Below are 57,671 nucleotides of genomic sequence, written 5' to 3' on the forward strand. Positions count from 1 at the left end.
AGAAAATGCATTTCAGTCCAGTAGCTTGGTTCGCGAGACGTCAGACCTGTGTGCACAGATATGAAGCCTCGCCAACAAGTTGTCTCCTACCGGTCCAGTGATGGCCACGACAGCGCGGTGCCAGGAACACCAATGCCGCTTTGTTTCTGACCTCACACCGTCGTGCAGCAAACATCGGACCGGTAGGAGTGAACTTGTTCGCGAGACGTCAGACCTGTGTACACAGATATGAAGCCTCGCCAACAAGTTGACTCCTACCGGTCCAGTGATGGGCCGCGAGACAGCACGGCGCGAGATCATCAAGAAGACAGGTAAGAAGACCGTGTCAGCCCCAATCGCAGCGCGTCCAGGAAGTAGGTGCGTTCACGCGGGGTGATTTTAGCGCTGGCGACTTTGTCCCGGTAATGGGTCATCAGTTCTTCCGGCGACAAGTGCACATAACGCAGCATGTCTTCGATGGTGTCGTGAGTTTCGATACCTGCGGAGTAAACGCTGCCATCCGGGTTCTGATAGATGTTCACCGAATCGGTATCGCCGAACAGGTTGTGCATGTCGCCCAGGATTTCCTGATACGCGCCGACCAGGAACACGCCCAGCAGGTAATCTTCGCCTTCATTCAGGCCATGCACCGGCAGGCTGGTTTCGATGCTCTGCTCGTCCACATACTGATTGATCTTGCCATCAGAGTCGCAGGTCAGATCCTGCAACACGGCACGACGCAGCGGCTCTTCGTTCAGGCGGTGCAGCGGGATAATCGGCAGCACCTGATCAATGGCCCAGGTATCTGGCAGGCTCTGGAATACCGAGAAGTTACAGATGTACTTATCGGCCAGCTTGTCGTTGAGTTCATCCAGCACCTGACGGTGGGAACGTTGGCGCGCTTTCAACGAGTTGTGCAAGCGACGGCAAACAGCGAAGTAGCACTGCTCACCCAGGGCTTTTTGCGAGAGGGAGATTTTGCCATCGGCGTACTGGGTCGCGATGTCGCTCATGTAGTGAGTAGCGCGCCAGTAGGTTTCAGTGACCATTTCAATATCGGTCGGCCCGAGTAGATCAACCAGCCATTGCAGCGTTTCCGGCAGGCTTTCCTTGTCCTCGATCACCGGCACTTCGTCGTTGTGCTTTTCGACGTCGGTGACTTGCACGACCAGCATCGCGTGGTGCGCGGTCAGCGAGCGGCCACTTTCCGAGAAAATGTGCGGATGCGGCAGGCCCTGCGCGTCGCAGAACTCTTTAAGCATGCCCACGACGACACCGGCGTAATCGTCCATGTCGTAGTTGATGGAGCTGGCGTTGCGCGAGTGAGTGCCGTCGTAATCGACACCCAGGCCGCCACCCACGTCGATGTGATCCACTGGCAGACCGAGGTTGCGCAGTTCGCCGTAGTAACGAATCGCTTCCTTGAAGCCGTGCTGATAATCCGCCAGGTTGGCGATCTGCGAACCCATGTGAAAGTGCAGCAGGCGAATGCCCTGATCCAGACCTGCCTTGCGGAAGCGCTCGACCACCGACAGCAATTGCGCCGCAGACAGACCAAACTTGGATTTCTCGCCGCCGGTGTCCGCCCATTTGCTGGACGCCAAAGAAGACAGGCGCACGCGCAAACCTACTTGTGGCTCGACCTTGAGTTCGGCGGCTTCTTCGATGACCAGCTCAACTTCGGATTCTTTCTCGATCACGATGAACACGTTGTGACCCAGCTTCTGGCCCATCAAGGCCAGACGAATGAACTCGCGATCTTTATAACCGTTGCAAACGATGGTCCCGCCTTTAGGGGCCAGAGCCAGCACGGCCATCAGCTCAGGCTTGGAGCCAGCCTCAAGACCGATCGATACGTTCTGGGTGGCGATGATGTTTTCCACCACCGCTTCCTGCTGGTTCACCTTGATCGGGTACAACGCAGTGTATTGGCTCTGATATTCCAGACGCGCAATGTTAGCGTCGAAGGCGCCGGTCAGCTGACGTACGCGGTCTTGCAGAATATCGGGGAAACGCACCAGCAACGGCAGGCTCAGCCCGCTCTTGCGCAAATCATCGACTTGCTCGTAAAGATCGATAGGCGAACTGCCCGGCCCATTGGGACGAACTTCAACACGACCCGCTTCATTGATCGCGAAATAACCAGCGCCCCAATGGCGAATACCATAGACGCTGCGGCTGTCCGCAACGGTCCATTGGCTGCCATCGTCTTTACGTGTGCGTCGTACGGACATCGAAGTCCCCTATAGAAAAGTCAGGTAGCGCCAGCCATAGACAGGCTGCGCGCAGTGTAAAGAGTGCAAGTGACGGTTTGGTGCCAGGCACTGATGGAGAATAGACCCACGATGCAAGCCAGAGTTTGCATGCGGCCTGTCTTGCCATCAGCCGCCGGATTTCTTCGCCTTGAAGCCCTGCTTGATCAGCTCGGCCAGCAGCAGTTCGACATGATCGCCCTGAATCTCGATCACCCCGTCCTTGAGCGCTCCGCCGGTTCCGCAACGTTGTTTGAGGGTCTTGGCCAGATCCTTGAGCCCGTCTTCAGGCAATGGCACGCCGCTAATAGTCGTCACCGTTTTACCGCCGCGGCCTTTGCTTTCGCGGCGCACACGGGCGATGCCATCCCCTTCCGGGATAAGCGTCTGTTTGCAGATGCAGGCATCAATGGGCTGACGACAGTCGGGGCAATGCCGTCCTGCGTCGGTGGAAAATACCAGGCCACCCAAGGCGGCGAAGGATGAGGCTTTTTTAGCCACCACAAATCCTCTTGTTGAGGACTGAAGATTGGTCGACATCAATAATAGTCGGCCGCGAAGCCCCACTCAGGCAGGGGCAGCGCAGCTGGACGGGAAACCCCGGCCAGCTTGAAAAGGTCGCGCAGTGTAACGGCAAACAGCCCCGTTGCTAAGGGCCAATGTGCGCCAATTTACTCAACATTTGCGACGTAGCCGTCAACTCGTCGCCTTGGAAATGACTGTGTTTTGTCTGAGATTCTATGTGACATGAGCCGACGCTATCGCGAGCAAGCTCACTCCTACAGGGGTTTGTGGTCGTCTGTAGGAGTGAGCTTGCTCGCGATAGCGTCGGTTCAAGCACAGAAAATATCCAGCCAGAAATAGAGTCTTGCCCAGGAACTACAGACCACTCTCGAGATACCGCTTCAACGCCGCCACCGAGTCCGGGCAATAAGGCATATGTTCAGCTTCGCGCAGGGCGTCATCCACAGGTATGAAACGCGCCTCCAGCACCTCTTCCGGCTGCAGCGTCAAAGGCCCGTCCCAGACCGCCGAGAACACCGCGCACCAGAGCCGGTTACCCGGTTGGTCGAAGAAGAAATGCTCGTGCTCCGTCAGCGGCACGCCACTCACCCCCAACTCCTCGGCCAGTTCCCGTGCAGCCGACTCGGCGTAGCTCTCGTCTGCCTGCACCATGCCGCCCGCCGCCACATCCCAGTAGCCGGGGTAGATGGCTTTGCTGAGCGTACGGCGATGCACGCATAACTCGCCTGCGGAATTAAACACCAGGATGTAAGTGCCACGACCGATCAGCCCGGCTTCACGTAATTGCGAGCGGACCATGCCCCCGAGTGGCTGATCCAGTTCGTCAACCCAGGCGATCAGTTCAGCGTCCGAGGCGGCGCGGTGCGCAGCCTCGGTGGTTGAGAACGACATCAATCAGCCCTGCGACAGCAATTGACGAAGGTCGATCACAGCGGCGTTGGCGCGGGAAATATAGTTGGCCATGACCAACGAGTGGTTAGCCAAAACACCGAACGCGCTGCCGTTGAGCACCATTGGGCTCCACAGCGGTTCTTGCGAAGCTTCCAGCTCGCGAATGATCTGACGCACGCTGACGGTGGCGTTTTTCTTGGCCAGTACGTCGGCAAAATCGACTTCGATGGCGCGCAGCAAGTGCGACAGCGCCCAAGCCTGACCGCGTGCTTCATAGAACACGTTGTCGATTTCCAGCCATGGTGTCTCAACGATCTCCTCATCAACCTGAAGCACTTCGCCCGGCTTTACCGCCACCACCGCTTCGGTTTTCAGGGTGCTGTTGAGTTTCACACGGCCAACGCTGGCCGAAAGACGCTGCGACAGCGAACCCAGACGGGTATTAACGTCGCCCAGCCAGTTGCTGAGGTTGTCAGCACGCGCATAGAACAGCGCAGTCTTTGAATTCGGGTCAGACAGACGCGCTTCATAGCGATTCAGCGCCGCAATGCCTTCGCGATACTGAGACTCGCTCGAAGGGAGAACCCAGCTGTTGTTGCTGAAGTTGAACAACGGCTCCGCGCGGGCCAAGTCACCGTCTTCCGCCGATTGTGATTGCGAGCGAGAGAAATCCTTACGCAAGGCACGGCTCAAATCCCGCACCTGGAACATCACGCCGTATTCCCAGCTAGGAATATTGTCCAGCCACAAACCTGGCGGCATGCGGTCGTTGGACAGATAACCACCGCGCTTGTCGAGCAGCGTGCCTACGACGGTTTTCAGGGTTTCAACAGTGGTGTAACCAATCACCATCTGCTTGCCTTCACGCTCGGCCGCAGCCTGAGCATTTTGCTGGACGGGGAACAACGCCGGTTCACTGCTCCAGTACCAGCCGATCAGCAATGTGACCACCAGGTAAATCGCGACCACGGCACCCAACGCACGGCTGTAAAACAGCCCGCCCAGGTAACCGCGGCGCTTGACCGAAGCCGGTTCATCGACGCGCTCTTTCGCGCTGCCTGCGCGGTTCTTCCAATCCAGCATGGCTATGTCCTTTCAATCACGGGGTTCAGTGCTCTGACCGCAACCTTACAGCAAGGTGCCTTTTGCAGGTATGTCGAGGTGGGAGGTTTTGTTGAGGATGGCTCACGAATATAGACATCAGCGGTGGGTTTACCCTCTTGCTCCTCGCGGTCGCGAAGTAGACGAAGAACCTGTAGGAGTGAGCTTGCTCGCGATGGCGCTCTCTCTGCGAGCGAGTCTTTGAATGACAGAACGCATCGCGAGCAAGCTCACTCCTACAGGTCCTTCATCTGCTGCAACACAGCGCGGTGTCATAGAAAACGAAACGCCCACAACAAAACCAGAAACGCCCTACAGCATTGGCCATTGACCCAAAACCGCTACGCTCTAACCATTTCTTCATTAACTAACACCGAGACATAATCCGGGATTGAGGCACGTCGTGGCACTGACTGAAAAAGAACTGATCAAGCGCGATGCGAAGCGCAATATTGACGGAGAGCTGTTGGCGTCGATACAGGACACAAAAGCCGGCCGCCATGGCACGGCTAATCACGTGAAAAATAAACCACAAAGAAAGCGCGTCAGTGACGCCACGAAACCATAACGAGAGTCAGCGAAACGAAGGAGAGCAGCGGACGTATGAACTCGAAACCAAGTTTCTCCCGAAAATAGTCGGAGCTTTTCCCGCACTGGACCGCTGACGCATATCCTCCCGAGGCTCGCCAATTATCAGGGCAATTTCCTCCTCACGGGTTTGATCACAAAAGCCGATCAGCACAATGACAAGTAATGCAATCCCTACCAGTACGAACTTAACGGGTCGTCTCCGAAACCGGCTAAGCGTGCTCAATATTTGATCCATGGCTTGGAGAGCGCCAACGTGATGAGATAACGCTCGTCAGTCGGGCGCTTATCGTCCACGAAGTGACGCACCACCAACATCACTTGATACTTTTCACCGGCCTGCCAATAGGTAACAGAACCATTACGCGCATTCCGCAATCGGGAACGTGACTGTGAAGTGTCGGCAAACGGTGGACCGGTCTGAGTCAGGATTGATTGCCAACCACTGCTACGCCATTGCTCCTGCAAATCAAGCACTACTTTAAGCGTATCCTCCAGCAATAGCGGCTCAACTTGCGGGGACATTCTTACAGTAGTCACGACATCTCGAACATAACCAATCGTAAAAAAGCGAGCAGGTGGCGTTAAAAACCCATATTGAGAATCCGCAAAACGCAGACGCGCATCTGGCTCAGGAATGCCATGCCATATTTCATTTGGTATCGCAGGGCTAATCCTCGCACTGGACCGCTGACGCATATCCTCCCAAGGCTCGCCAATTATCAGGGCGATTTCCTTCTCGCGTATTTGATCCCACAGACATGCCAACACCAATATTAGTAAACCAGTACCCGCCACCCCAACCGAACCTCGTCCTCCGCAAACCTGAGCCAAAAACCGCCAGTAAAGTTTCAAGGCTTGCCCCATGGCGTCGAGAGCGAGAGCGTAATCAGATAACGTTCTTCAGTGGGGCGGCTATCATCCCGGAAACGATTAACAATCAGCATTACTTGAAATCTTTCACCCGCCCGCCAGTAGGTGACTCCGCCCTTATTGATATCCCGCAACTGGGAGCGCCATTGTGGTGTATCAGCGAACGGCGGATTGCTCTCAAGGCGGACCAGTTCCCATCCCTTCTCTCGCCACTGCGCCTGCAAACCCATTACGACTTCAAGTGTTTCTTCAAGCAATAACGGCTTGATTTGCGGAGACATGCGGGCACTTCTAATCGACTCATTCGCATCGAAACTTACTGTAAAGAAGCGGCCAACTGGCGTCACGAATCCGTAATGAGGGTCAATGAAACGAAGGCGGGTATCAGATTTTGGAACTCGGAACCACGTTTCTCCGGGAATAGCCGGATCAATCCTCGCACTGGACCGCTGACGCATATCTTCCCAAGGCTCGCCAATCATCAGGGCGATTTCCTTCTCGCGGGTGTAATCACAAATACCGAGCAGTATCGGGATAAGCAGAAAAGTTCCTGCCACTACGAATTTGATGGACCTTCTCCGGAGCAGGGTAAATAGCATCATCGCCCTCCCTTACTCAAGGCAATATCGCGGATTGCCCGCTCAATAAAATCACGTTTGTCGCTCCGCAATAGCTCATCAAACCGCTTCGCAGCCTTTAGAACAAAAGGCATCCGCTGGTCGAGGTCGGATAGGTCGGCGAAAGCTTTTCTGCTGAAGCCAATGGTGCGACTATCATCGACCGCGTGACACTGACTGGCCAATGTCAGCTCCACAGGCTGAGATATATGGCGAAAAATATAGGTGCCATAAGCAAGCTGATTACGCCTAAGCAGGTCGACCAATTTCGAATTGCTATACATCGCAGGTTGCAGGATGTTCATCTGCTCGTGTTCGGCAAGAAGCCTGACGCTCAGGTCTACATGACCCTCTTCAATCGCCGCAAACGCTTGTAGGACTTCTTGATGGTCAATACCAAACTTTAGTTTGTCCTGTCCTATCGGCCAAAGCACGGGCGCCCTCTCACGCTCATAAATGCTTTTGCGCAAATGTAAGCGTTTTTCAAATTCTTTGAATCCACGCTTTGCGTAAAAAGCATGCAGCGGGAAAACATCGAGAAACAGCGTGGTGTTCCCCATGGCTAACATGTCGTAAACATGCTGGAACTGCTTTTCCATATATGACGCTTGTTCGCCCCCACCCCTAAAATCAATACCTGTCACAGGGTTGTCGCTACGGGCCTGTTCGTAGTCACGATACTGCTGCGGGTCCGCTTTACTGACCGCAAAAACGCCTGGGGTACCCCATTCAAATTCTGCACCCTGGATCATGCGTTGCCTTGCCTCATGCTCGACCTGGATTTTCTCGATCGATGCAGCAGCATGCAGCAATCCACACCCAACTTGTTTGGAGGCGAATGCCGCGAGGCCTGCCCACTGAAAGCGGTTGTCGTGCAGCCATAACCGAGCGTAGGCGGCATTGATCGCTCGATTTCGCTCTCTGGGGTCAGCAATCAGCACTCCGCCCGGTGCCACGATTTCTTCGGCCTCTTTCTGGTAGGCATACCACAGCCCCTCACCACTCAACACCGGAAAAGTGATGGTCTTGACGACTAGGCTCCCCTTACGCTGGGTATAGATGACCATGTCATGGATTCCATCTATAACAAATTCACGGTTCTCGTACTCCGATATAGGAAGCGCATGAGTGCCCAACTTTTCGGTGTCGCATTCGTGGTCCTTGAAACATTTAGTCATTGGCCGGGCTCTTCGTATTTAGCGGGCTATCAGACAAGCCGAAATAGAGTCGCAATGGCTTGCTGCGAAATGCGCCGATACGTGACATCGGGCAAGAGGCCAAAGACTCAACACAAAGGTGGATATGGGAAATGGGACATTTCCGAGAGGCGTGTAGGAATTGGATATTAATAAACAAGGAGAAAGTCGACGCAGAGTCGTTAAACAGCAACTACAAGAAAAAGAGAAACGCCCTACAGCATTGGCCATTGACCCAAAACGGCTGCTCTTTGATCATTCCCGCCCTGAGCCTAAGAACTCAAAAACCACCGTTCACCCGCCACGACAGACAGCGGTTTTTTTGCGCCTGCGCTAAGGTCTCCTTAGCGCAGCCGTTTATGTATCTGCGCGTCTGTCATGTCGGGAGTCGACTAATACAAGACCCTTCGGGGGAATATGTCGGCATCAGTGGTTGATGTTCTTAGCTCCCGACGCCTTCAGTTAAAAACAAGGACAGACAGCATGGACACGCCTTTCGAACCCCTACGCTTCACCCATCAGAAACGCCACCTGCATGCCCTGATCATGGAGCAACAAGCGTGGTTCTGCGCCCGTGACCTTGGCCGCCTGATGGGCCTGTTCCTTGAGAACCGTCTGGTCCGCAAACTCGACCCCGACCAACGCTGCACCCTGAAACTGCACTATTACGGCGAAACCCAGGAAATGCTCATGGTCAGCGAGTCTGCGGCGTATGCCTTGCTGGTCCACCACCATCATCCAGCCAACAACCAGTTGCGCCAGTGGATCACCCACGAAGTCATGCCCGCCCTGTTCGTCGCTCGCCTTCATTCACAGCACAACAGCCCGACGCCCGCCCGACTGGAATGGCAAGGCGGCGAGTTGAGCGTTATTCACTGGCAAAATGAACCGTGGATCAGGCTGCGGGATATGCCGAGCTTGCTGCCGGGACGAGAGGCATTACCCGCAAGAACTGGCAAATGGGCTGCCACCGCCGGGCGTTGAACTTGAACAATGTGCTCCGGTGTGACTCGATCCTTGAGGCAGAACCATCCAGTCATCGAATTGTTGCCAATTATTTGACTTAGGGCACGTTTGCGTTGGAGAGTAGGTGGTAGCATAGCGCCAGCAGTGATCTACCAGAGAACACACACGTAGCCCGATATGACCGAGCCAGCAGATCCAAGTCGCGATCGTCTCAAACATCATTTCGCTCAGCGCGTCATTCATCAGGCACGTCAGATTCTTGAGGCCTGGCAGCGACTGCAGCAGGGCGAATGGTCTGCGGCGGATATGGCGGAATTTCAGGACGCCAACCAGCGTTTGCTGCGCTTCGCCGAGCGTTTTGAACAGACCGAGCATATCGAGCTGGCACAAGCCATCAATGCGTCGCTGGAAGGGGTCGAGGCTAATCGCGGACGTTTAAGCAGCGCCCTGATTACCGAACTCAACAGTTTGATGCAGCGTTTGTCGCGTACCGGCCTGCGTCACGGTGACCGCTTTGAACAAACTGCCCTGCCTCCTCTGCGCAAGCCTATTTATATTGCCCTGCAGGATTTTGACCGCGCCGAGCGCCTGACCAAGCAGCTAGAGTTTTTTGGCCTGTTCGCTCAGGCCGTCGATGGGTTGGATAATTTCCACGCAGCAATGGCTCATCGTCACCCGGCAGCTATCGTGATTGATGTGGACTTCTGCGGCCAAGGCGAAGGCCTGAAACTGGCGGCAGGGGTTCAGCAAGGCCTTGAGCAAAAATTGCCGCTGCTGTTCTTCAGCCATCACGAGACCGATACCCCGACCCGACTCGCTGCAGTGCGCGCCGGAGGCGAAGAGTTTTTGACCGGCACGCTGGAAGCGTCGAGCCTGCTGGAAAAAATAGAAATCCTCACCTGTGTGGCGCAATACGAGCCCTACAAGGTGCTGATTATCGATGACTCCCGCGCACAGGCCTTACACACCGAACGCCTGCTGAACAGCGCCGGGATTGTGACTCGTACGCTGCTCGATCCGATCCAGGCCATGGCCGAGCTCGCTGACTTCCAGCCGGACCTGATCATCCTTGATATGTACATGCCAGGCTGTACCGGTACCGAACTGGCCAAAGTCATCCGCCACAACGACCGTTATGTCAGTGTGCCGATCATTTATCTGTCTGCTGAAGATGATCTGGACAAGCAGCTGGATGCGATGAGCGAAGGCGGCGATGACTTCCTGACCAAGCCGATCAAACCGCGCCATCTGATTACCACTGTACGTAACCGTGCTGCACGGGCCCGCAACCTCAAAGCCCGAATGGTACGCGACAGCCTGACCGGCCTTTATAACCACACCCATATCCTGCAATTGCTGGAAGACTGCAGCTTCCGGGCGCGCCGGGAAAATCAACGGCTGTGCTTCGCGATGCTCGACATTGATCACTTCAAGAAGGTCAATGACAGCCACGGCCACCCCATGGGCGACCGTGTGATCAAGAGCCTGGCGTTGTTTCTCAAACAGCGGCTGCGCAAGACGGATTACATTGGCCGTTATGGCGGAGAAGAGTTCGCCATCGTGATGCCTGACACAGACATTCAGAGCGCCCATCTGGTGCTTGATGAAATTCGTCGACGCTTTGCTGAAATCCACTACCCTGCGCAACCGGCTGATCTGTTCTGCACCTTTAGCGCCGGGGTCGTCGAGATGAGTGATAAAGACGACAGTCTGCTACTGGCCTCCCGCGCCGACGAAGCGCTGTATCGCGCCAAACATGCCGGGCGTAATCATGTGTTTCTGGAATATGACGCGAAGCAGAGCTCGCTGCTGTTGAGTGTGGCCGACAAGGCCTGAGCTCAATGGCGGGCGAACGCTTGTATCAAAAAAACACAACTACTTGGTTTGGAATAATTTCTGTAGGAGCTCACGAGCACCGCGAGGCAGCGATGGCGGTCTGTCTGACACTCCGCTATCGCGGCCTCGCGGTGCTCGTGCGCTCCTACAGGACTATATTTGCTGCGCGACAGCGCAGTGTCTGATGGCCCGCCCCCTCGGAAACCCCCACTTACAAACCCCATTCCTGCACGCTGTGAAACACTCCGCTATCATGCGCAAACTTTTGCGACTCGAGACTGCCATGCGCCGCTTGTTATGCCTGCTGCTATTGATCCTCGCCCTGCCTGCAACCGGCGCGGGTCTGCTGGACAGCCGCCCCAACGCCACGCTCGGTGGCGCGGCGCTGGATAACAGCAAGGATTTCCTGCCCGTTCGTCAGGCTTTTCAACTGAATCTGATCGACACCACTCCCGAGTCGATCAAGCTGCGTTTCGTCGCAACCGAGGGCTATTACCTTTATCGCCACCGTTTCCAGTTCCGTACTGAACCGGCCGACATCGGTCTGGGCGCAGCGCAATTGCCAGATGGCGAGAAAAAGCACGACGAGTATTTCGGCGACGTTGAGGTGTATCACGGGATCCTCGACATCGACTTACCGCGTAAACCGGGCGACAACCGACCGTTCACACTGGTCGTGACCTATCAGGGCTGCGCAGACAAAGGTTTGTGTTACCCACCCGAAACCGAGCGGCTGACGATTGGTGATCCCGCGGCGGTTGCCACGGCTGCACTTTCCTCCCCCACCACTGCGACCAGTCCCGGCTGGAGCTGGAAAGAACTGGCGCTGTTCTTCCTCGCCGGTATCGGCCTGACCTTCACACCGTGCGTACTGCCCATGCTGCCGATTCTTTCCGGCGTGGTGCTGCGCGGCCAGGTCGGCGGGCTACGCGGCTTGAGCCTTTCACTCGCCTACGTGCTACCGATGGCGATCAGTTTTGCTGCGCTGGGTGCGCTGATGGGCATGTTCGGTGCGGGCCTGAATTTGCAGGCTCGCCTGCAATCGGCCTGGGTACTGGTGCCGTTCTCGCTGTTCTTCGTCGTTTTTGCCATCGCAATGTTCGGCGCTTTCGAGCTGCGACTGCCCCAGGCACTCAGTAACCGACTGGACCGGATCGCAGGCAAAACCGAGGGTGGCTCGTTGTGGGGTGCCGCCGTGCTGGGCGTGGTTTCCAGCCTGCTGGTATCACCCTGTGTTTCTGCGCCACTGGCCGGTGCTCTGCTTTATATAAGTGCCAGCGGCGACGCGCTGGGCGGGGCGTTGAAGCTTTTCGCGCTGGGCCTGGGTATGGGCGCACCACTGCTGTTGGTCGCTACCGGCGGCGCGACCTGGTTGCCAAAAAGCGGCCCTTGGCTGGTCACGGTTAAAAATGCCATTGGCGTGCTGCTGCTGGGTTTGGCCATCGCGTTACTCAGCCGTGTTCTACCTGGCCAGATCACCCTGCTGCTGACCGGTCTGCTGGCTGCGGGCGTGGCATTGTTCCTCGGTGCGCTGGAGTTTGGTGCAAAAAATACCCGCCAACGGCTGTCGCAACTGCTGGGTCTTTTTTTACTCGTCTATGCTCTGACCTGCTGGTTCGGCGCCTGGAGTGGCCAGACCGATCCGACTCGCCCCCTGGGTCGACCACAAGCAGCACTCGGCAACAATGGAGCCGCACCGGCAAATAAAACCGAGTGGCAGACCATCACCAGCGGTGCCGAGCTGGACCGGGTGCTTGGCGAAGCAAAAAATGCAGGCCAGCCGTTGATGCTGGATTGGTACGCGGACTGGTGCATCAGTTGCAAGGTGATCGAACATGAAGTTTTGCCTGATCCCGGCGTGATCAGCCAGCTTGAAGGCTACCGCCTGATCCGCTTTGACATGACCGAAAGCAACGCCGAACAACGTGCCCTGCTGGATCGCTATAAGTTGTTTGGTCCACCCGCACTGCTGATTTTCGGCAAAAATGGCGACGAGCGCAGCGATGTTCGTGTCGTCGGCGAAATCGACGCGAAAAGCCTGATAGAGCAGTTGATTAGAGCAAATGACCAAATCTAGCCAGTGAGTCACAAACTTTTCGCGAACTTCGGTAATCGTGCCAGCTATTGCAGTTAACTGGACAGTACAAGGATGTTTGCGGCATAGTCGCCGGGCTTTGATGCTCGCAACCATAACAAGGAACATCCGATGGCGACTCTTCTGGTACTGCATGGCCCTAACCTGAACCTGCTGGGCACCCGCGAACCGGGTATCTACGGCGCAGTCACCCTGGCTCAGATCAATCAGGATCTGGAAACAAGGGCCCGCGAAGCCGGCCACCATCTGATGTATCTGCAAAGTAATGCCGAGTACGAATTGATTGACCGGATCCACGCTGCACGCGATGAAGGCGTGGATTTTATCGTCATCAATCCGGCTGCTTTTACACACACCAGTGTTGCAATACGTGACGCGTTGCTGGGAGTGAGCATCCCATTCATCGAAGTGCACCTCTCGAACGTGCACAAACGTGAAGCTTTCCGCCATCACTCCTACTTTTCAGATGTTGCTGTAGGTGTGATCTGCGGCCTTGGCGCCAGCGGATACCGAATGGCCCTGGAGGCCGCCCTGGAACAATTGGCCGTCAGTTCGAAGTCATGACCGCACAGCCACAGGCTGCGCTGCATGACCCGAACCACTAACAACTTTTTACCCCTGACCGACCCTTGGGAGTTGATGATTAATGGATATCCGTAAAGTCAAGAAACTGATCGAACTGCTGGAAGAATCTGGCATCGACGAACTGGAGATTCGTGAAGGCGAAGAATCCGTACGGATCAGCCGTCACAGCAAGACTCCAGCACAACCGTACTACGCGCCTGCTCCGGTAGCCGCACCCGTTGCAGCACCTGTAGCTGCTGCTCCGGTTGCAGCTGAAGCCCCTTCGGCACCTAAGCTGAACGGCACCGTTGTTAAATCGCCAATGGTAGGTACGTTCTACCGCACTCCAGCGCCTGGTTCGCCAGCGTTCGTTGAAGTCGGCAAGACCGTCAAAAAAGGCGACACCATCTGCATCGTTGAAGCGATGAAAATGATGAACCACATCGAAGCTGAAGTCAGCGGTGTGATCGAATCGATCCTGGTAGAAAACGGTCAGCCGGTTGAGTATGACCAGCCGCTGTTCACCATCGTTTGAACCGGGGAGAGCCTGCGATGTTGGAAAAAGTCCTGATCGCCAACCGCGGCGAAATCGCCTTGCGTATCTTGCGTGCCTGTAAAGAACTGGGCATCAAGACCGTCGCGGTACATTCCACGGCAGACCGTGAGCTGATGCACCTGGGCCTGGCGGACGAAACTGTCTGCATCGGTCCGGCACCGGCCAACCTGTCGTACCTGAACATTCCAGCCATCATTTCTGCTGCAGAACTGACTGGCGCTACAGCGATTCACCCGGGCTACGGCTTCCTCGCGGAAAACGCCGACTTTGCCGAACAGGTAGAGAAATCCGGCTTCGCGTTCATCGGCCCGAAAGCTGAAACCATCCGCCTGATGGGCGACAAGGTTTCCGCCAAGGACGCCATGAAGCGCGCCAACGTACCGACCGTTCCTGGTTCCGACGGCCCACTGCCGGAAGACGAAGAAACGGCGCTGCGTATTGGCCGTGAAGTTGGCTACCCGGTGATCATCAAAGCCGCTGGCGGCGGTGGTGGTCGCGGCATGCGCGTTGTGCACAAGGAAGAAGACCTGATCGAAGCAGCCAAGCAGACCCGCGCTGAAGCGGCTGCCTGGTTCAGCAACCCGATGGTCTATCTGGAAAAGTACCTGACTAACCCACGTCACGTGGAAGTACAGGTCATTTCCGACGGCCAGGGCAACGCCATTCACTTGGGCGACCGTGACTGCTCTCTGCAGCGCCGTCACCAGAAGGTTCTGGAAGAAGCTCCGGCACCGTTCATCGACGAACAAGCCCGTAAAGATGTGTTCGCAGCCTGCGTGAAGGCGTGCGTAGACATCGGCTATCGTGGCGCCGGTACTTTCGAGTTCCTGTACGAGAACGGCCGTTTCTACTTCATCGAGATGAACACTCGCGTTCAGGTAGAGCACCCGGTTTCGGAAATGGTCACCGGTATCGACATCCTCAAGGAGATGCTCAGCATCGCCGCCGGCAACAAACTGTCGTTTACCCAGGATGACGTTGTCATTCACGGGCACTCGCTGGAATGCCGGATCAACGCTGAAGATCCGAAAACCTTTATCCCGAGCCCGGGTCTGGTCAAACACTTCCACGCGCCAGGCGGCAACGGCGTGCGTGTCGACTCGCACCTGTACAGCGGTTACAAGGTTCCTTCGAACTACGATTCGTTGATCGGCAAGCTGATCACCTGGGGCGCGACACGCGATGAAGCCATGGCTCGCATGCGCAACGCTCTGGACGAAATCGTGGTCGACGGCATCAAGACCAACATCCCGCTGCACCGTGATCTGACCCGTGATGAAGGCTTCTGCGAAGGCGGCGTCAACATTCACTACCTGGAACACAAGCTGGCCAATCAATAAGCCTCCTTGCTCCGGATCAACAAAGCCGCTTTCAAAGCGGCTTTGTTGTTTGTGGCGCAGCACAGTAAACTTGCGCGTTTCCCGCTGCACGCAATTGCAGAATCATTTTTCACTCGAAGGTAACCCGCCATGCCCTGGCTGCAAGTCCGTCTCGCCATCAGTCCTGAACAAGCCGAAACCTACGAAGACGCCCTTCTCGAAGTTGGCGCCGTATCGGTCACGTTCATGGACGCTGAAGATCAGCCGATCTTCGAGCCGGAACTCAACACAACGCCGCTGTGGTCGAACACGCACCTGCTGGCATTGTTTGAAGCCGACACCGACGCCGAGCACGTTCTGGCGCACCTGCGCCTGCTGACCGATGCCGAGCTGCCGGAGCACATGAGCGAAGTTATCGAAGATCAGGACTGGGAACGCAGCTGGATGGATAACTTCCAGCCAATGCGCTTCGGTCAGCGCCTATGGATCGTGCCAAGCTGGCACGCCGCGCCGGAACCTGAAGCCGTCAACCTGCTGCTCGATCCAGGCCTGGCCTTCGGTACTGGCACGCACCCGACCACTGCGCTGTGCCTGGAATGGCTCGACGGTCAGGACCTGAACGGTTGCGACCTGCTGGACTTCGGTTGCGGCTCGGGCATCCTGGCCATCGCCGCCCTGCTGCTGGGCGCGAAACAGGCGGTGGGCACCGATATCGACGTGCAGGCACTGGAAGCATCGCGCGACAACGCCGGTCGCAACAACATTGCGCCGGAGCGCTTCGAGCTGTATCTGCCTGAAGACATGCCGCCACAGCAGGCCGACGTACTGGTTGCCAACATTCTTGCCGGTCCGCTGGTCGCCCTGGCGCCGCAACTGGCCACACTGGTTAAAACCGGTGGTCGCCTTGCGCTTTCCGGCATTCTTGCCGAACAGGGCGAAGAAGTTGCTGCTGCTTATGCCGAAACCTTCGAGCTCGATCCGATTGCCAACCGTGATGGTTGGGTTCGTATCACTGGCCGTCGCCGTTAATCACCGCTTTAACCGGATAGCCGCATGACCGACAGTTTTGTCACTCAGTGCCCGCACTGCCAGACCAGTTTCCGAGTCAGCCACGCACAATTGAGCGTGGCACGCGGCGTGGTGCGGTGTGGTGCGTGCCTGCAGGTTTTCAATGCTGCCAAGCAACTGCTGGAACAACGCAGCAACCAGCAGGCCGCCGCCGAGCCGGTACAAACAGCGGTTACGGACGCACTGCCGGTCCCGGTAGCTGCTGAAACGCTGCCGGTAGTGCAAAGCGAGCCAGTCACCGCGCAAACACCGGTCGTGGAAAGCTTCGAAGCTCCCGAGTCCTGGAAAGCCAACGCTCTGGATCTGGACAGCCTGGACCTGGATGAAGAACTGGCCCGTCTCGAACAGCGCGAAATCCAGCTACCCGAAACGTTTGGCCAGGAATCACCCCGCCACGATGATTCGGCACTGTCTGCCCGTCGCGACGGCACTCATGCAGACCCGGAAGATTGGGTCGACAGCCTGCCCAATGACGATGTCAGCCAATTACCCGAGCTGCATGCCGAGGTCATCCCCGAACCCGAAATTGTGCCCGAGCAGGAGTCCGACTCGCGCGATGGCAGAACCGAGCCGTCGTTTTCGCTGAGTGACCATCACCTGGATGACGACGAGCCCACAGTGGCCGCCCCGATTCCGCGCAAAACGTCGAGCAATGAAAAACCATCACGTTTTTCGGCGCTGGATGACGACAGCGATGAAATGGACGAGCCGCAGCACGATTCGCGTTCACGCCGTGAGCGCACCGAGCCCGGCGTTCGTGATCAGGCGCTGCTGGACCTGACCGACGATCCATTGCAACTGGACTGGCAACCGCCCAAATCCCGCTGGGGCCGCAAGCTGATCTGGACCCTGCTGACCTTGATAGCCCTGGCCGGACTGGCCGGACAGTACGTGTGGTATCACTTCGACGAGCTGGCACGCCAGGATCAGTACCGTCCGTGGTTCCAGATGATTTGCCCACAGATCGACTGCAAGGTCCCGTCCAAGGTCGATATCAACCAGCTCAAAAGCAGCAACCTGGTCGTGCGCAGCCATCCTGAGTTCAAAGGCGCGCTGGTGGTCGATGCAATCATCTACAACCGCGCGCCCTTCTCTCAGCCGTTCCCGCTGCTGGAGCTGCGTTTTGCCGACACCAGCGGTCAGTTGATTGCCAGCCGTCGATTCAAGCCTGCCGAATACTTGAGCGGCGAAATCGCCGGAAAAGAAGAGATGCCACCGCAGACGCCGATCCATATTGCGCTGGACATTCTCGACCCGGGTGCAAAAGCCGTGAATTACAGCCTCAGCTTTCGATCGCCGGAATAACCCCGGCAGCGCAGAACGACGAAATGAATTGCCGTTGATCGGACGCAAATCAGCGCCCGATCCTTCAGCAGCACATCACGGCAGCGCAATAGACCGTAAAACCGCCACTGGTCCGGCAACAACTGTTCAGATTTTATCCAATTCAGCCTTTATCCAGTCATCGAGAGCGGGTATCATGCCAACCCTTTTTCTTACTCTGGATTCGGTCTGAGAGGCGCATAAGCACTTGTCAGGCCGGGCTCGAACGGACCGTGTAGATAACGTATTACACACGGTTTGCCATGATTCGGCCCCCACAACAGGCACACCTATGTCGGCGGTACGCATCGGTCCGTATACATTGCAGAACGGCTTGATTCTCGCTCCTATGGCGGGCGTCACAGACCAGCCCTTTCGTCAGCTCTGTCGCCAACTCGGTGCGGGCCTGGTGGTTTCGGAAATGGTCACCAGTGACATGAGCCTGTGGAACAGCCGCAAATCGCGTCTGCGCATGATCCACGAAGGTGATCCCGAGCCCCGCTCGGTACAGATCGCCGGTGGTGATCCGCAAATGCTCGCCGATGCGGCGCGCGCCAATGTGGAACTGGGCGCGCAGATCATCGACATCAACATGGGATGTCCGGCCAAGAAAGTCTGTAACAAGGCAGCCGGTTCAGCATTGTTGAAAGACGAACAACTGGTGAGTGAAATCCTGCAGGCCGTAGTGGCCGCAGTCGATGTACCGGTCACCCTGAAGATCCGCACAGGCTGGGACCGGGATAACAAAAATGGCCTGACAGTGGCGAAAATCGCCGAGCAGGCCGGAATTCAGGCGCTGGCCGTTCATGGACGGACCCGGGCCGATCTGTACACCGGTGAAGCCGAATACGACACCATTGCCGCGATCAAACAGGCGATTTCGATCCCTGTGTTCGCCAATGGCGATATTGATTCACCCCAAAAAGCCCGGCATGTGCTGCAAGCGACAGGGGCTGACGGGTTGTTGATTGGACGGGCTGCCCAAGGGCGTCCGTGGATTTTTCGCGAAATAGAACACTACCTTCGTACTGGCGAAATATTGCCGGCAATGCAGTTGGGTGAAGTGGAACGCATTCTGCTAGAGCATCTGGCAGCGCTTCACGTTTTCTACGGCGATGTGCTGGGCGTGCGAATAGCACGCAAGCATGTTGGCTGGTATCTCGCAACCTTGCCGGGCGCCAGGGAGTTTCGCGCCCACTTCAATCGTTTGCAAGATACGGAAGCACAGTGCGCCAACGTTCGCGAGTTCTTCAGCGAACGCTACAAAAGCCCGGAAACAGGGCAAGAAGAAGAGGTGGCCGCATGACGATGATGACTGAGACTTTAGTGAGTGGAACGACACCCGTGAGCGACAACGTCAATTTGAAACAGCACCTCAACACGCCGAGCGAAGAGGGTCAGACCCTGCGCGGCAATGTTGAGAAGGCGCTGCACAATTATTTCGCCCACCTTGAAGGTGCTGCCGTCACTGACGTGTACAACCTGGTGTTGTCGGAAGTCGAGGCGCCGCTGCTCGAGTGCGTGATGAACTACGTCAAGGGTAACCAGACGAAAGCATCCGAGCTGCTGGGCCTGAATCGCGGCACCCTGCGCAAGAAACTCAAGCAGTACGACCTGCTTTAAGCATTCCATACAAAAAAGGCGACCCTTATCGAGGTCGCCTTTTTTGCTGAATCCATTTGCTTTTGCCTTGATGGAAATTGAAATGACCGACCAGACTACCCGCCTGCCGATTCGCCGCGCCTTGATCAGTGTTTCCGACAAGACCGGCATCCTTGAATTTGCCCGTGAACTGGAAGCCCTTGGCGTTGAAATCCTGTCCACCGGCGGTACCTTCAAGCTGTTGCAGGACAATGGCGTCGCAGCGGTAGAAGTCGCTGATTACACCGGCTTCGCGGAAATGATGGACGGCCGGGTTAAAACCCTGCATCCGAAAATTCACGGCGGCATCCTGGGCCGTCGCGGCATCGACGACGCCATCATGAGCGAGCACGGTATCAACCCGATCGATCTGGTTGCGGTCAACCTTTACCCGTTCCAGGCCACTGTCGCCAAGCCGGGTTGCGACCTGCCGACGGCTATTGAAAACATCGATATCGGCGGCCCGACCATGGTCCGTTCGGCAGCAAAAAACCATAAAGATGTCGCTATCGTGGTCAACGCCAGCGATTACGATCAGGTACTGGAAAGCCTCAAGGCTGGCGGCCTGACTTACGCTCAGCGTTTCGACCTGATGCTCAAGGCTTTCGAGCACACTGCAGCTTACGACGGCATGATCGCCAACTATCTGGGCAGCATCGACCAGAGCGCCGAAACCCTGAGCACCGAAGGCCGCAGCGAATTCCCGCGCACCTTCAACAGCCAGTTCGTCAAGGCTCAGGAAATGCGCTACGGCGAGAACCCGCACCAGAGTGCGGCGTTTTACGTTGAAGCCAACCCGGCCGAAATCGGCATCGCCACAGCGACCCAGCTTCAGGGTAAAGAACTGTCGTTCAACAATGTGGCCGACACTGATGCTGCACTGGAATGCGTGAAAAGCTTCGTAAAACCAGCCTGCGTTATCGTCAAGCACGCCAACCCGTGCGGCGTTGCCGTGGCACTGGATAACGAAGGCGGCATCCGTCAGGCCTACGAACTGGCCTACGCAACCGACACCGAATCTGCATTTGGCGGCATCATCGCCTTCAACCGCGAGCTGGACGCTGAAACAGCCAAGGCCATCGTCGAGCGTCAGTTCGTTGAGGTGATCATTGCCCCAAGCGTCAGCGCCGAAGCACAGGCGATTGTTGCCAGCAAAGCCAACGTGCGCCTGCTGAGCACTGGCCAATGGGCCGCTCAACGTGACGCTGCTTGGGACTACAAGCGCGTCAATGGCGGTCTGCTTGTACAGAGCCGCGATATCGGCATGATCACCGCTGATGACCTCAAAGTGGTCACCAAGCGCGCACCAAGCGAAAAAGAAATCCACGATTTGATCTTCGCCTGGAAAGTCGCCAAGTACGTTAAATCCAACGCTATCGTCTACGCCAAAAATCGTCAGACCATCGGTGTCGGCGCAGGCCAGATGAGCCGCGTAAACTCGGCTCGTATCGCCGCGATCAAGGCTGAACACGCTGGTTTGCAGGTACAGGGCGCAGTCATGGCGTCTGACGCATTCTTCCCGTTCCGCGACGGCATCGACAACGCAGCCAAGGTGGGCATCACTGCGGTAATCCAGCCTGGCGGCTCGATGCGTGACAACGAAGTGATTGCGGCGGCTGATGAAGCCGGTATCGCCATGGTGTTCACCGGGATGCGGCATTTCCGTCACTAACTAATAGCTCACTCATCCTGTAGGAGTGAGCTTGCTCGCGATCCAGCGCGAAGCGCTGGCAAAGGATTCGAATTCAGATCCAGTTGAAGGCCGTTCCGGCCTTATCGCGAGCAAGCTCACTCCTACAGGGGTTGGCGTCATCGAGGTTTTTTTGAAATGAACGTATTGATCATTGGCAGTGGTGGCCGCGAACACGCTCTGGCGTGGAAAGTCGCTCAGGACCCACGCGTCGTGAAGGTTTTTGTTGCACCGGGCAATGCCGGGACCGCTATCGAAGCGAAGTGCGAGAACGTCGCTATCGACGTGCTGGCTCTTGAACAACTGGCGGATTTCGCTGAAAAGAACGTCTCCCTGACCATCGTCGGCCCGGAAGTGCCACTGGTTGCCGGTGTGGTTGATCTGTTCCGCAGCCGCAATCTGGACTGCTTCGGCCCTACTGCTGGCGCTGCCCAGCTGGAAGGCTCGAAAGCGTTTACCAAGGACTTCCTGGCGCGCCACAAGATCCCGACCGCCGACTATCAGAACTTCACTGAAATCGAGCCAGCGCTGGCCTACCTGCGCGAAAAAGGTGCTCCGATTGTCATCAAGGCCGACGGTCTGGCGGCAGGCAAAGGCGTAATCGTCGCCATGACCCTGGCCGAAGCCGAAGACGCCGTGCGCGACATGCTGGCTGGCAATGCTTTCGGCGAAGCCGGTTCGCGGGTCGTGATCGAAGAGTTTCTCGATGGCGAAGAAGCCAGCTTCATCGTCATGGTTGACGGCAAGAACGTGCTGCCGATGGCGACCAGCCAGGACCACAAGCGTGTCGGCGACGCCGACAGCGGTCCGAACACTGGCGGTATGGGTGCCTACTCCCCTGCCCCGGTTGTCACCGCCGAAGTTCACCAGCGCGTAATGGATCTGGTCATCTGGCCGACCGTACGTGGCATGGCCGATGAAGGCAACGTCTACACTGGCTTCCTCTATGCAGGCCTGATGATCGACAAAGCCGGCAACCCAAAGGTTATCGAGTTCAACTGCCGCTTCGGCGATCCGGAAACCCAACCGGTGATGCTGCGCCTGCAATCGAGTCTGGTCCTGTTGGTTGAAGCTGCTCTGGCTCAGGCGCTGGACAAGGTTGAAGCGCAATGGGATCCGCGTCCGAGTCTGGGCATTGTCCTCGCATCGGGTGGCTACCCTGGCGACTACGCCAAAGGCGCAGCGATCAAAGGTCTGGATGACGCCGCGCAACTGCCAGGCAAAGTGTTCCATGCGGGCACGGCACTGCAGGACGGTCAGGTAGTGACCAGTGGCGGTCGCGTGCTATGCGCCACTGCATTGGGCGAAACAGTAGGCGATGCTCAGAAACACGCCTATGCTCTGGCCGCAAAGGTTGATTGGGAAGGTTGCTTCTATCGCAGTGACATTGGCTACCGCGCCATTGCCCGCGAGCGTGGTGAAGACCTGTAACAAGCCTTTAGCCGGATCCGGCAGGATTGGGAACGAGCGCACACGCGTCTCGCTCCGCCTGCCGGGTTTGACCGGCCATTCAGCGCTTCGCACAGAGATTGAAATAGAGTTTAGAGTTATCGGGCATTCATCTTACGAAGGGATCTCACCGTGCGCTGGCTCAGGATTGCCAAAGGTTTAACCGTAGGGATGTTGACCCTGCTCTTCGTGCTGTCGGCGCATGCCCAGCCAAGTGCGGGCTGGTCAACACTGCTCGACCCCCAGGCAAACCTGCAATTGAGCGACGTACGCTCTGCCCGCTATCAAAACCAGTTCAGCCCTACCGAACTTGATCAGGTCACGGCCGCCGATCGTAACAGCGCCCTGTGGCTGCACTATCGCCTGCAACCCAGCGATCACGAACAACTGTTACGCATCTTCGCTCCCGACCTCGCCAGTCTTGACCTCTATGTCCTGAATCTGGACGAACTGATTAACCATACGCGCACCGGTAACAGCGTCGCGCCCCAGAACAATGTCTTGCGGGCCAGCGATTTCATGCTGCCTATCCCGCAAAGCTCAGCGCCTGTGGATATCTATCTGCGGCTGGTCTCAACCCAGCAATTGCGCCCCAACATCAGCCTGCAACCCGCGATAAACAGTGCGGCCGACGAACGCGAACCGTTTTTGTTCGGTCTGTTGTTCGGCTCGCTGGGCATGCTGATCCTGCAGAACATGACCCGCTACGCGCACACCCGATCGCGCACGAACCTCTGGCTCGCAGGCTGCGAGGGATTGCTGGCGCTCAGCGCTGCGCTGCTACTCAACCTGTTGACCCCGTGGCTCAAGACCTGGCACATCGCGCAAACACCTGCGGCGCATCTGACCCTGCTGTTCGCGGCGCTCGCGGGCCTGATGTATGCCCACTCCTTCTTCGCGCATCGCAATGTCATCGCGCTCAATCGTCTGTTGATGGGCAGCCTGGTCGTTATTGCCCTCGGCTGCCTGTTGATAATGTTCGTCGACACCTTGCCACTGAACCTGCTGACGTTCGGACTGGTAACGCTTGCGACCGTGAGCATCCTGTTCGTCTCGGCCTACCACTGGCAGAAAGGTTACTGGCCTGCGCGCCTGTTCGTGATGTCGATGGTCACCTTCAACATTGGCTGCCTGGTGATTTTGCCTGCCCTGCTGTGGCTGACATGGATATCCCCACAATGGTTGATCCTCACGCTGCTGGCGGTGTTCTGCTTCAGCGGCTTGTTAATGAGTGTGGCAATCAGCGAACGCCATCGCAGCTTTACCGAAGACAAATTCAGTATTAGCCGGGACAAGGCCGCGAGCACAGCGGAAATCAACGCCAAGGCCGAATTCCTGGCAAAAATCAGCCACGAAATCCGTACCCCGATGAACGGTGTACTGGGCATGACCGAATTGCTGCTGGGCACACCGTTATCGGTCAAGCAGCGCGACTACGTGCAGACCATTCACAGCGCGGGCAACGAACTGCTCAGCCTGATCAACGAAATTCTCGACATCACCAAACTCGAGTCCGGGCAGATCGAGCTGGATGATGTGCAGTTCGATCTCAGTGCCCTGATCGAGGACTGCCTTAACATCTTCCGCGCCAAAGCCGAGCAGCAGGATGTAGAACTGATCAGCCTGATCCAGCCGCAAGTGCCACGCGTCATCAGCGGTGACCCGACTCGCCTGCGTCAGACTGTACTGAGCCTGCTGGAAAACGCCCTGAAGAAAACCGACGAGGGTGAGATTCTGGTGGTGGTCGCTCTCGACTCCCGCGCTGGCAAACCTCGCCTGCGCATCGCGGTACAGGACAGCGGCGAAGCCCTGTCTGCCGACGATCGCGAGGCATTGCTGCATGCCGAACTGCACAGCAAGAATTTCATGGCCTCAAGCAAACTGGGCGGGCATCTGGGTCTGGTTATTGCCCGCCAGTTGATCGGCCTGATGGGCGGTGAATTCGGCATCCAGTCCGGCGGTAGCCACGGCAGCACATTGTGGCTGAGCCTGCCGCTTGATCCGAATCGTCTGGAGCAACCGCCACTGGACCTCGACAGCCCGCTCAAGGGTGCAAGAGTGCTGGTCGTCGACGATAACGAAACATGCCGCAAAGTGCTGGTTCAACAATGCAGTTCCTGGGGCCTCAACGTCAGTGCCGTGCCGTCCGGTAAAGAAGCCCTGGCCCTGTTGCGAACCAAGGCGCACTTGCGTGATTACTTTGATGTAGTGCTGCTGGATCAGAACATGCCCGGCATGACGGGCATGCAGCTGGCCGCCAAGATCAAGGAAGATCCAAGCCTGAACCACGACATCCTGCTGATCATGCTGACCGGTATCAGCAATGCGCCGAGCAAGATCATCGCGCGCAATGCAGGAATCAAGAGAATTCTGGCCAAGCCGGTGGCGGGTTACACGCTCAAAACCACGTTGGCGGACGAGCTCACTCAACTGAACAAGGGGGCGACGCCGCACCAGGTGACGCCCATACACAACATACCGGTCAAGGTGCCGAGCGACTTCCGTATTCTGGTCGCCGAAGATAACAACATCTCTACCAAAGTGATTCGCGGCATGCTGGGCAAGCTGAACCTGAACCCTGACACTGCCAGTAACGGCGAAGAAGCCTTGCGAGCAATGAAAGCCCAGCGCTATGACCTGGTGCTGATGGATTGTGAAATGCCGATTCTGGACGGCTTCTCCGCCACCGAACAGCTGCGTGCATGGGAAGTTGGCAACCAGCGGGTACGTACACCCGTGGTGGCGCTGACCGCGCACATCCTGACTGAACACAAGGATCGCGCCCGCCAGGCCGGTATGGACGGGCATATGGCCAAACCCGTGGAGCTGTCTCAATTGCGCGAGCTGGTGGAGCACTGGGTAGCCCAACGTGAGAAGGTTCGCGCACTGACATCATCCGGTGATCTTTACCAACAAAATTGATCTGCTGCTTCACAGCGACGTCTGTTGCGCCCTGATAGACTCGCCACGTCTTACCTGCTGCCGAGCCCAAGCCATGCTCCATGTGTTGTTCAGCGTTTATCTGAAGATGCTGGTGCTTTATAGCCCGTTCTTCGTCCTCTCCTGTTTCATCAGCCTGACCCGTGGTCACTCGCGCAAAGAGCAACGGCGTCTGGCGTGGAAAGTGGCACTGGCGACCCTGATTTCCAGCGTGCTGCTCTACCTGTTCGGTCGTGTGATCTTCAGCGTATTTGGCATTACGGTTGATGCATTCCGAATCGGCGCGGGCAGCGTGCTGTTCATTTCTGCACTGGGAATGGCGCAGGGCAAGTCGGCGGTACAGACCGACAATGTTCAGCAAGACGTGACCATCGTCCCGCTGACCATTCCGCTCACTGTCGGCCCCGGTACCATTGGTGCGCTGTTAGTGATGGGCGTCAGCCAGCCTCACTGGGATGACAAGCTGACTGCTATTTTCAGTATTGCTTTAGCCAGCCTGACTGTTGGCGTGGTGCTGTACCTGGCCAACAACATTGAACGCATCCTGGGTGAACAAGGTTTGCAGATCGTCAGTCGGTTGATGGGGTTGTTTGTCTGCGCGTTGGCAGCGCAGATCATCTTTACCGGGGTTCGAGGCTATCTGGTGCCTTGAAAAACCTGATTCAGATGTCTTGAATTGTGAGACGGCTGACGTACCTCAGTTTCGAAGTGATGCTTTCCCGCTGCATCGCATATTGCTCACGGTTCAGCTCATACACGCCACCGCTGATACGCAGCACAATGTCGCGCTGGATCCGCTCGGACAGGCCCAGAATATCCACCTCGGTGTACGCATTGGCGTGTAGGGCGCACAGCACGATCAATATCTGACCAGCAGGCGTCTTCTCACAACCGACCACCTGGAACGTCCGCAGGCGACCGCTGCCTCGGCCATGCTGAAAAAACAATCGAGCGTCCTTGTCGATCCTGACCTTCCTCAGGCTGTGTTGCATCAGCCTGGCGAGGCTGGACGAGCCAGTTGTCCCTACGACGCTGGCGGTGATCTGCTCCAGCTCTTCAGCGTCGGTTATCACCATGGGCTCTTTTACAATGCGCGCCTTTACCGTACTGAATTTCTCCAGTCGGTTACGGTAGTACTCCATCCAACTGGTCCATAACTCACTTCGGTCAAAGGTCTGGCTGGCAAAGTAATCGGCGTACCTCAGCAAATCAGAGACATCTTTCTTTTCTTCACGCGTGAGCCCTGTCATGAAGGAAATAAGGTTACTGCCAGCGACTACGACACTCGATGTCATCTCACTCATCGCTCACCCCCGATTCGAACAGTCAGCGTCTTCTTTCTCTCGGCCAAGGCAGAGTCGAAAGCGTCCCGGTACATGTCGTAGTGGAGTTCCAGCAGCTCGGCCGAAAAAAACATAACGTCAATGGCACCGACGATAAGCGCCGGATCAAGCGGCTCCAACAGTGGATGGACGCTCAGGGGCTCCTGCGTGTTGAACGAAACCAGTACCGAGTTCAGAACATGCTCTGCAGACACAAAGCTGACCTGGAACTGCACGCTGGCTAACGCTACCGCCCCATCATGGATTTGGGGCGCAAAAGGTTCTCCCTGCTTGCGGCTTGCGAGCAATGGACTGGCGAGGGCGACAAAATCACCTGCACGGGCAGGTAACTTGTTGAAGCCTTTCTGTACAAAAACATCCGTTATCAGTGTCCAGACGTTAAGCGCAACGGCGCCGTCTGGTGCATGGCTATAACAATCGCTGTCGCGTAGCCGCCAACCAAAGGTGGTCATCGCGTCCAGATAGGTTTTCCGCCACATCGGGCAATCAGTCATCGTTGATACTTTGTTGTCGGCCGCCAACTGGGTATACAGGGTCGACATAAGAACATCTGATTTAACGGCAGGATCAACCCTCGTATCAAACATTATAAAATCGCGGGCATTAACATACGCGTCCAGCGCAACATCACACATGGCATTCGTCCTGGCAATCAAATAAAACGGGGAGCTCACGCTCCCCGAAACTTCAGATCGGATAGCTGGCAATATCGCGCGCTGCCTTATCACGCAACTTTTTAACAATATCTGCGCGATGGAAACTGTACTCTTCCTGATCGAGCAGCCAGGCAGCCTCTCCACGGGAGATATTGATCGTCGAGTTATGCCACTCGGTGAACAATACGTCGACAGTGTTAATTCGCACGTCGCACCTTACTGCGCCCAATGCAAAATAAACTTCCCCTTGAGACTCAATACACGAACCAATACAGAAATTTCCTTTGTCGTAATCCCGAGTGTGCCTTTTAAACAGCTCCACGGGCTCATTACTGACCTGGAGCGCTTCGATCGCATCCTTCGCGATTTTTGCCAACACCAGTGCAGCGGGGCCAGCGCCTGCAATGGTCGCAATGGCAGAGCCCAGGATTTTCAAGCCGACCTGTTCCATCGAGAAACGCTGATCACTGGTCCGGTATTGCGCGTAATCCCAATGCTCCGGGACCCAGCCCAAAGCATTCATCACACTGTAAAATTTGTTGAACCAGTTTTCTCCGCCCCGTGCATTGCCAAAATGTTTGTCGGCAACAAGCACTGCAAGCAACACCGTCTTTTTAACGGCGTCCTTGTTTTCTCGCGACATTCCGGCGACAAAACCCAAAATGGTATTGGCAACTACCGCACCCTCATCGTTCTTCGGGTCCAGCTCTTGCCCCAGCGCCATGCGGGCACGGCTAAGAGGATTGCGTCGCTCGAACAACGAAGGGGTATCCAGATCCAGGTCCCTGACAAAACTCATCCGCCCAGGAGACGTTTCATAAAAATCTAATGCATCGTTCATTGGAAATTCCCTTTAATTAACAACTCGTCCACGAGCGTGTGCTCAGTGCTTGATCAGCACATTAAAATCAGACCGACTAAATAGTGCCTTGCCTTTATTAAGCGACGACAGCCTTTCTTATTATTTTTATTCTTGAGCAAGATTAGATCGGCGTCACACATTCACTCTAGGCAAGAATATGAGCGATGACAAGTCATGACCCATGACAAATTATTTATTGGCTACCCGCCTCAGACACTTGACGCGCTCTAACCAGAGGGATTACTTCAAACAAAGAACTTTCGGACAGAGCAGTTTCTAAAAGGCCTTTATAAAAGTCTTATTTCCCACAAGTATTTAATAACTGAAGGACTTGGGACAGTCGCCATACTGAACGGTAAAATCGCCAGCCTCGCTGTGTGCTTGAAGCACCACAGGAGGCTGCCCGATCTCCAGCGTCTTAGCCTGCGGGTTTATCCCCATACCATCGCGGCGTGTAGACCCACTGGCCACCCTCGGCGCGTGCAAACGTGCAGGTCGTCGATGAACCGATCAACACCATCGTGCGCATGTCTACCTGCTCGGGTGTCAGTTCGCCCAGCGTAATGATGCGCAAGGTCTGCCCCGGTCGACCGATGTCACGCCCCAGCGTCACAGGCGTTTCAGGAGTGCGGTGCTGGCGAACGATTTCAAGCGCTCGCCCCAGTTGCCATGGGCGAGAACGGGAGATCGGGTTGTAGAAAGCCAGCGCCAGATCGGCCTGAGAGGCGAGGTCCAGACGCTTTTCGATAATGTCCCAGGGCTTGAGGTTGTCCGACAGCGACATCACGCAGAAGTCGTGACCCAATGGCGCGCCAGCCTGTGCGGCGGTCGCCAGCGACGCGGAGACCCCTGGAAGGATTTCCAGCTCGACGTTATGCCAATCCAGGTTGGTTGATTCATGCAGGGCTTCCAGCACCGCTGCGGCCATCGCGAACACACCTGGGTCGCCAGATGAAACGACCACCACTGAGCGCCCGGAGGCCGCCAGTTCGAAAGCGTGTCGTGCGCGCTGCATTTCTTCGCGGTTATCAGTGCAGTGCATGACCTGATCGGCGCGAAACGGCCCGGCCATGCGCACGTAGGTTTCATAACCCAGTACATCGTTGGCCCGAGCCAGCTCAGCCTTCACCGCTGGCACCATCAGTTCAGCGGCTCCGGGGCCCAGCCCGATGACCGCAAGCCTGCCGCGCCCTTTACCGATCTGCTGAACGTCCAGCGGATGAGGTGCAACAGCAACCGCCAATCCGTCGTGCCTATCGATAGGCGGCAGCAGTTGCGGCACAGCCCGGGCAGCCATATCGAGCGCCGATGCCGCGGGAACAAAACGCAGCACGACATCCAGCTCCCGGGCAGCTTGATGCAAGAGTGGATCAGCCATTTGCAAATCAGCCGCCAACAGACAGGCCAGCGATTGAACGGCGATGCCCGCATCGTGCAGCGCCGCTCGAATATTGACGGCCAGATCGGCAGATATCGCCGTAACAGCCACCGCGACACAACGCGGGTAGATCAGCAACTCATTGGCCGACGGCTCGCGCTCGGCACAGCTCACATGGATCGCCAACTGCGCGTGTTCGTCCTCCGGTAACTGCGCTTTGCTCAACCAGGGCGCAGCACCTTCGATGCGCACGCTTTCACCTGACAGCAAATCGGACACGAAGCGCTTGCCCAGCTCAAGGTCGCCCAGTGCATAGCCACTGGGCGGATTGAGCAGGCAGGTCCCGAAACGCAGCTCACCGCTGGTGGTGATCGCAGGCGCGATACCCAGACCTGCGGCGATCTCCCGAGCCATGACATTGACTCCGCCAAGCCCCCCCAGCAACGGCACAACCGCGCTGCCGTCTTCAGCAATCGCCAGCACAGCAGGCTCCGCGCCCTTTTCCAGCAGCAGCGGTGCGAGGGTACGAATCACGATACCTGCGGCACACAGGGCAATAATTGGCGTGTTCTGTTGATAGAACTGACGCAAGGTCGTGCCAAATTCGCTGTAGCTTTTGTCGGCGCCCTGTACACGATCAATCAGGCCGTAAACCAGTGATTCCGGATACAACTGCTGAATGCGTCGGGCGGTCGCCAGGCTGCCATTGCCCAGAATCACAATGGCTGGAATGTTCTGTGTCATCAGCCCTGCCACCTTTCGCCCGGAACAATAATGAGCGAGAAATACGGCGAAGACATCGGCACCACTTCATCCAGCGGGACGATTTTCTGATTAGCCATGGTGGCGCGCTCAACGTACAGCGCCCGCCCGGCCAGCCCCAACTCTTCCAGAACCTGACGGACTTTCGGGAAGTTACGGCCCAGCTTCATGATCACCGCAGCATCAGCGTCGGCCAGTTTGCGCTTGAGTTCTTCATGGGGCAGCACGCCGGACAGTACCGACAGGCTCTGATTGCGGTACACCAATGGCGCGCCTAACACCGAAGCGCCACCCAACATCGAACACACTCCCGGAACAACCTGGGCTTCGTATTGATCAGCAAGACGATCGTGCAAATACATGTAGGAACCGTAGAAGAACGGATCGCCTTCACAGATCACCGCCACGTCACGACCAGCGTCCAGATGGGCGGCCACGTCGACGCTGGCCTCATCGTAGAAATCACTGATGACTTTTTCGTAGGACATCGGTGCAGGCAACGCTTCGGTCGTCACCGGGTAAACCAGCGGCATTAACGTCTGGGCATCCTGCAAATGACCTTCGATGATGCCGAACGCGTTGCCCTTCTTGCCCTTGGCGACGAAGTAAGCAACCACTGGCGACTCACGCAGCAGGCGCAACGCCTTGACGGTAATCAGTTCCGGGTCGCCGGGGCCGACGCCCAGGCCAATCAATCGACCGCGTGCCTGCATCATTCGATCTCCGTGGCCAGGGCGTTGACCGCTGCCACCGCCATGGCGCTGCCGCCGCGACGACCCTGCATGATCACAAACGGCACGCCACGACTATCCGCGGCGAGCATGGCCTTGGATTCGGCGGCACCGACGAAGCCCACCGGGAAACCGAGGATCAGTGCCGGTTTCGGCGCGCCGGCGTCGAGCATTTCCAGCAGATAGAACAGTGCAGTCGGCGCATTGCCGATCACCACCACACTGCCTTCAAGATGCGGACGCCACAGCTCCAAAGCCACGGCTGAACGGGTATTGCCCAAATCCAGAGCCATTTCCCGCACGCCTTCATCGTGCAGGGTGCAGATGATCTGATTGTTGGCGGGCAGACGCGTGCGCGTAATACCTTCGGACACCATGCGCGCATCACAGAGGATCGGCGCACCCGCGGCCAACGCATCGCGACCGGCCTTGCCAGCACCCTCCGAGAAGCGCAGGTCCTCGATCACCTCGACCATGCCGCAGGCGTGGATCACCCGCACGGCGAGTTTTTCCAGGTCGGCAGGGATGGTGTCCAGGCGCGCCTCAGCGCGAATGATCGAGAAGGAATTGCGATAAATCTCCTGACCATCGCGGATGTAATCAATCATGGGTGTTGCTCCGTGAGTCGGCGATCAATAACGCGCCGGCTGCTTCAATAGTGAGGTCACGCGCTTGCAGGGCACCGAAACCGGGCTGCACTGCATCGCGAAAATAAAGGTCGTAATGGCCCGGGGATACCGCCAGTAACGTCACCGATGCCACATGCGCCGCTGCGCAGGAGCGCTTGCAGGCCGACAGATGCACTGCGCGGCTGACGCCACTGCGTTGCAATTGCCCGGCCAGCAAACGTGCATCGGCTTTGGTATCGGCCAGGCCCTTGGCGCAGTCACTCGAACCTGTGCAGGCAATGATTTGCGCCAAAGGTTGTTCCGCGGAACACAGCAGACCGGCCGTTTGCAGGGCAAGCAACACATGCGCGGCCTGCCCGGTTGCAATGTTCGGCAATAGCAGGCTTTGCCAAGGCGTAAAACGCAGAGTCGCGTCGCCAAACTCAGTCGCCAGTTGCGCAACAGCGCTCAGCATCGCCGGGTCAAGTCGCCCCAATGGAACAGCAGCGCCAACGGCTACTTTGCCGGTTTGCTGCTGTGGATAAATGCCCAGATGCTGGTGACGGCTGACGGCTGGACGACGCCACAGGGTTATTTTTTGATCAGTTCTAAGCTCAACACTCAAACGCTGCTGCAACCGTTGAAGCAGTTGCCGCGCAGGCACCTCGGCCAACAGATGACGCATGCGCACCTGCTCCGGACGAGCCGTGTCCAGAAACAGTTCCAGAACCGCCAGCACCAGCTCCAGTGCGTTTTCCGCTGGAACCGCTGCCAATGGCGAATCATCAGCAGGACAGCCAGCCAGCCCGAAGCCCAGCATGAGCCTGCCATCCACGTTAAGCGCCGAGAGCCACAGATCATGGGGATGTTCGAGCATCACCATAGCTTCACCGCCATCCAGCGACAGCGCGAACTTGGGCGACAGGTCATGAAAGCGCGGATTGGCTTCCAGCGCATGCAGGATTTGCGCGGTCAAAGGTCGCACGTCCAGCAACATGTGCGGGTCCAGACCCGCCACCGGGCTGAGCATCAGGTTGCGCACATCATCGCTGTCGGGGTTGTTGGGCCCAAGCCCGGCCGCCAGCAGCGTGTCGATCAATGCCGCCTGCCCGTCGCCAATACCGCGAATCTGCAGGTTGGCGCGGTTGGTGGCTTCGATCACGCCATGCGCGTAACGTTGTGCCGCGTGAGCCACGGCATGTGCCTGAGCAGCACTGATCGAACCGCCCGCCAGTTTGATCCGGCAGATTCCGCCATCCAGTGCCGGGACGATACGCAGCAACCCCGGACAGGCCGAGGGGCGTAAGGACGTTACAGGCGTGCGAGCGGACTTCGGCTCGGTCAATGGATCACCATGAATTGGTTTGAATAGGCACTTGTGCCTGGCAGGCGCGGTATTATGCCTGCTTTGTCCGCAGGCATGAAAAGCCGCTCTGTCGGAAGATCGGATTGAGGTAAGCAAATGTCGCCCTGGCTGACAGTCGTGGGAATCGGTGAAGACGGCTACAAAGGCCTGGGCAAGAATGCCCGGCACGCTCTGTTGCGCGCTGATCAGGTGTTTGGCGGCCCGCGTCAGCTGGAGTTGCTCCCGCCCTGTATCAAAGCTGAACGCCGCGCCTGGCCCAGCCCCTTCTCGCTTAACCCGGTGCTTGAACAGCGCGGCGCAGAGGTGTGTGTGCTGGCCAGCGGTGATCCGATGCTGTTTGGCGTTGGCGCAAGTCTGGCACGCGTCGTCGCTGTCGAAGAAATGCTGATCCTGCCTGCGCCCTCCTCCTATTCGTTGGCCGCTGCCCGGCTGGGCTGGCCTTTGCAGGACGTAGTGACCCTGTCCGTGGTCGCGAGGCCGCTGGCCGCGCTGAATGCCCGATTCCATCACGGTGTACGCCTGCTGGTCTTGAGCAATGACGGCAGCAGCCCGGCAGCGATTGCCGGTTTACTGCGTGAACGTGGTTTCGGACCCAGCCACATGACCGTACTGGAACATCTGGGCGGCTCGGCAGAACGTCGTGTTGAAGGTCTGGCAAGTGAATGGGCCAACCCGGAGATTGCCGCGCTGAACGTCGTGGCGATCGATTGCCGCGCAGACGCCAGCGCCTTGCGTCTTTCGCCGCTGGCAGGTTTGCCCGATGAAGCCTTCGAGCATGACGGCCAACTGACCAAACGCGATGTTCGGGCGATCACACTGGCACGCCTTGCCCCGGTGCCCGGCGAGCTGTTGTGGGACGTCGGGGCGGGCTGCGGTTCTATCGGCATCGAATGGATGCGCGCCCATCCCACCTGCCGGACGCTGGCCATTGAAGCCGATGAAGGCCGTCAGCAACTGATCGAATTCAACCGCGACGCGCTGGGCGTGCCGGGCTTGCAACTGGTCCGCGGCAGCGCGCCTCAGGCCCTCGCGGGACTTGAGCAACCAGACGCCATTTTCATTGGTGGCGGCGTGACCCGACCCGGTGTGCTGGATACCTGCTGGCAACAGCTACGCTCAGGCGGACGTCTGGTGGCCAATGCCGTCACCCTGCAAAGCGAATCCACTTTAATGGCCTGGCGCGACCTGCACGGCGGTGAGTTGACCCGCATCCATATCGCCCATGCCAAGCCGCTGGGCGATTTCGACACGTGGCGTCAGGCGTTGCCCATCACTTTACTGGACGTGGTCAAACCCTGATGCGTGATGAAACCGCCGAACAACCTGCACCGCTACGCAGCGGACTGACCACGGGGAGTTGCGCGACAGCGACCAGCCTCGCGGCAGCGCGGCTGTTACTGGGTGGGGAGGTCAACGATGCGGTGGAGATCGTCCTGCCCAAAGGCAAACGGGTTCAGATGCGTCTGGAGTTCTGCCGGCTCACGGCGCAAGGCGCAGAAGCCGGAACGATCAAGGACGCTGGCGATGACCCTGATGTTACCCACGGCGCACTGGTTTTTTCCGGCGTGCGCCTGCTGGAAAAGCCGACAGTCGAGTTCGTCGCGGGCCATGGGGTTGGCACCGTGACGCGGCCCGGTCTGGTGCTGAAAGTCGGCGAGCCCGCGATCAATCCCGTACCGCGCATGATGATCATCGAGCACCTGCAAACACTCGCCAACGAGCAAGGTTACACCGGTGGATTCGAGATTACGGTGAACGTCGAGGGTGGCGAAGCGTTGGCCCTTAAAACCATGAATCCACGCCTGGGCATTCTTGGCGGGCTGTCGATTCTAGGCACCAGCGGTATTGTCCGGCCGTTTTCCTGCGCGGCGTATATCGCGTCGATCCATCAAGGGATCGACGTCGCCAAAACCAACGGTTATCTGCACATCGCCGCCTGCACCGGCAACGCCAGCGAAGACACCATGCGCCGCGTCTACCAGATGCCAGACATTGCACTGATAGAAATGGGCGACTTCGTCGGCGCTGTTCTCAAGCACCTGCGCAGAGTACCGGTGGCCAAACTGAGCATCTGCGGCGGCTTTGGCAAGATCAGCAAACTGGCTGCAAAGCACATGGACCTGCACAGCCGCCATTCGAGCATTGATCTGCCACAACTGGCACGCTGGGCGGCCGATGGCGGTGCCGACGAGGCTCTGCAACAGGCCATTCGCGAGGCCAATACCAGCCAGCAAGCGTTGGCGATGTGTTCGGCAGTGAATGTGCCCTTGGGCGACATCGTTTGCCAGCACGCTCTGGACTTCGCCCGCAGCGTGGTGCCCGCGCAGGTCGAAGTTGAAGTATTCGCCATTGATCGCCAAGGCGGCATCGTCGGCACTGCCGGGGTCAGCTCATGAACCGTCTGTTGCTGCTCGGCGGCGTTACCGACGCGCTAGCCATCGCCCGCACACTCGGGCCGCAGCATATCTACAGCCTGGCTGGAGTGGGTCGAGTGCCAACGGATCTTACCTGCGAAGTTCGCGTCGGCGGTTATGGCGGCGCTGAAGGGTTGGCGCAATTCATTGCCGGGCAAGGCATCGATTTACTGATCGACGCGACGCACCCGTACGCCGCGCAAATCAGCCATAACGCTGCCCGCGCCGCCGAACTGGCGAGTGTGCCCTGCTGGGCTTTGCGCCGACCTGCCTGGCAGCCAGGTCCGGGCGACGATTGGCGCGAAGTGGCGGACTGGGCCGAACTGATCCTGGCTCTACAGCCCTTCCAACGGCCCTTGTTCACACTGGGTCGCGAGCCGTTGCAGCATCTGAGTGAAATCCCTGCTCATCAGTTCTGGACGTTACGCGCCCTGGAAAACACCCTGCGAGACTTGCCCCGACACGAGCGCTGCGAAGTCATCGGTGCGCGCGGTCCGTTTCTGTTGGAGGACGAACGCGCGCTCTTTCAGCGGCGCAGCATTGATGTGCTTATCAGCAAAAACAGCGGTGGCGATGCGACCGAGGCCAAGCTGGAAGTAGCCCGTGAGCTGAAAGTGCCGTTGTTAATACTCAAGCGCCCGGAATTGCCGCAGGTGGATCGGGAGTTTGGTTCTGCAGCGGCGCTGCTTGAGGCACTGCATCAGTCTCAGCTCTGATGCCAATCCTGTAGGACCGAATTTATTCGGGAAGGTGGCAATCCAGACGATGCACAGGCTGCGGATGTACCGGCCCATGGGAGTTGCGTTCGTAGGTCAGCATAGAATGCATCTATCAAAAAAAATCAATCATCTGGTTTGAAATGCTTTTTCTGTAGGAGTGAGCTTGCTCGCGATTACGTCAGCACAGCCGATGTATTTATTGACTGGCATACTGAAATCGCGAGCAAGCTCACTCCTACAGGCCCCATGTTTTGTTGCGCGACAGCGCGGCATCGCGCCACATGCCGGGCTTTTTACATCGCCAGGTTGTTCAGGCTAAATGAAAGCTCAATCGACAGGAGTCTGTTTAATGTTGAAGCACCTGCTCATGCTGACGGCGTTGATGCTGCCAGTGAGTTACGCCAGTGCCGCTGACTACCGCGCAGCCGAGCTGAATATCGCCAGCCCCTGGTCCATGGAGCTGCCGCCCAATGCGCCAACCGTCGCGGCCTATTTTGTCATTCACAACAATGGCCAGAACGCAGACCGATTGCTCAGCGCAGACACGCCCATCGCAGGCGCAGCTCAACTTCACGAGCACGTGCACGCCAATGGCCTGATGAAAATGCAGCAGGTGCCCAACGTGGAAGTCCCTGCGGGTGGCGACGCCGTATTCGCGCCAATGGGTTATCACGTGATGCTGCTGGACCTGAAGGACAAGGCTGCGCTAACCGACGGTAAAACCTTCCCGTTGACCCTGCACTTCGAAAAGTCCGGCGATGTGACGGTAACCGTTGAAGTGCTGAAACAGCCACCTGGGGCATCCGCGCACAGTCACTGACAGGCACCCCCCTGGCAGACTCGATATTACTGAATGCGCACGCCCCTTGTAGGAGCTGCCGAAGGCTGCGAAGCATTCCTTCGGATATACCGCCATCGCAGCCTTCGGCAGCTCCTACAGGTCCTGTGTTTGCTTTGCGACAGCGCGGTGCCATGGACAGCCGCAATTTCCTGCGTTTAAACCGCTAAACGCCTACAGCTGTTGCAGAATATCCCCAACAAAAAAACGCCCTCCAGCCGACAGACACCCTCCCCCCAAATCCGATTTCGTGAGCTGCATCTTTCACAAAACGAAACGGAATCATGTCTACTCAATCTGTATCAAACGCTGCCAGCAGCCCGGCGTATCCGCCGGACTTTCGTACCGTCGCCGAACAGGAATTTCTGCGTCTGCTCAAACGCGATCACCCTCGCGTCAGCCTCGACATCAACCACACATGGCTGACGACCTACACGCTGAAAAGCCTGACTATCCCGCCTTTCACTCAACTGCCCGTGCAAAGCCATCCCACCATTGAACGCTCACTGCGCCAGTTCAGGCACTCGGAGCCCGTTCGAGGCACACTCCTCAATCATGCTCTGGGACGCGCAAGTTTCGATCTGTCGGTCCATACAGGCTTCTACAAAGCCGCGAACACCGTGGCTGAAAGCGATGAAATCGCGCATCTGGAATGCCAGCACATCCTGGACTTGTACAAGGATTTCAACAACGCACTTGAGCCTGCCTATCGCCAACAGCTGGCTAACTATTGGACCTGTCTGGACAAGGGCATCAGCCGACGCGAGCGATTCATCACCGAGCGCAGAAAAGCATTGCTGCTGGAGTCCGAAGCGGCAGTCGAGCAAAACCTGCTGACTATTAGCCAGCACGCCATGCTTGAAGATCAACTCAACAGGCCACGCACTGCCGATGACGACACCGTACAGAAATACGGGGCCTTTCAACTGGCGCTGATGGATGGCCAGGGCGAAGCGCAGATTTTACCCGGGGCGTTTATCCTCACGCACACCCATAGCCTGACTCCCCCCGCATTAGATGACAGCACTCTGGGTGAGGTCTTGTTGCGTACTGAACATCAAGGCCTTGAGGGCTTTACGAGCATTGCAGCGATGATCAACTCGCTGAACGCGCGCTTTGGCGACACCATACAAAACCTCAGCGCCGTTTCAAGGGTTAAAGTTATTACGTTCCCAACCCCATCACCAACGTGGCAGTTGTCGGTGCTACAAGGCGATGTATTGCAGGTGCTGTTTGATCAACAATTAGCCAGGCAACAAGCCGACTTCAGCTATCTGATAAGCCAGGCAAAAGCTCAGAAGACGGACGCAGATGAGTTTGTGCGAACCTTGCCGATGCGTCTCGCCCAGGCTGCGCACCTGGACAATGCGCGGATGCTTGATCGCAACGACCATCGCCTGATCGCCAGGGGCATGCCGAACTGGTGGTCTACAGCCAGTCATGAGCACCAGCAGGCCTGGGTGGCTGCCGCGCAGGATTACAGTAAATCGATCATCCAGTTGCATCATCTGTGCAAGGACATACCCGACGGCCCGCAACCTCAGGGGACTCATCAGGCAGCCTGGCTCGATAATGTGAGAAGCCTCGCCATCGCCCAACTGCGCATGGATCAGGTACAGGCTCAGGCTGACCCGCTGCCCGACGCGGCCAGGGCATGGATGAAGGTCATCATTGATAACCCCTGCGTCGAAACCCGGCAGCAGGTCGATGGCAAAACGATCAACCTCGACTTCATGATCCTTGAACAACACCCGCTCCCTGACGTCATGCGCATCGCACCACAAGGTTCAACCGCCGATCAGCCGATGCTGCTCTGTACCCTGAATGCCCCGGACAGTCGGGTATTTCGTTGGTATCCCGACGAGAAGGCCATGCGTGAGCAGTTTCTGGATCATCCCGACTTCACCCGCTACCTGCTACGCCAGCTCCCCGAAGAAAGTCGCCCGGTTGAATGCAGCGCCGAAGAGTACGAGCAATGGCTCAAGCACTTTCGCGCAAGGGAAACGTACAAACACCTGAAAGCGCCAGCAAAGCTGCCCAGCTTTATTTTTGGCGAACCTGACTACGTTGATGAGGGCCAGGATTACCTCATGACCCATCATGACCTCAAGCATACCCGCAGGCATGAGCTTCACTTCCGGCCCGAGGTGATCAAAAAACACGGGGCATTGTTTGGCAGCATCGCGCTGAATATTGCAATGCTATTCATTCCATCACCGGTACTCATTGCCTTGGCGGCGGGTATAGGTCTGTTCAAACTCTGGGAGGCTTTTCAACATCTCAGGGAAGGTGATTACCATGGGGCTGCATTCGAATTGCTCTGTGCCGTCGGATATCTTGGAGCTGCGGCGCTGGGTCGATGGGTGGCCAATCGAGAACCCTTCACTGCGCTCGAAAATCTTCGTCCGGCCTCTCCCCTGGTACAACGCACCACCACCGAAGGTGAAGAGCAGATCGGCTATCTGGAGTCGTCCAGCCAGACATCGCAACACACAGATCTGGATGCCGTTGTGCCCTACCAAGCCGGTCAGTTCCACGCGGTCCGGATAGGTGACCAACAATATTTCATCAAACGCCAGCCCTGGCTGTTCGGTCACTGTCGACTCTATCGGGTAGACGCCACTAATCCTGATTTGCTGATTGGAGAGAGCTCCTATGCGGTGGAGTCTAGCCCGGGGGTCTGGAGCAAAATAGAAACACTGCGCGCCAGAATAAGCAGCCTGTTATTGAGGCAGTCGGACCGGGAACTGGGCGATGTGACCAAGGATTGGCCGAACTCGGTGGACGAGGTCAGCACCGTGTCCAAACAGGCATTCAATCGTAACTATCTGCACTTGGCACAAACGTCCAATGCCAGTGATATGCCCGAAATACTTGATTACTGTGAAGGCGGCTCGCAGCCCATCAACAGCCTGCTGCGCGCCAGAGTGCGCACTCCGTGGACCCTTCGTTTTCTGAACGAGTTCTATAGCCTCAACGAATATCAGGGGCGGGCTTACCGCGCTGCACTTGTCAGCGCCGCGGGGCTACGAAAACTGACGACTGAGATCGGACAGGTGTTCGTCGATAACGGTATTCAGTCTGCCTCTGTCAGCCGCTGGAGCAGCGAGCAGTGGAGCCGTGACGGATTCATTCGCGAGGCAACCAGCAGTGAGGACAGCACCGTATTTGTCATTTTCAACAAGTCTGTGCCGAAGAAAAACCTGTTCACCAGCTTTCTGGGAGACCACGTAGCAATCCCTCCTTCCACGCCGTTGCAACTGGTGGCAAGCCGCTTGGTCGGCAAGCGTTTCTACGTTTACTTCAAAAGCCCCGCCGCCATTCCGGAAAAGATGTTTGATCTTTATTCCGGCAATACCGAACTGATGCTCTGACGATCAAGCACCAATAAGGCGCAATGCCACGCACCAGTGTGCAGGACAAGTCCCACACTGGTGCGCAACATTCCTGTCCAACAGGACAACTTCCCGCTCAGGCGCGCTATTTCGCGCCTTGGCCCAGCCTTTGCTAAACAGCAATCAGATATGCGTTATCTCGTGCGCCCCATCGAATACCAACAACGGAGCTAGCCCAATGAAGCGTCGCAGTCTGATCAAAGCCTTTACCCTGTCCGCGTCCATCGCCGCCATGGGCCTTACATGGACCGTTCAAGCTGCCGAGACCATCAAGGTCGGCATTCTGCACTCGCTGTCCGGCACCATGGCTATCTCCGAAACCTCGCTTAAAGACATGGCGTTGATGACCATTGACGAAATCAACGCCAAGGGCGGCGTCAACGGCAAGATGCTGGAAGCCGTGGTTGTCGACCCGGCATCCAACTGGCCGCTGTTCGCGGAAAAAGGCCGTCAGTTGCTGACCCAGGACAAAGTGGCCGTAGTGTTCGGTTGCTGGACCTCGGTATCGCGCAAATCCGTTCTGCCGGTATTCGAAGAGCTCAACGGTCTGCTGTTCTACCCGGTTCAGTATGAAGGCGAAGAAATGTCGCCAAACGTGTTCTACACCGGCGCAGCGCCAAACCAGCAGGCGATCCCTGCGGTCGAGTACCTGATGAGCGAAGACGGCGGCGCTGCCAAGCGTTACTTCCTGCTGGGTACCGACTACGTTTACCCGCGCACCACCAACAAGATTCTGCGCTCGTTCCTGCACTCCAAGGGTGTAGCGGACAAGGACATCGAAGAGGTCTACACCCCGTTCGGCCATGCTGACTATCAAACCATCGTTGCCAACATCAAGAAATTCTCGGCGGGCGGCAAGACGGCTGTGATTTCCACCGTCAACGGCGACTCCAACGTGCCGTTCTACAAAGAACTGGCCAACCAGGGCCTGAAGGCTACCGACGTGCCGGTTGTAGCGTTCTCGGTAGGTGAAGAAGAACTGCGCGGCATCGACACCAAACCGCTGGTGGGCCACCTGGCCGCCTGGAACTACTTCCAGTCCGTAGAGAACCCGGTTAACACCAAGTTCGTCGCTGACTGGAAAGCCTACGCCAAGAAGAAAAACCTGCCGGGCGCAGACAAGGCGGTGACCAACGACCCGATGGAAGCCACTTACGTGGGCATCCACATGTGGGCGCAAGCGGTGGAGAAAGCGAAGTCCACCGATGTGGATAAAGTCCGCGAAGCCATGGCGGGTCAGACCTTCGCCGCGCCATCGGGTTTCACCCTGACCATGGACAAAACCAACCACCACCTGCACAAGCCAGTGATGATCGGTGAAGTCGAAGACAACGGTCAGTTCAACGTTGTGTGGCAGACCAAAGAGCCAATCCGCGCCCAGCCATGGAGCCCATACATCCCGGGCAACGACAAGAAGCCGGATCATGCGGTGAAGAGTAACTAACACGCTGGATGTTCGACCGCCCCTATGGTGCGGTCGAACACATCTTCTGTAGGAGCTGCCGAAGGCTGCGATAGGGTTCCCCTGACACACCGCAATCGCAGCCTTCGGCAGCTCCTACAGGGATCACCAGATCCACCCGATCTGGACGCCTTTCAGGACACCCGCCATGCCCAACATTCTGTACCGCTTCATCTTCACCCTCGCCTTGCTGCTGCCTGTGGCGGCGCACGCCAGCGATGCCGGTGATTTCGTGGCGGCCAGTTCCGCACAACAGGCCGAACTGCTGGAAAGCTGGGCTGCCCAGCCCGTTCCGGAACGCCTTGTACTGATCAATGCCTTGCAGGAAGGACGCGTCGCTGCCGACGGCAACAAACGCGCCTTTATCGAAACCGGCGACCAGTATGTCGCGGTCGACGGGGACACTCCGCCGACTGATGAACCGCGCAAACTGCGCCTGAATAACCGCTTGCGTGGTTTGGTGGATACCGCGCTGGCCAGCCATCAATTGCTGGCTGAGGACGCAAAATTGCGTCTGGCCGCTGCGCTGCAATTGCAAAAATCGGCGCGCCCTGCGCAGTTGCCTTTTTTGAGCGTACGTCTGGCCGATGAGAAAGACGATGATGTCCATGACGCGTTGACATTGGCACTGGCCAATCTGCAATTGGTTGACTCCAGCCCGACCGTACGTCTGGCGGCCGTTCGCCTGCTCGGCGAAACCGGTGATCCGCTGGCCCGCACGCGTCTGGAAACCTTACTGGCACCGGGCGTCGAAACTGACGCCAGCGTGCGTATCGCGGCCGAAACCAGCCTGGCGCAAGTCAAACGCAAACTCATGGTGGGCGAGTTACTCGGTCAGGCATTCAGCGGCATGTCGCTGGGCTCGATTCTGCTGCTGGCGGCGCTCGGCCTGGCGATCACATTCGGCTTGCTGGGCGTGATCAACATGGCCCACGGCGAAATGTTGATGCTGGGGGCTTACTCCACGTATGTCGTGCAACTGATGTTCCAGCGTTATGCGCCGGGCGCCATCGAGTACTACCCATTGATTGCCTTGCCAGTGGCATTTTTCGTCACGGCAGCCATCGGGATGGCGCTGGAGCGCACAGTGATTCGCCACTTGTATGGCCGACCACTGGAAACGCTTCTCGCCACATGGGGCATCAGCCTGATGCTGATCCAGGCCGTGCGTCTGGCCTTCGGCGCGCAGAACGTTGAAGTGGCCAACCCTGAGTGGCTGTCCGGCGGTTACCAGGTGCTGCCCAATCTGGTGCTGCCGTATAACCGCATCGTGATCATCGGCTTTGCACTGTTCGTGGTGGTGTTGACCTGGCTGCTGCTGAACAAGACGCGGCTGGGCCTGAACGTGCGTGCCGTGACCCAGAACCGCAACATGGCCGCCTGTTGCGGCGTGCCAACCGGGCGCATCGACATGATGGCCTTCGGGCTGGGCTCAGGCATTGCAGGCCTGGGCGGCGTCGCCCTCAGTCAAATCGGTAACGTAGGCCCCGATCTGGGCCAGAGCTACATCATCGATTCGTTCCTGGTGGTGGTGCTCGGCGGTGTCGGGCAACTGGCCGGTAGCGTCATGGCGGCCTTCGGTCTGGGCATCGCCAACAAGATTCTCGAACCGCAAATTGGCGCTGTATTGGGCAAGATTCTGATCCTGGCGCTGATCATTCTGTTTATCCAGAAACGTCCGCAAGGCCTCTTCGCATTGAAAGGACGGGTGATCGACTGATGAACCAACCATTGATGGTCACTGCTGCTCAAAAGGTCGGCCCCAAAGGTACGTTGGCTGTAGGCGTGGTTGTGCTCGCCATCCTGCTGGCGATGCCACTGTTGTCCTTGCTGCCTGCCGATAACAGCTTTCAGGTCTCGGCCTACACCCTGACGCTGGTGGGCAAGATCCTCTGCTACGCCATCGTCGCCCTGGCACTGGATCTGGTCTGGGGCTACGCCGGCTTACTGTCGTTGGGGCACGGGCTGTTCTTCGCTCTGGGCGGTTACGCCATGGGCATGTACCTGATGCGCGAAGCGGCCGGGGACGGTCTGCCCGCGTTCATGACATTCCTGTCGTGGACCGAACTGCCATGGTATTGGGCAGGCACCGACAACTTCCTGTGGGCCATGTGTCTGGTGGTACTGGCGCCTGGGTTGCTGGCGCTGGTGTTCGGCTTCTTCGCCTTCCGCTCGCGGATCAAGGGCGTGTATTTCTCGATCATGACCCAGGCATTGACCTTCGCCGGGATGTTGCTGTTCTTCCGCAACGAAACCGGTTTCGGCGGTAATAACGGCTTCACTAATTTCCGCAGCATTCTGGGCTTCAGCATCAGTTCTCAAGGCACCCGCGCCACGCTGTTTCTGGCGACGGTGATTCTGCTGGTGGCGAGTCTGTATGTCGGCTGGCGTCTGGCGCAGAGCAAGTTCGGCCGGGTGCTGACCGCACTGCGCGATGCGGAAAACCGCCTGATGTTCTGCGGTTACGATCCGCGTGGCTTCAAGCTGTTCGTCTGGGTGCTGAGCGCGGTGCTCTGTGGTTTGGCTGGCGCGTTGTATGTGCCGCAGGTCGGCATCATCAACCCGAGCGAAATGTCACCGACCAACTCCATTGAAGCGGCGGTCTGGGTTGCTCTGGGCGGGCGCGGCACGCTGATCGGCCCGCTGCTGGGCGCAGGTCTGGTCAATGGCATGAAGAGCTGGTTCACCGTGGCCTTTCCGGAATACTGGCTGTTCTTCCTCGGCGCGCTGTTCATCATCGTCACGCTGTATCTGCCTAAAGGCGTGATCGGTTTGCTCAAGAAGAGGGGCGAACAATGAAAACCACTCCGACACCAGCGTTCATGCTTGAGCCGATTATTGATCCCAACTCCGATATCGGCACCAGTCGCGATGCAATCGGCCTGGGGCAAAGCGTCGGCAAAGGCCTGAACACGCGCCACGGCACGATCCTGACACTGGAAGACATCAGCGTCAGTTTCGATGGCTTCAAGGCGCTCAACGACCTGAATCTGTACATCAGCGTCGGCGAACTGCGCTGCATCATCGGCCCCAACGGCGCGGGTAAAACTACGCTGATGGACGTCATCACCGGCAAGACTCGTCCAAGTCACGGCAAGGCCTGGTTCGGTGAAACCCTCGACCTGACACAGATGAGCGAAGTGGAAATTGCTCAAGCGGGCATTGGTCGAAAGTTTCAGAAGCCCACCGTGTTCGAAGCTTTGAGCGTGTTTGAAAACCTTGAGCTGGCGCAGAAAACCGACAAGTCGGTATGGGCCAGCCTGCGGGCGAAACTCAGCGGTGAACAGCGCGATCGCATTGACGAAGTACTGGAGACCATTCGCCTGACCGGTTCAATGCAACGCCCGGCGGGCTTGTTGTCTCACGGGCAGAAGCAGTTTCTGGAGATCGGCATGTTGCTGGTCCAGGACCCTCAATTGCTGCTGCTCGATGAACCTGTCGCAGGCATGACCGACGCCGAAACCGAATTCACCGCCGAGCTGTTCAAGAGCCTGGCAGTGAAGCATTCGCTGATGGTGGTGGAACACGACATGGGCTTTGTAGGTTCAATTGCCGACCACGTCACCGTGCTGCACCAAGGCAGCGTATTGGCCGAGGGCTCGCTGGCAGATGTGCAGGCGGATGAACGAGTTATCGAGGTTTACCTCGGAAGATAATTGCTAACCCTGTAGGAGCTGCCGAAGGCTGCGAAAGCGATAAACCTGACACACCGCCTTCGCAGCCTCCGGCAGCTCCTACAGGTAACCCGAAATTGTTTGGGAAACGAACATGCTCCAAGTCGAAAAGCTTCATCAGTACTACGGCGGTAGCCACATCCTGCGCGGGCTGTCCTTTGATGTGAAGGTCGGCGAAGTGACGTGCCTGCTGGGTCGTAACGGCGTGGGCAAGACTACGTTGCTCAAGGTGCTCATGGGCCTGCTGCCTGCCAAAGAAGGCGCAGTTCAGTGGGAAGGCAAAGCGATCACCGGCTTCAAACCCCATCAACGGGTGCACGCCGGGATTGCTTACGTGCCACAGGGCCGCGAGATTTTCGGGCGGCTGACCGTTGAAGAAAATCTGTTGATGGGGCTTTCTCGCTTTCCAGGCTCTGAGGCGAAAGAAGTCCCGGCGTTCATCTACGAGCTGTTCCCGGTTTTGCTGCAGATGAAACATCGACGCGGCGGCGACCTGTCGGGTGGTCAACAACAGCAACTGGCGATTGGTCGTGCGCTGGCAAGCCGTCCTCGCCTGCTGATTCTCGATGAACCCACCGAAGGCATTCAACCGTCGGTGATCAAGGAAATCGGCGCAGTGATCAAGAAGCTCGCGGAACGAGGTGACATGGCTATTCTGCTGGTTGAACAGTTCTACGACTTTGCTGCCGAACTGGCCGATCAGTATCTGGTGATGTCCCGGGGCGAGATCGTCCAGCAAGGTCGGGGCGAGAATATGGAAGCCGAAGGCGTGCGTGGTCTGGTGACCATCTGAGTGGTATTCCGTTAAGGTGCAGTCTTCCTGAACTGCTGTTTTCCAGAAGCATGAAAGCGATCACATGAATCTTCCCGCCCACACCGCGTTGTTCACACCCAGCTGGCATGCCGAGCTGGAGCTGGGCTATGGGCGTTTTGGCGACAGTACGCGACCCACCCAGCGCCGACACAAAGGCCCGCTGCGGGTGCAAAAACACCTGTACGCCGAAGGCCCGGAAGTTTGCCAGCACATTATTGTTCATCCACCCGGCGGCATCGCCGGTGGCGACCGCCTGGACATCAGCGCCAGCGTCGGCCCTGATGCCTGGGCGCAGTTGACCAGCCCCGGCGCCGCCAAGTGGTATCGCGCGGCAGGTCCGGCTTATCAGCAACTTGATCTGAGCGTGGCGCCTGGCGCGACGCTGGAATGGCTGCCGCAGGAAACCATCGTCTTCAGCAACGCGCAGGCTGAACTGACCACACGTATCGAGCTGCAAGGCAATGCCAGATTGTTTTACTGGGACGTCGTGGCGCTGGGCAGACCGGCGAGCGGCGAGCGTTTCGAGAACGGGCACTTTCAGGCCCATCTGGATATACGCCGGGACGGCAAGTTGTTGTGGCATGAGCGGCAACGCATCATCGGCGGCGACGGCTTGCTCGACTCCCCAATAGGTCTGAACGGTAAGACTGTATTCGGCACTCTGCTCATGACAGGGGAGATTGATAGCGAACTGCTTGAGGCCTGCCGCTCGGTGCCCAATCTGGTACGCGGTGATCTCACCCAACTGCCCGGTTTACTGGTGGCGCGCTGCCTGGCTGATGAGGCCTTGCACGCACGGGCCTGGATGATCGAAATATGGAAACTGCTGCGCCCGGCGCTGTTGGGTCGCGAAGCGGTGGCGCCACGAATCTGGAGTACCTGACCCCCCATTTATCTGTAGGAGTGAGCTTGCTCGCGATAAAGTCGGAACGACTTTCCTGCAATCGTGTGCTCACTATTTTGCGACTGCTTCGCAGCCGATCGCGAGCAAGGTGGTGCGCCACCCCGGTCACTCCTACAGCTAACTCATCGTTTTTTATGGACTGAACAATGGACCTGACCCCACGCGAAAAAGACAAGATGCTGATTTTCACCGCTGGCCTGGTAGCCGAAAGGCGTCTGGCCCGTGGCGTGAAGCTCAACTACCCCGAAGCCATGGCGTATATCTCGGCAGCGCTGCTTGAAGGCGCGCGCGACGGGCAAACCGTGGCCGACCTGATGCATTACGGCACCACCCTGCTGACTCGCGAACAGGTCATGGAAGGCATCCCGGAAATGATTCCTGAAATCCAGGTCGAGGCGACGTTCCCGGACGGCACCAAACTGGTCACCGTGCATCAGCCAATTGCCTGATTATCTAGACGACACTGGAACTGATCATGAGTAACTCGATTCGCGACGCACTGCCAGCCGATCTGCCGGGCATCCTGGCGATTTACACCGACGCAGTGCTCAACACCACCGCGATCTGGAACGAGCAACCGGTAGATCTGGCCAATCGTCAGGCCTGGTTCGATGCGCGCCAGACTCAGGGTTATCCGATTCTGGTCGCCATTGATGATGACGGCCAGGTCACGGGGTATTCGTCGTTTGGCGACTGGCGCCCTTTTGAAGGCTTCCGCCACACCGTGGAGCATTCGGTTTATGTGCGCGCCGATCAGCGCGGCCAAGGCTTGGGCCCCAAGCTGATGAAAGCTCTGATAGACCGCGCTCGCCTGTGCGACAAACACATCATGGTCGCGGCGATTGAGAGCGGTAATGCGGCCTCCATCGCTCTGCACGAACGACTAGGCTTCATCATCACCGGGCAGATGCCGCAGGTGGGGACCAAATTTGGACGCTGGCTGGACCTGACATTCATGCAACTGGATTTGTCTCCCGGCGCATCCGCTCCACCCTCGCAAGCTCCTGCATCCCACTGAGAGGCGATCATGAATCCTGCCCAGTTGCGCCGCGTTACCGACGAAAGCTTCGCCCACTACCGTAACGGTCTGGCGGCCCTGCTGATGGACGCCGTGCATAACGGGGCCTCGGTGGGTTTCATGGCTGATCTGGACGCCGGGCAGGCTTACGCCTGGTGCGACGGGCTCAGAGAGGACGTCGCTAACGGCAGCTTGTTGTTATGGGTCGTGGTTCAGGATGAGCAGGTGCTGGCCAGCGCCCAGCTCGCGCTGTGTCAGAAAGCCAATGGCCTGAATCGGGCCGAAGTACAGAAATTAATGGTACTCAAGGACGCTAGGCGTCGCGGGTTCGGCCTGCAATTGATGCAAGCGCTTGAACAGGCGGCACGTCAGCTCAAGCGCGGTTTGCTGTTTCTGGACACCGAAGCCGGTTCGCCCGCCGAAGCATTCTATCTTTCGCTGGACTACACCCGCGTCGGCGAACTGCCCAACTACTGCCAAAGCCCGGACGGCCGTTATACGCCGACCGCTATCTACTTCAAGACCTTGGGACAACCCGCATGATTCCTGGCCAATACCAGATTCAACCCGGTGAAATCGAGCTCAATGCCGGTCGCCGGACTATCAGCCTGAACGTCGCCAACAGTGGCGACCGGCCGATTCAGGTCGGCTCGCATTTCCATTTTTTTGAAACCAACGACGCCCTGACGTTCGACCGCGCCGCCAGCCGCGGCATGCGCCTGAACATCCCGGCCGGCACCGCCGTACGCTTCGAACCGGGACAATCCCGGGATGTGGAGTTGGTGGATCTGGCAGGACTGCGGCGGGTGTTCGGCTTCGCCGGGCGAGTGATGGGCGATCTGTAGGCTCTGAGCCGGAACCCTGTAGGAGTGAGCTTGCTCGCGATCGGCTGCGCAGCAGTCGCAAAAGTGGTGAACAGACCACCGCTGGAAAGTCGTTCCGACTTTATCGCGAGCAAGCTCACTCCTACAGATCAGGTCAGGTCAGGGTGCGCTCAGACATATTTTTGAATTCAAGGAATCGCCATGAAGATTTCCAGACAAGCCTATGCCGACATGTTCGGCCCCACCGTGGGCGACCGGGTACGGTTGGCCGACACCGAGCTGTGGATTGAGGTCGAAAAAGACTTCACTACTTATGGCGAAGAAGTGAAATTCGGCGGCGGCAAGGTTATTCGTGACGGCATGGGGCAAGGCCAGTTACTCGCCGCCGAGGTGGTCGACACGCTGATCACCAACGCCTTGATCGTCGACCACTGGGGTATCGTCAAAGCCGACGTCGGCCTCAAGGATGGTCGCATCGCTGCCATCGGCAAGGCGGGCAACCCGGACATCCAGCCAGACGTCACTATTGCCATCGGCGCCTCCACCGAAATCATTGCCGGTGAAGGCATGATCCTCACCGCAGGCGGCGTCGACACGCACATCCATTTCATCTGCCCGCAGCAGATCGAAGAAGCGTTGATGAGCGGCGTAACCACCATGATCGGCGGCGGTACCGGCCCGGCAACTGGCACCAACGCGACCACCGTGACGCCCGGGCCATGGCATATGGCGCGCATGCTTCAAGCGGCAGATTCGTTTCCGATGAACATCGGCTTTACCGGCAAGGGCAATGTCAGCCTGCCCGGTCCGCTGGTTGAGCAAGTCAAAGCCGGTGCAATTGGCCTGAAGCTGCACGAGGACTGGGGCACCACGCCAGCAGCCATCGATAACTGCCTGAGCGTCGCCGACGAGTACGACGTGCAGGTCGCGATCCACACCGACACTCTGAATGAATCCGGCTTCGTCGAAACGACACTGGCGGCGTTCAAGAATCGCACGATCCATACCTACCACACGGAAGGTGCAGGTGGCGGTCACGCACCGGACATCATCAAGGCCTGTGGCTTCCCCAACGTCTTGCCCAGCTCGACCAACCCTACCCGGCCGTTCACTCGCAACACCATCGACGAACACCTGGACATGCTGATGGTCTGCCATCACCTGGACCCAAGCATCGCCGAAGACGTGGCCTTTGCCGAAAGCCGTATTCGCCGGGAAACCATTGCCGCCGAAGACATCCTGCATGATCTCGGCGCGTTCTCGATGCTCAGCTCCGACAGTCAGGCCATGGGCCGGGTTGGCGAGGTGATCATGCGTACCTGGCAAACCGCCGACAAGATGAAGCGCCAACGCGGTCCGCTGCCTGGCGACGGCGAGGGTAACGATAATTTTCGCGCCAAACGTTACATCGCCAAATACACCATCAACCCGGCGATAACCCACGGCATCAGCCATGAAGTCGGCTCCGTGGAAGTGGGCAAATGGGCTGACCTGGTACTGTGGCGCCCTGCTTTCTTCGGCGTCAAACCGACCCTGATCCTCAAAGGCGGTGCGATTGCCGCGAGCTTGATGGGCGACGCCAACGCGTCGATCCCGACGCCGCAGCCCGTGCACTATCGCCCGATGTTCGCCAGCTATGGCAGCTCGCTACACGCCACTAGCCTGACATTCATCAGCCAGGCGGCCTTCGATGCGGGCGTTCCGGAGTCCTTAGGGTTGAAGAAGGCCATCGGTGTGGTCAAGGGCTGCCGCAGCGTGCAGAAGAAAGACCTGATCCACAACGATTACCTGCCCAACATCGATGTCGATCCGCAGACCTACCAGGTCAAGGCCGATGGTGTGCTGCTGTGGTGCGAGCCGGCAGATGTCTTGCCGATGGCGCAGCGGTACTTTCTGTTCTGATCCTGTACGCGTGCAAACAAAGGCAGCTAAGGCTGCCTTTGTCCTTTTCCGGCAACGTCATGCCTGATGCCTGATAGAAAAGTCTCGTCGCCGTCGAGCAGACTCAACGCTTGCAAGGTGTCGTTGACGGCTTCCACCAACCCCAGATCCTCGGATGTACTGGTCCCGTCCAGAACTCGCCGCAACGCGAGATAAAAACCCAGTTTTCCAAAAGCCACATCATCCAGCCTCGCGCTCTTGCCGGTGTGTAGTTTTAATTCAGCCAGATTGATCTGTTGTTCGACAAAGGCCGTGAAACGGGTTGTTAACATGATGGCGCTCCTGCCAAATAGTCCCTGTGATCAAGCTAAGCCTAGCCCGTGTCCGCACGCACCGTCAGAAATGACAACCGCCTCAGGCCAAAACTCGATACCGGTCATACAAAGGCGGTAATATGCGCCCTCTCACTTCAGCCTTCGCATCCGGGTAACTACACATGCGCCTCTCCGAATTCATCGTTGCTCATGTGGACCGTATCGTCGACGAGTGGGAAAGCTTCGCCAAAACCATCAAGCCTGCCGCCGATACCATGAACAGTGTCGAGTTGCGTGATCACGCCAAGGCAATTCTGCTGGCCGCAGCACGGGACATGAATACCTCGCAGACCAAAAGCGAGCAAACAGCGAAGTCCAGAGGCGCCGACCTGCAGAAGACCCCAAGCCTGGATCAGGCCGCAGCCAGCCACGGGGAGCTGCGGCATATGGTCGGCTTTGATCTGGTACAGATGACTTCCGAATTCCGACATCTGCGTGCCAGCGTCATCCGCTTGTGGGTCGAAAGCCTGAAAACCCCGGACCTGGCTTACTTCACTGACATGATCCGCTTCAACGAAGCCATCGATGAAGCATTGGCCGAGTCCACCGCAGCGTATGCCGAGCAGGTGGCACGTTCGCGAGATATTTTCCTGGCCATTCTGGGTCATGACCTGCGGGCGCCTCTGCAAGCGGTGGTCATGTCTGCCGACCTGCTTGAGCATAGAAAAGAACTGGATGCCAAGTCCCAGAGCTACGTTTCGCGGATCAAGAGCAGCACCCGGCATATGGGCGCGATGGTCAGCGATTTGCTGGAATTCGTGCGCAGCCGCCTCGGCGCCAGCCTGCCGGTTGAACGAAGCGCCATGGACTTGGGCAACGCCTGCCGCGAGGCCATTGATGAGGCCTGTGCCGGTCGCCCGGACTCGCACCCTCATCTGGTCGTAGAAGGCGACACTGTTGGTCATTGGGACCGCGGACGTATCGACCAGTTATTGCAGAACCTGATCGGCAATGCTCTGCAGCATGGCAAGGGAGAGGAAGAGGTCAACGTCAAAGTCAGCGGTGAGCAGGATCATGTGCAGTTGATCGTGCACAACCTCGGTGACCCCATTTCCGAAGACGCCATCGGCAGCATCTTCGACCCATTGGTACGTGCTATCAGCGAAGGCTCCACGCCCAGCGGCCGATCCACCAGCCTGGGCCTGGGCCTGTTCATCGTCAAGGAAGTGGTCAACGCCCACGGCGGCAGTATTACCGTGACGTCAAACGTAGGTGACGGGACGACATTTACCGTGGTGTTGCCGAAAAGCGTTTAGCTGACTGGATGGATGCAATCTCATGTGGGAGCCGGGCTTGGTCTGGGCGGCATTCCGACGATAATGCCGCCGCGTATGTCAGTCAAATCGCGTTGATCTTATCGCGGGCAAGCCCGGCTCCCACATAAAAACCGCATTAATGGGAGCGGCCGCAGCCGGAGCTTAACTCACCACTGCGCCCGCGGATCGAACGCGGCCTTGTCGGCCAGTTTTTTCCACAGTTCCTGGGTAGCCTCATCGCTGGACCTGGGCATCACCACTTTGACCTGGGCCAGCAGATCACCCCGCTGGCCCTGCTTGTTCAGCAGACCATTGCCCTTGATCCGCAGACGCTGACCATTCTGGCTGTCAGGGCGAATCGTCAGGTTGATCTTGCCGGTCAGGGTCGGCACAGCGACTTTCGCACCCAGCGCAGCTTCCCATGGAGCAACGGGGACAGTGATGATCAGGTCGTGGCCCTCAACCTCGAACTTCGGATGCGGCGCGAGGCGAATGATCAGGTACAGATCACCGCTCTCACCGCCTGCAACGCCCGGCGCGCCCTGCCCCTTGAGGCGAATACGCTCGCCGTCGGTGACCCCGGCAGGGATTTTCACATTCAGTGTCTTGGTGGCATCAGCCACACGCTGGCCCGCTGCATTGTGTTGCGGCACCTTGAAGCTGACCTGCTTGGATTCGGCCGACAGCGTCTCCTCCAGGAAGATTGCCAGTTCCATTTCGACGTCTTGCCCCTTGCGACCAGGGTTGCGCGAGCGGCCGCCCTGCTGCTGTGCCCGGCCACCAAAGATCGAGCTGAAAAAGTCTGAGAAGTCACCGTTATCGGCACCGCCAAACCCGCCCGCACCGGCACGACTCTGCCAGCCCGGCGGGGCCTGGAAGGGTCGGCCCTGCTGACCGTATTTGCGGATATCGTCGTATTCGGCGCGCTTTTCAGGGCTGCTCAGCACCTCGTAGGCTTCGCTCGCTTCTTTGAATTTATCTTCTGCGCCAGCCTCTTTGCTGACGTCAGGGTGATACTTGCGGGCCAACTTGCGGTAAGCGACCTTGATCGCCTTCTCATCCGCAGTCGGATCCACCGCAAGAATCTTGTAATAGTCTTTGAAGTCCATCTAATGCGTTTCCCCGGTTATGCCGTGCTGCGCTGATACAGCGGCACAGCATCCTCTATTTTGAGGTATCTGAATCTAATACGTTGAGATGTATCGGCCGCCGAACCCGTCAGCTTGATGCTTGAAACGTTCGACGGCCTGGTGTGCCGACAATTCCCAGAAGATTGGGGGTCGTGTCGGCCAGTTCAAGTCAGGCCGACAAATACAGTTATCTACATTTAACCGATGTTTCGCCCTACGCATCCGTCGTGCACTGACATACACTGCGCGGCCGTTTTTTGACTGGAACGTAAAAGACATGAATGACCAATCCCCGGCCCGTGCCTGCGGCATCGACTTTGGCACGTCCAATTCCACCGTCGGCTGGCTGCGCCCCGGCATGGAATCGCTGATCGCGCTGGAGGACGACAAGATTACCCTGCCTTCGGTGGTGTTCTTCAATATGGAAGAGCGCCGCCCGGTCTATGGCCGTCTGGCGCTGCACGAGTACCTGGAAGGCTACGAAGGTCGGCTGATGCGCTCGCTGAAGAGCCTGCTGGGTTCCAAGCTGATCAAGCACGACACCAGCGTGCTGGGCACGGCCATGCCGTTCAAGGATCTGCTGGCGCTGTTCATCGGCGAATTGAAGAAACGCGCCGAAGCCAACGCCGGTCGTGAATTCGAAGAAGTGGTGCTGGGTCGCCCGGTGCATTTTGTCGATGACGACATTACCGCTGATCAGGAAGCCGAAGACACCCTGGCCGAAGTTGCACGCAAGATCGGTTTCAAGGAAGTGTCCTTCCAGTACGAGCCGATTGCCGCAGCGTTCGACTATGAATCCACGATTACCAAAGAAGAGCTGGTACTGATTGTCGACATCGGCGGTGGTACTTCGGACTTCTCTCTGGTGCGTCTGTCACCTGATCGCCGCTTCTACGATGACCGCCACGAAGACATCCTCGCAACAGGCGGTGTGCACATCGGCGGTACAGACTTCGACAAGCAACTAAGCATTCAAGGTGTCATGCCGCTGTTCGGCTACGGCAGCCGGATGAAAAGCCAGGCGTACATGCCGACCAGCCATCACATGAATCTGGCGACGTGGCACACCATCAACTCGGTCTACTCGCAGAAGTCTCAGCTCGCCCTGGGTAGCATGCGTTATGACATCGAGGACACTCAAGGCATCGACCGCCTGTTCAAGCTGATTGAACAACGCGCCGGGCATTGGCTGGCCATGGAAGTTGAAGAAACAAAGATCCAACTGACTCACAGCGAAAGCCGTCATTTGCCGATGGACCGTATCGAACCGGGTCTGAGTGTGGATCTGAGTCGGGCGATGTTCGAAGCCGCCATTGATTCGCAACTTGAACGCGTGCGTAACAGCGTGACCGAATTGCTGCTCAAGGCGGGTGCGGGGGTTGATCAGGTCAACACGGTGTTCTTCACCGGCGGTTCAAGCGGCATCCCGGCCCTGCGCAACAGCGTCTCGGCCATGCTGCCCAACGCCCGGCATGTTGAAGGGAACATCTTCGGCAGCATCGGCAGCGGGTTGGCTATTGAGGCCAAGAAGCGGTATGGCTAAAAACCACGGAAAATCTTCTGTAGGAGCGGGCTTGCTCGCGATAGCGCCAGATCAGTCGACACATTAGTCGCCTGTCAGATCCAATCGCGAGCAAGCTCGCTCCTACAGATTCAGCTGCTGCTCTCTTACACCAACCCTTCGCGCTGCAACTCGCTCTTCAGGTACGCGTAGTAAATCGGCCCTGCCACAACACCCGGCAGGCCGAACGCGGCTTCGAATATCAGCATCGCCAGCAGCAATTCCCACGATTTGGCATTGATTTGCCCGCCGACGATCCTCGCGTTCAGGAAGTACTCGACCTTGTGGATCACGATCAGGTAACCCAACGCCGCCAAGGCGACCCAGATCGATATCGACATGCCGACGATGAAGATCAAGGTATTGGACATCAGGTTACCCACCACCGGCAGCAGGCCGAGCAGGAAGGTCATGATGATCAGGGTTTTGGTCAGCGGCAGATGAATCCCGCACAGCGGCAGGACGATAACCAGGAACACCGATGTGAACGCGGTGTTCAGCAGGGAGATTTTGATCTGGGCAAAGACGATGTTACGGAACGCCTTGCTCAACAGGCTCAGACGATCAAACAGGGCTGCCGCCAGGGGCTTGCGGGTATGCACATCGGATATCCGCTGCAAGGCGATGATCGCCCCCAGCACCATGCCGATCAGCATGGTGACGAACATGTGCGCCGCCCCTTTGCCAATCAACTGCAGCTCACCCACGTGTTTCTGTATCCACTCGCCCAGCGATACCCGGAACTCGGCGGCACTGGCGGGCAAGTAACTGTCGACGAAAGGTGGTAACTGACCGCGGGCACGATCCACCAGGATCATGAACTTATCGAGGGATGCGCCAGGATTCTCAGCTTCATGAAGAACAAAGCTGAAAGCCCCCGCAAAAATCAGCGCCAATACGCTGACCACCAAAGTGCCCAGCAGCGCTACAGCAAGCCAGCGCGCCCGTTCCCCGGCAATCAACCTTTGCAGCTTGGGCGTCAGCATGTTGACCAGTTCATAAACCAGCAACCCCGCCAACAGGCTAGGCAGCAGTTTGAACGGCAGAACCATCAACAGACCGCCAAATATCAGAATCCAGCTGGCCAACAAGACTTGTCGCGAGGAAAACGTTGGCATATAGCCTCAAGACGAACGGCGCAAAGAGGCAGGCAGTCTGCCAGCGTTCTGAGCTAAGGACCAGTGATCAGACGAGCCCAACGGAAACGACTTACACACTGATGTAGGACTGACCTGCATCAGACACCGGAATTAAAGGTTTCGGGGCGCTCAATGGCGTGACATAGGGCGCCGAAACCGGCTCTGAAAAATTATTTCTTCTTGAGACAATCGCTCATGAAGGTCTTGCGGGCATCGCCCTTGAGCGCCTGAGTGGTCGCAGTAGCATTACAGGTTTTCATCTTGTCCTGCTGGGTTTGCGGCGGCGAAGCCTTCAAGCACGTGCTCATGAACGCCTTGCGCTCATCGCCCTTGAGTGACTGGGCAGAGGCATCGGCATTACAACTTGTCATCTTGTTCTGTTGTGCAGTGGCGGCATAACCGTGGGTGCACAGCAACAGCCCCACCAGCAATAACGGGACGCGCAGCATTCTCATTGTTCTTCTCTCCGCAGTGGCCATGCTGACCTGCGTGGCCTGCTTCGAGTGTAGCCAAAGAACCTGCTGCGCGATCCTGCCTGCTCTACCCTGTGATGCGCGTATCTACGTCGATATGGACCTGCAGATCCTCTTCTTCGACGCTGTGAATAGACACATCAGTAATGCCCGACGCGTGCGGCGTTGTCAGATCGACAGCCGTCGAGTGGTGAAGATCGTCGTCCAGCGCGACGTGATGCTTCTGCGCCAGCTCATGAACCACCTCGATGATGGGCACATCCAGATCCTCGATCACATCCACATGATGCTCACCCGCCAGGGTGTACTCGATTTCATAGTGTTCTTTATCGCTCATTGCATCACTCCAATACCGGCCCGCTCGGGCGGCAAACTACGAACAACGACTCAAAACAACTAAAGGCCCGCAGCCTTGAGGCGTGCGGCGTGCTCAACAAACAGCTTCACAGGGTCGGCACCTTTGCCCACCAGCCCAAAGGTCTGGTTGACGATGTCGAAGTGATCGAGAGGGTAGTCATCACCGATGACGGTTCCGAGGTGAGAACTGAATTTCCCGACCATGCCATCACATTGACCGCGCTCTTTTGTGAACGTGCGAGCGAATATTCGACAGGTCACAT

Annotated in this window: 54 protein-coding genes (1 of these 54 running past the window's edge); 34 read left to right on the forward strand and 20 right to left on the reverse strand. The window is 57.6% G+C overall.

Features of this window, described 5'->3' with window-relative positions; genetic code table 11:
* Positions 1–299: 299 nt before the first annotated feature.
* The 4 genes from speA to AUC61_RS06645 form a co-directional block, all read right to left on the reverse strand.
* The gene (speA, locus tag AUC61_RS06630) at positions 300–2,213 is read right to left on the reverse strand and encodes an arginine decarboxylase (RefSeq protein WP_122663059.1); all 1,914 of its coding nucleotides are present in this window, start codon (positions 2,211–2,213) and stop codon (positions 300–302) included.
* 147 nt (positions 2,214–2,360) lie between these two features.
* Positions 2,361–2,732 (reverse strand): translation initiation factor Sui1, encoded by a 372-nt coding sequence (locus AUC61_RS06635; protein WP_243245133.1) that lies wholly within the window; start codon positions 2,730–2,732, stop codon positions 2,361–2,363.
* Positions 2,733–3,110: 378 nt separating this feature from the next.
* The gene (locus AUC61_RS06640) at positions 3,111–3,647 is read right to left on the reverse strand and encodes an NUDIX hydrolase (RefSeq protein ID WP_243245134.1); all 537 of its coding nucleotides are present in this window, start codon (positions 3,645–3,647) and stop codon (positions 3,111–3,113) included.
* A gap of 3 nt (positions 3,648–3,650) precedes the next feature.
* Positions 3,651–4,730 carry a DUF2333 family protein gene (locus AUC61_RS06645; protein WP_243245137.1) on the reverse strand — a complete coding sequence of 360 codons (1,080 nt, stop codon included), beginning with the start codon at positions 4,728–4,730 and terminating at the stop codon, positions 3,651–3,653.
* 421 nt (positions 4,731–5,151) lie between these two features.
* Here AUC61_RS06645 and AUC61_RS06650 point away from each other — a divergent pair, with 421 nt between their 5' ends.
* Positions 5,152–5,316, forward strand: coding sequence for a hypothetical protein (locus AUC61_RS06650; RefSeq protein ID WP_243245323.1), 165 nt, complete (start codon positions 5,152–5,154; stop codon positions 5,314–5,316).
* Positions 5,317–5,558: 242 nt separating this feature from the next.
* On the opposite strand, the gene AUC61_RS06655 is transcribed toward AUC61_RS06650, so the two are convergent.
* The 3 genes from AUC61_RS06655 to AUC61_RS06665 are packed head-to-tail and all read right to left on the reverse strand — an operon-like array spanning position 5,559 to position 7,893.
* Entirely contained in the window at positions 5,559–6,191 is a 633-nt protein-coding gene (locus tag AUC61_RS06655) for a hypothetical protein (protein ID WP_243245138.1), read from the reverse strand.
* Positions 6,188–6,811 carry a hypothetical protein gene (locus AUC61_RS06660; RefSeq protein WP_422765072.1) on the reverse strand — a complete coding sequence of 208 codons (624 nt, stop codon included), beginning with the start codon at positions 6,809–6,811 and terminating at the stop codon, positions 6,188–6,190. Before AUC61_RS06660 ends, AUC61_RS06655 begins: the two co-directional genes overlap by 4 nt.
* The gene (locus tag AUC61_RS06665) at positions 6,808–7,893 is read right to left on the reverse strand and encodes a DUF2515 family protein (protein ID WP_340163286.1); all 1,086 of its coding nucleotides are present in this window, start codon (positions 7,891–7,893) and stop codon (positions 6,808–6,810) included. Before AUC61_RS06665 ends, AUC61_RS06660 begins: the two co-directional genes overlap by 4 nt.
* A 612-nt stretch (positions 7,894–8,505) precedes the next feature.
* On the opposite strand from AUC61_RS06665, the gene AUC61_RS06670 reads away from it, so the two are divergent.
* The 15 genes from AUC61_RS06670 (at position 8,506) to AUC61_RS06735 (ending at position 26,121) form a co-directional block, all read left to right on the forward strand.
* Positions 8,506–9,006 carry a BRO-N domain-containing protein gene (locus AUC61_RS06670; protein ID WP_243245143.1) on the forward strand — a complete coding sequence of 167 codons (501 nt, stop codon included), beginning with the start codon at positions 8,506–8,508 and terminating at the stop codon, positions 9,004–9,006.
* A 159-nt stretch (positions 9,007–9,165) separates the two neighbouring features.
* Positions 9,166–10,824, forward strand: coding sequence for a diguanylate cyclase (locus AUC61_RS06675; RefSeq protein ID WP_243245145.1), 1,659 nt, complete (start codon positions 9,166–9,168; stop codon positions 10,822–10,824).
* A 283-nt stretch (positions 10,825–11,107) separates the two neighbouring features.
* Complete coding sequence (locus tag AUC61_RS06680) at positions 11,108–12,901, forward strand: protein-disulfide reductase DsbD (RefSeq protein WP_243245147.1); 1,794 nt, start codon at positions 11,108–11,110, stop codon at positions 12,899–12,901.
* Between the two features lie 129 nt (positions 12,902–13,030).
* Positions 13,031–13,483 (forward strand): type II 3-dehydroquinate dehydratase, encoded by a 453-nt coding sequence (gene aroQ, locus AUC61_RS06685; protein WP_122663072.1) that lies wholly within the window; start codon positions 13,031–13,033, stop codon positions 13,481–13,483.
* An 82-nt stretch (positions 13,484–13,565) separates the two neighbouring features.
* A complete protein-coding gene (accB, locus tag AUC61_RS06690) occupies positions 13,566–14,018 on the forward strand; it encodes an acetyl-CoA carboxylase biotin carboxyl carrier protein (RefSeq protein WP_243245148.1) in 453 nt (150 codons plus the stop codon).
* 17 nt (positions 14,019–14,035) lie between these two features.
* Complete coding sequence (gene accC, locus AUC61_RS06695) at positions 14,036–15,379, forward strand: acetyl-CoA carboxylase biotin carboxylase subunit (RefSeq protein ID WP_122663077.1); 1,344 nt, start codon at positions 14,036–14,038, stop codon at positions 15,377–15,379.
* Positions 15,380–15,508: 129 nt separating this feature from the next.
* The gene (gene prmA, locus AUC61_RS06700; protein WP_243245150.1) at positions 15,509–16,387 is read left to right on the forward strand and encodes a 50S ribosomal protein L11 methyltransferase; all 879 of its coding nucleotides are present in this window, start codon (positions 15,509–15,511) and stop codon (positions 16,385–16,387) included.
* 24 nt (positions 16,388–16,411) lie between these two features.
* Positions 16,412–17,731: a DUF3426 domain-containing protein gene (locus AUC61_RS06705; RefSeq protein WP_243245151.1), complete on the forward strand. Its 1,320-nt coding sequence runs from the start codon at positions 16,412–16,414 to the stop codon at positions 17,729–17,731.
* A 310-nt stretch (positions 17,732–18,041) separates the two neighbouring features.
* Positions 18,042–19,055, forward strand: coding sequence for a tRNA dihydrouridine synthase DusB (gene dusB / locus AUC61_RS06710; protein ID WP_243245153.1), 1,014 nt, complete (start codon positions 18,042–18,044; stop codon positions 19,053–19,055).
* The gene (gene fis / locus AUC61_RS06715; RefSeq protein WP_030128251.1) at positions 19,052–19,372 is read left to right on the forward strand and encodes a DNA-binding transcriptional regulator Fis; all 321 of its coding nucleotides are present in this window, start codon (positions 19,052–19,054) and stop codon (positions 19,370–19,372) included. Before dusB ends, fis begins: the two co-directional genes overlap by 4 nt.
* An 82-nt stretch (positions 19,373–19,454) precedes the next feature.
* Positions 19,455–21,062 (forward strand): bifunctional phosphoribosylaminoimidazolecarboxamide formyltransferase/IMP cyclohydrolase, encoded by a 1,608-nt coding sequence (gene purH / locus AUC61_RS06720; protein ID WP_243245154.1) that lies wholly within the window; start codon positions 19,455–19,457, stop codon positions 21,060–21,062.
* Positions 21,063–21,093: 31 nt separating this feature from the next.
* On the forward strand, positions 21,094–21,222 hold the full coding sequence (locus AUC61_RS26415; RefSeq protein WP_279290929.1) for a hypothetical protein: 129 nt from the start codon (positions 21,094–21,096) through the stop codon (positions 21,220–21,222).
* A complete protein-coding gene (gene purD, locus AUC61_RS06725; protein ID WP_243245155.1) occupies positions 21,219–22,511 on the forward strand; it encodes a phosphoribosylamine--glycine ligase in 1,293 nt (430 codons plus the stop codon). Before AUC61_RS26415 ends, purD begins: the two co-directional genes overlap by 4 nt.
* 150 nt (positions 22,512–22,661) lie before the next feature.
* Positions 22,662–25,451, forward strand: a complete 2,790-nt coding sequence (locus AUC61_RS06730; protein ID WP_243245156.1) for a hybrid sensor histidine kinase/response regulator — start codon at positions 22,662–22,664, stop codon at positions 25,449–25,451.
* 73 nt (positions 25,452–25,524) lie between these two features.
* Positions 25,525–26,121, forward strand: coding sequence for a MarC family protein (locus AUC61_RS06735; protein WP_243245158.1), 597 nt, complete (start codon positions 25,525–25,527; stop codon positions 26,119–26,121).
* A 10-nt stretch (positions 26,122–26,131) separates the two neighbouring features.
* Here the strand turns inward: AUC61_RS06735 and AUC61_RS06740 are convergent, their stop codons facing one another.
* From AUC61_RS06740 to cobG, 7 genes are all read right to left on the reverse strand, one after another.
* Positions 26,132–26,773: a hypothetical protein gene (locus AUC61_RS06740; protein WP_243245159.1), complete on the reverse strand. Its 642-nt coding sequence runs from the start codon at positions 26,771–26,773 to the stop codon at positions 26,132–26,134.
* Positions 26,770–27,447, reverse strand: a complete 678-nt coding sequence (locus AUC61_RS06745) for a hypothetical protein (RefSeq protein WP_243245161.1) — start codon at positions 27,445–27,447, stop codon at positions 26,770–26,772. Before AUC61_RS06745 ends, AUC61_RS06740 begins: the two co-directional genes overlap by 4 nt.
* A 52-nt stretch (positions 27,448–27,499) precedes the next feature.
* On the reverse strand, positions 27,500–28,309 hold the full coding sequence (locus AUC61_RS06750) for a hypothetical protein (RefSeq protein WP_243245164.1): 810 nt from the start codon (positions 28,307–28,309) through the stop codon (positions 27,500–27,502).
* A gap of 439 nt (positions 28,310–28,748) precedes the next feature.
* On the reverse strand, positions 28,749–30,452 hold the full coding sequence (gene cobJ, locus AUC61_RS06755) for a precorrin-3B C(17)-methyltransferase (protein ID WP_243245166.1): 1,704 nt from the start codon (positions 30,450–30,452) through the stop codon (positions 28,749–28,751).
* Positions 30,452–31,186, reverse strand: a complete 735-nt coding sequence (locus AUC61_RS06760; RefSeq protein ID WP_422765076.1) for a precorrin-2 C(20)-methyltransferase — start codon at positions 31,184–31,186, stop codon at positions 30,452–30,454. Before AUC61_RS06760 ends, cobJ begins: the two co-directional genes overlap by 1 nt.
* On the reverse strand, positions 31,183–31,809 hold the full coding sequence (locus AUC61_RS06765) for a precorrin-8X methylmutase (RefSeq protein ID WP_111754887.1): 627 nt from the start codon (positions 31,807–31,809) through the stop codon (positions 31,183–31,185). The genes AUC61_RS06760 and AUC61_RS06765 overlap by 4 nt, the downstream gene beginning before the upstream one ends.
* Entirely contained in the window at positions 31,802–33,154 is a 1,353-nt protein-coding gene (cobG, locus tag AUC61_RS06770) for a precorrin-3B synthase (RefSeq protein WP_279290931.1), read from the reverse strand. The genes AUC61_RS06765 and cobG overlap by 8 nt, the downstream gene beginning before the upstream one ends.
* A 117-nt stretch (positions 33,155–33,271) precedes the next feature.
* Between cobG and cbiE the strand changes: the two genes are divergently transcribed.
* From cbiE to ureC, 16 genes are all read left to right on the forward strand, one after another.
* Positions 33,272–34,474: a precorrin-6y C5,15-methyltransferase (decarboxylating) subunit CbiE gene (gene cbiE, locus AUC61_RS06775; RefSeq protein WP_243245169.1), complete on the forward strand. Its 1,203-nt coding sequence runs from the start codon at positions 33,272–33,274 to the stop codon at positions 34,472–34,474.
* Positions 34,474–35,571 (forward strand): cobalt-precorrin-5B (C(1))-methyltransferase, encoded by a 1,098-nt coding sequence (locus AUC61_RS06780; RefSeq protein WP_243245171.1) that lies wholly within the window; start codon positions 34,474–34,476, stop codon positions 35,569–35,571. The genes cbiE and AUC61_RS06780 overlap by 1 nt, the downstream gene beginning before the upstream one ends.
* A complete protein-coding gene (locus AUC61_RS06785) occupies positions 35,568–36,305 on the forward strand; it encodes a cobalt-precorrin-6A reductase (protein ID WP_243245173.1) in 738 nt (245 codons plus the stop codon). The genes AUC61_RS06780 and AUC61_RS06785 overlap by 4 nt, the downstream gene beginning before the upstream one ends.
* Positions 36,306–36,657: 352 nt before the next feature.
* On the forward strand, positions 36,658–37,128 hold the full coding sequence (locus tag AUC61_RS06790) for a copper chaperone PCu(A)C (protein WP_243245175.1): 471 nt from the start codon (positions 36,658–36,660) through the stop codon (positions 37,126–37,128).
* A gap of 302 nt (positions 37,129–37,430) precedes the next feature.
* Positions 37,431–40,520: a hypothetical protein gene (locus AUC61_RS06795; RefSeq protein WP_243245177.1), complete on the forward strand. Its 3,090-nt coding sequence runs from the start codon at positions 37,431–37,433 to the stop codon at positions 40,518–40,520.
* Between the two features lie 199 nt (positions 40,521–40,719).
* Positions 40,720–41,985 (forward strand): urea ABC transporter substrate-binding protein, encoded by a 1,266-nt coding sequence (gene urtA / locus AUC61_RS06800; RefSeq protein WP_027901346.1) that lies wholly within the window; start codon positions 40,720–40,722, stop codon positions 41,983–41,985.
* 166 nt (positions 41,986–42,151) lie between these two features.
* Positions 42,152–43,723: an urea ABC transporter permease subunit UrtB gene (gene urtB / locus AUC61_RS06805; RefSeq protein ID WP_243245179.1), complete on the forward strand. Its 1,572-nt coding sequence runs from the start codon at positions 42,152–42,154 to the stop codon at positions 43,721–43,723.
* Positions 43,723–44,802, forward strand: a complete 1,080-nt coding sequence (urtC, locus tag AUC61_RS06810) for an urea ABC transporter permease subunit UrtC (RefSeq protein WP_243245181.1) — start codon at positions 43,723–43,725, stop codon at positions 44,800–44,802. The genes urtB and urtC overlap by 1 nt, the downstream gene beginning before the upstream one ends.
* A complete protein-coding gene (urtD, locus tag AUC61_RS06815) occupies positions 44,799–45,659 on the forward strand; it encodes an urea ABC transporter ATP-binding protein UrtD (RefSeq protein WP_243245183.1) in 861 nt (286 codons plus the stop codon). Before urtC ends, urtD begins: the two co-directional genes overlap by 4 nt.
* 112 nt (positions 45,660–45,771) lie before the next feature.
* Positions 45,772–46,470, forward strand: coding sequence for an urea ABC transporter ATP-binding subunit UrtE (urtE, locus tag AUC61_RS06820; protein ID WP_243245184.1), 699 nt, complete (start codon positions 45,772–45,774; stop codon positions 46,468–46,470).
* Between the two features lie 64 nt (positions 46,471–46,534).
* Positions 46,535–47,374 carry an urease accessory protein UreD gene (locus AUC61_RS06825; protein WP_243245186.1) on the forward strand — a complete coding sequence of 280 codons (840 nt, stop codon included), beginning with the start codon at positions 46,535–46,537 and terminating at the stop codon, positions 47,372–47,374.
* Between the two features lie 167 nt (positions 47,375–47,541).
* Complete coding sequence (locus AUC61_RS06830) at positions 47,542–47,844, forward strand: urease subunit gamma (protein WP_027902525.1); 303 nt, start codon at positions 47,542–47,544, stop codon at positions 47,842–47,844.
* Positions 47,845–47,870: 26 nt separating this feature from the next.
* Positions 47,871–48,413, forward strand: coding sequence for a GNAT family N-acetyltransferase (locus tag AUC61_RS06835; protein WP_243245187.1), 543 nt, complete (start codon positions 47,871–47,873; stop codon positions 48,411–48,413).
* A 9-nt stretch (positions 48,414–48,422) separates the two neighbouring features.
* Positions 48,423–48,956 carry a GNAT family N-acetyltransferase gene (locus AUC61_RS06840; protein ID WP_243245188.1) on the forward strand — a complete coding sequence of 178 codons (534 nt, stop codon included), beginning with the start codon at positions 48,423–48,425 and terminating at the stop codon, positions 48,954–48,956.
* Positions 48,953–49,258, forward strand: coding sequence for an urease subunit beta (locus tag AUC61_RS06845; RefSeq protein WP_087269742.1), 306 nt, complete (start codon positions 48,953–48,955; stop codon positions 49,256–49,258). The genes AUC61_RS06840 and AUC61_RS06845 overlap by 4 nt, the downstream gene beginning before the upstream one ends.
* Positions 49,259–49,438: 180 nt before the next feature.
* The gene (gene ureC / locus AUC61_RS06850) at positions 49,439–51,139 is read left to right on the forward strand and encodes an urease subunit alpha (RefSeq protein ID WP_243245190.1); all 1,701 of its coding nucleotides are present in this window, start codon (positions 49,439–49,441) and stop codon (positions 51,137–51,139) included.
* Between the two features lie 26 nt (positions 51,140–51,165).
* Here ureC and AUC61_RS06855 read toward each other — a convergent pair whose 3' ends face one another.
* Positions 51,166–51,450 carry a hypothetical protein gene (locus tag AUC61_RS06855; protein ID WP_243245192.1) on the reverse strand — a complete coding sequence of 95 codons (285 nt, stop codon included), beginning with the start codon at positions 51,448–51,450 and terminating at the stop codon, positions 51,166–51,168.
* Between the two features lie 164 nt (positions 51,451–51,614).
* Between AUC61_RS06855 and AUC61_RS06860 the strand changes: the two genes are divergently transcribed.
* Positions 51,615–52,748 (forward strand): sensor histidine kinase, encoded by a 1,134-nt coding sequence (locus AUC61_RS06860; RefSeq protein ID WP_243245194.1) that lies wholly within the window; start codon positions 51,615–51,617, stop codon positions 52,746–52,748.
* Between the two features lie 167 nt (positions 52,749–52,915).
* Here the strand turns inward: AUC61_RS06860 and cbpA are convergent, their stop codons facing one another.
* The gene (gene cbpA, locus AUC61_RS06865; protein WP_243245195.1) at positions 52,916–53,857 is read right to left on the reverse strand and encodes a curved DNA-binding protein; all 942 of its coding nucleotides are present in this window, start codon (positions 53,855–53,857) and stop codon (positions 52,916–52,918) included.
* A gap of 298 nt (positions 53,858–54,155) precedes the next feature.
* Between cbpA and AUC61_RS06870 the strand changes: the two genes are divergently transcribed.
* A complete protein-coding gene (locus tag AUC61_RS06870; protein ID WP_243245197.1) occupies positions 54,156–55,421 on the forward strand; it encodes an Hsp70 family protein in 1,266 nt (421 codons plus the stop codon).
* Positions 55,422–55,546: 125 nt separating this feature from the next.
* On the opposite strand, the gene AUC61_RS06875 is transcribed toward AUC61_RS06870, so the two are convergent.
* From AUC61_RS06875 to AUC61_RS06890, 4 genes are all read right to left on the reverse strand, one after another.
* On the reverse strand, positions 55,547–56,557 hold the full coding sequence (locus tag AUC61_RS06875) for an AI-2E family transporter (protein ID WP_243245199.1): 1,011 nt from the start codon (positions 56,555–56,557) through the stop codon (positions 55,547–55,549).
* Between the two features lie 191 nt (positions 56,558–56,748).
* Positions 56,749–57,033, reverse strand: a complete 285-nt coding sequence (locus AUC61_RS06880; protein WP_243245201.1) for a PsiF family protein — start codon at positions 57,031–57,033, stop codon at positions 56,749–56,751.
* An 85-nt stretch (positions 57,034–57,118) separates the two neighbouring features.
* Positions 57,119–57,388, reverse strand: coding sequence for a hypothetical protein (locus tag AUC61_RS06885; protein ID WP_243245203.1), 270 nt, complete (start codon positions 57,386–57,388; stop codon positions 57,119–57,121).
* Positions 57,389–57,447: 59 nt separating this feature from the next.
* Positions 57,448–57,671: the end of an esterase/lipase family protein gene (locus AUC61_RS06890; RefSeq protein WP_243245204.1), read on the reverse strand. Its footprint extends 667 nt past the window's final position; the window shows 224 of its 891 coding nt (coding positions 668–891); the start codon falls outside the window, past its right edge; its stop codon occupies positions 57,448–57,450.

This window comes from Pseudomonas maioricensis (genome assembly GCF_022790535.1).
Lineage (GTDB): Bacteria > Pseudomonadota > Gammaproteobacteria > Pseudomonadales > Pseudomonadaceae > Aquipseudomonas > Aquipseudomonas maioricensis.

Bases quoted from the DNA above. Each gene is read 5' to 3' on its own strand.
- AUC61_RS06680 (WP_243245147.1), top strand. From the start codon at position 11,108: ATGCGCCGCTTGTTATGCCTGCTGCTATTGATCCTCGCCCTGCCTGCA.
- AUC61_RS06765 (WP_111754887.1), bottom strand. From the start codon at position 31,809: ATGATTGATTACATCCGCGATGGTCAGGAGATTTATCGCAATTCCTTC.
- AUC61_RS06760 (WP_422765076.1), bottom strand. From the start codon at position 31,186: ATGATGCAGGCACGCGGTCGATTGATTGGCCTGGGCGTCGGCCCCGGC.
- AUC61_RS06745 (WP_243245161.1), bottom strand. From the start codon at position 27,447: ATGTGTGATGTTGCGCTGGACGCGTATGTTAATGCCCGCGATTTTATA.
- AUC61_RS06830 (WP_027902525.1), top strand. From the start codon at position 47,542: ATGGACCTGACCCCACGCGAAAAAGACAAGATGCTGATTTTCACCGCT.
- AUC61_RS06860 (WP_243245194.1), top strand. From the start codon at position 51,615: ATGCGCCTCTCCGAATTCATCGTTGCTCATGTGGACCGTATCGTCGAC.
- AUC61_RS06825 (WP_243245186.1), top strand. From the start codon at position 46,535: ATGAATCTTCCCGCCCACACCGCGTTGTTCACACCCAGCTGGCATGCC.
- AUC61_RS06675 (WP_243245145.1), top strand. From the start codon at position 9,166: ATGACCGAGCCAGCAGATCCAAGTCGCGATCGTCTCAAACATCATTTC.
- AUC61_RS06705 (WP_243245151.1), top strand. From the start codon at position 16,412: ATGACCGACAGTTTTGTCACTCAGTGCCCGCACTGCCAGACCAGTTTC.
- urtA (WP_027901346.1), top strand. From the start codon at position 40,720: ATGAAGCGTCGCAGTCTGATCAAAGCCTTTACCCTGTCCGCGTCCATC.
- AUC61_RS06670 (WP_243245143.1), top strand. From the start codon at position 8,506: ATGGACACGCCTTTCGAACCCCTACGCTTCACCCATCAGAAACGCCAC.
- AUC61_RS06835 (WP_243245187.1), top strand. From the start codon at position 47,871: ATGAGTAACTCGATTCGCGACGCACTGCCAGCCGATCTGCCGGGCATC.
- accC (WP_122663077.1), top strand. From the start codon at position 14,036: ATGTTGGAAAAAGTCCTGATCGCCAACCGCGGCGAAATCGCCTTGCGT.
- dusB (WP_243245153.1), top strand. From the start codon at position 18,042: ATGTCGGCGGTACGCATCGGTCCGTATACATTGCAGAACGGCTTGATT.
- purH (WP_243245154.1), top strand. From the start codon at position 19,455: ATGACCGACCAGACTACCCGCCTGCCGATTCGCCGCGCCTTGATCAGT.
- AUC61_RS06750 (WP_243245164.1), bottom strand. From the start codon at position 28,309: ATGAACGATGCATTAGATTTTTATGAAACGTCTCCTGGGCGGATGAGT.
- AUC61_RS06855 (WP_243245192.1), bottom strand. From the start codon at position 51,450: ATGTTAACAACCCGTTTCACGGCCTTTGTCGAACAACAGATCAATCTG.
- AUC61_RS06740 (WP_243245159.1), bottom strand. From the start codon at position 26,773: ATGAGTGAGATGACATCGAGTGTCGTAGTCGCTGGCAGTAACCTTATT.
- purD (WP_243245155.1), top strand. From the start codon at position 21,219: ATGAACGTATTGATCATTGGCAGTGGTGGCCGCGAACACGCTCTGGCG.
- aroQ (WP_122663072.1), top strand. From the start codon at position 13,031: ATGGCGACTCTTCTGGTACTGCATGGCCCTAACCTGAACCTGCTGGGC.
- urtE (WP_243245184.1), top strand. From the start codon at position 45,772: ATGCTCCAAGTCGAAAAGCTTCATCAGTACTACGGCGGTAGCCACATC.
- urtC (WP_243245181.1), top strand. From the start codon at position 43,723: ATGAACCAACCATTGATGGTCACTGCTGCTCAAAAGGTCGGCCCCAAA.
- AUC61_RS06640 (WP_243245134.1), bottom strand. From the start codon at position 3,647: ATGTCGTTCTCAACCACCGAGGCTGCGCACCGCGCCGCCTCGGACGCT.
- AUC61_RS06880 (WP_243245201.1), bottom strand. From the start codon at position 57,033: ATGAGAATGCTGCGCGTCCCGTTATTGCTGGTGGGGCTGTTGCTGTGC.
- AUC61_RS06790 (WP_243245175.1), top strand. From the start codon at position 36,658: ATGTTGAAGCACCTGCTCATGCTGACGGCGTTGATGCTGCCAGTGAGT.
- urtB (WP_243245179.1), top strand. From the start codon at position 42,152: ATGCCCAACATTCTGTACCGCTTCATCTTCACCCTCGCCTTGCTGCTG.
- urtD (WP_243245183.1), top strand. From the start codon at position 44,799: ATGAAAACCACTCCGACACCAGCGTTCATGCTTGAGCCGATTATTGAT.
- accB (WP_243245148.1), top strand. From the start codon at position 13,566: ATGGATATCCGTAAAGTCAAGAAACTGATCGAACTGCTGGAAGAATCT.
- AUC61_RS06845 (WP_087269742.1), top strand. From the start codon at position 48,953: ATGATTCCTGGCCAATACCAGATTCAACCCGGTGAAATCGAGCTCAAT.
- AUC61_RS06840 (WP_243245188.1), top strand. From the start codon at position 48,423: ATGAATCCTGCCCAGTTGCGCCGCGTTACCGACGAAAGCTTCGCCCAC.
- AUC61_RS06665 (WP_340163286.1), bottom strand. From the start codon at position 7,893: ATGGTCATCTATACCCAGCGTAAGGGGAGCCTAGTCGTCAAGACCATC.
- cbpA (WP_243245195.1), bottom strand. From the start codon at position 53,857: ATGGACTTCAAAGACTATTACAAGATTCTTGCGGTGGATCCGACTGCG.
- AUC61_RS06795 (WP_243245177.1), top strand. From the start codon at position 37,431: ATGTCTACTCAATCTGTATCAAACGCTGCCAGCAGCCCGGCGTATCCG.
- AUC61_RS06645 (WP_243245137.1), bottom strand. From the start codon at position 4,730: ATGCTGGATTGGAAGAACCGCGCAGGCAGCGCGAAAGAGCGCGTCGAT.
- cbiE (WP_243245169.1), top strand. From the start codon at position 33,272: ATGTCGCCCTGGCTGACAGTCGTGGGAATCGGTGAAGACGGCTACAAA.
- AUC61_RS06875 (WP_243245199.1), bottom strand. From the start codon at position 56,557: ATGCCAACGTTTTCCTCGCGACAAGTCTTGTTGGCCAGCTGGATTCTG.
- AUC61_RS06660 (WP_422765072.1), bottom strand. From the start codon at position 6,811: ATGATGCTATTTACCCTGCTCCGGAGAAGGTCCATCAAATTCGTAGTG.
- AUC61_RS06885 (WP_243245203.1), bottom strand. From the start codon at position 57,388: ATGAGCGATAAAGAACACTATGAAATCGAGTACACCCTGGCGGGTGAG.
- cobJ (WP_243245166.1), bottom strand. From the start codon at position 30,452: ATGACACAGAACATTCCAGCCATTGTGATTCTGGGCAATGGCAGCCTG.
- prmA (WP_243245150.1), top strand. From the start codon at position 15,509: ATGCCCTGGCTGCAAGTCCGTCTCGCCATCAGTCCTGAACAAGCCGAA.
- AUC61_RS06735 (WP_243245158.1), top strand. From the start codon at position 25,525: ATGCTCCATGTGTTGTTCAGCGTTTATCTGAAGATGCTGGTGCTTTAT.
- speA (WP_122663059.1), bottom strand. From the start codon at position 2,213: ATGTCCGTACGACGCACACGTAAAGACGATGGCAGCCAATGGACCGTT.
- AUC61_RS06785 (WP_243245173.1), top strand. From the start codon at position 35,568: ATGAACCGTCTGTTGCTGCTCGGCGGCGTTACCGACGCGCTAGCCATC.
- fis (WP_030128251.1), top strand. From the start codon at position 19,052: ATGACGATGATGACTGAGACTTTAGTGAGTGGAACGACACCCGTGAGC.
- ureC (WP_243245190.1), top strand. From the start codon at position 49,439: ATGAAGATTTCCAGACAAGCCTATGCCGACATGTTCGGCCCCACCGTG.
- AUC61_RS06870 (WP_243245197.1), top strand. From the start codon at position 54,156: ATGAATGACCAATCCCCGGCCCGTGCCTGCGGCATCGACTTTGGCACG.
- AUC61_RS06780 (WP_243245171.1), top strand. From the start codon at position 34,474: ATGCGTGATGAAACCGCCGAACAACCTGCACCGCTACGCAGCGGACTG.